58 protein-coding genes (2 of these 58 cut by a window edge) are annotated in these 57,671 nt (G+C 36.5%); 28 read left to right on the top strand and 30 right to left on the bottom strand.

The window, feature by feature from the left end; translation table 11 throughout:
• Nucleotides 1-203, bottom strand: partial view of a BlaI/MecI/CopY family transcriptional regulator gene (locus tag FNW21_RS12500; RefSeq protein ID WP_144257090.1) — the 5' portion only. Its footprint begins 157 nt before the window's first position; only the first 203 of its 360 coding nucleotides appear in the window; its start codon is at nt 201-203; its stop codon lies beyond the left edge, outside the window.
• Nucleotides 204-392: 189 nt separating this feature from the next.
• Nucleotides 393-1,622 carry an MDR family MFS transporter gene (locus FNW21_RS12495; RefSeq protein WP_144257089.1) on the bottom strand — a complete coding sequence of 410 codons (1,230 nt, stop codon included), beginning with the start codon at nt 1,620-1,622 and terminating at the stop codon, nt 393-395.
• Between the two features lie 209 nt (nt 1,623-1,831).
• On the opposite strand from FNW21_RS12495, the gene FNW21_RS12490 reads away from it, so the two are divergent.
• The 6 genes from FNW21_RS12490 (at nt 1,832) to FNW21_RS12465 (ending at nt 6,983) form a co-directional block, all read left to right on the top strand.
• A complete protein-coding gene (locus tag FNW21_RS12490) occupies nt 1,832-2,434 on the top strand; it encodes a DUF1684 domain-containing protein (protein WP_144257088.1) in 603 nt (200 codons plus the stop codon).
• On the top strand, nt 2,434-3,087 hold the full coding sequence (locus FNW21_RS12485; RefSeq protein ID WP_144257087.1) for a TatD family hydrolase: 654 nt from the start codon (nt 2,434-2,436) through the stop codon (nt 3,085-3,087). Before FNW21_RS12490 ends, FNW21_RS12485 begins: the two co-directional genes overlap by 1 nt.
• Nucleotides 3,088-3,116: 29 nt before the next feature.
• On the top strand, nt 3,117-3,833 hold the full coding sequence (locus tag FNW21_RS12480; RefSeq protein ID WP_144257086.1) for a tRNA threonylcarbamoyladenosine dehydratase: 717 nt from the start codon (nt 3,117-3,119) through the stop codon (nt 3,831-3,833).
• A 148-nt stretch (nt 3,834-3,981) separates the two neighbouring features.
• The gene (locus FNW21_RS12475; protein ID WP_144257085.1) at nt 3,982-4,656 is read left to right on the top strand and encodes an HAD family hydrolase; all 675 of its coding nucleotides are present in this window, start codon (nt 3,982-3,984) and stop codon (nt 4,654-4,656) included.
• A 53-nt stretch (nt 4,657-4,709) separates the two neighbouring features.
• Complete coding sequence (locus FNW21_RS12470) at nt 4,710-5,555, top strand: DUF2911 domain-containing protein (RefSeq protein WP_144257084.1); 846 nt, start codon at nt 4,710-4,712, stop codon at nt 5,553-5,555.
• 264 nt (nt 5,556-5,819) lie between these two features.
• On the top strand, nt 5,820-6,983 hold the full coding sequence (locus tag FNW21_RS12465) for a hypothetical protein (RefSeq protein WP_144257083.1): 1,164 nt from the start codon (nt 5,820-5,822) through the stop codon (nt 6,981-6,983).
• Between the two features lie 155 nt (nt 6,984-7,138).
• Here FNW21_RS12465 and FNW21_RS12460 read toward each other — a convergent pair whose 3' ends face one another.
• Nucleotides 7,139-9,775 (bottom strand): TonB-dependent receptor, encoded by a 2,637-nt coding sequence (locus tag FNW21_RS12460; protein WP_144257082.1) that lies wholly within the window; start codon nt 9,773-9,775, stop codon nt 7,139-7,141.
• A gap of 225 nt (nt 9,776-10,000) precedes the next feature.
• Here FNW21_RS12460 and ychF point away from each other — a divergent pair, with 225 nt between their 5' ends.
• From ychF to FNW21_RS12425, 7 genes are all read left to right on the top strand, one after another.
• Entirely contained in the window at nt 10,001-11,095 is a 1,095-nt protein-coding gene (gene ychF, locus FNW21_RS12455) for a redox-regulated ATPase YchF (protein ID WP_144257081.1), read from the top strand.
• Nucleotides 11,096-11,214: 119 nt separating this feature from the next.
• A complete protein-coding gene (locus FNW21_RS12450) occupies nt 11,215-11,880 on the top strand; it encodes a hypothetical protein (protein WP_144257080.1) in 666 nt (221 codons plus the stop codon).
• A 30-nt stretch (nt 11,881-11,910) separates the two neighbouring features.
• On the top strand, nt 11,911-12,432 hold the full coding sequence (locus FNW21_RS12445; protein WP_144257079.1) for an NADPH-dependent FMN reductase: 522 nt from the start codon (nt 11,911-11,913) through the stop codon (nt 12,430-12,432).
• Between the two features lie 242 nt (nt 12,433-12,674).
• Nucleotides 12,675-13,709 (top strand): MBL fold metallo-hydrolase, encoded by a 1,035-nt coding sequence (locus tag FNW21_RS12440; RefSeq protein WP_144257078.1) that lies wholly within the window; start codon nt 12,675-12,677, stop codon nt 13,707-13,709.
• A gap of 290 nt (nt 13,710-13,999) precedes the next feature.
• Nucleotides 14,000-15,868, top strand: coding sequence for a DNA topoisomerase IV subunit B (locus tag FNW21_RS12435; protein WP_144257077.1), 1,869 nt, complete (start codon nt 14,000-14,002; stop codon nt 15,866-15,868).
• 23 nt (nt 15,869-15,891) lie between these two features.
• Nucleotides 15,892-16,998 carry a PDDEXK nuclease domain-containing protein gene (locus FNW21_RS12430; RefSeq protein WP_144257076.1) on the top strand — a complete coding sequence of 369 codons (1,107 nt, stop codon included), beginning with the start codon at nt 15,892-15,894 and terminating at the stop codon, nt 16,996-16,998.
• Complete coding sequence (locus FNW21_RS12425; RefSeq protein WP_144257075.1) at nt 16,999-19,722, top strand: DNA gyrase/topoisomerase IV subunit A; 2,724 nt, start codon at nt 16,999-17,001, stop codon at nt 19,720-19,722.
• Between the two features lie 54 nt (nt 19,723-19,776).
• On the opposite strand, the gene FNW21_RS12420 is transcribed toward FNW21_RS12425, so the two are convergent.
• From FNW21_RS12420 to FNW21_RS16695, 17 genes are all read right to left on the bottom strand, one after another.
• The gene (locus FNW21_RS12420; RefSeq protein ID WP_144257074.1) at nt 19,777-20,436 is read right to left on the bottom strand and encodes a 3'-5' exonuclease; all 660 of its coding nucleotides are present in this window, start codon (nt 20,434-20,436) and stop codon (nt 19,777-19,779) included.
• On the bottom strand, nt 20,433-22,352 hold the full coding sequence (locus tag FNW21_RS12415; protein ID WP_144257073.1) for a DUF294 nucleotidyltransferase-like domain-containing protein: 1,920 nt from the start codon (nt 22,350-22,352) through the stop codon (nt 20,433-20,435). The genes FNW21_RS12420 and FNW21_RS12415 overlap by 4 nt, the downstream gene beginning before the upstream one ends.
• Before the next feature lie 48 nt (nt 22,353-22,400).
• Nucleotides 22,401-22,625, bottom strand: coding sequence for a nitrate/nitrite transporter NrtS (gene nrtS / locus FNW21_RS12410; protein WP_144257072.1), 225 nt, complete (start codon nt 22,623-22,625; stop codon nt 22,401-22,403).
• Nucleotides 22,626-22,628: 3 nt separating this feature from the next.
• Nucleotides 22,629-23,402, bottom strand: a complete 774-nt coding sequence (locus tag FNW21_RS12405) for a TerC family protein (RefSeq protein WP_144257071.1) — start codon at nt 23,400-23,402, stop codon at nt 22,629-22,631.
• A 54-nt stretch (nt 23,403-23,456) separates the two neighbouring features.
• The gene (locus FNW21_RS12400) at nt 23,457-23,828 is read right to left on the bottom strand and encodes a DNA topoisomerase IV (RefSeq protein ID WP_144257070.1); all 372 of its coding nucleotides are present in this window, start codon (nt 23,826-23,828) and stop codon (nt 23,457-23,459) included.
• A 201-nt stretch (nt 23,829-24,029) separates the two neighbouring features.
• A complete protein-coding gene (locus FNW21_RS12395) occupies nt 24,030-24,470 on the bottom strand; it encodes a hypothetical protein (protein ID WP_144257069.1) in 441 nt (146 codons plus the stop codon).
• A 25-nt stretch (nt 24,471-24,495) separates the two neighbouring features.
• Nucleotides 24,496-25,068, bottom strand: coding sequence for a pentapeptide repeat-containing protein (locus tag FNW21_RS12390; RefSeq protein ID WP_144257068.1), 573 nt, complete (start codon nt 25,066-25,068; stop codon nt 24,496-24,498).
• Nucleotides 25,068-25,289 (bottom strand): DUF6095 family protein, encoded by a 222-nt coding sequence (locus FNW21_RS12385; RefSeq protein ID WP_144257067.1) that lies wholly within the window; start codon nt 25,287-25,289, stop codon nt 25,068-25,070. Before FNW21_RS12385 ends, FNW21_RS12390 begins: the two co-directional genes overlap by 1 nt.
• 37 nt (nt 25,290-25,326) lie before the next feature.
• Complete coding sequence (murQ, locus tag FNW21_RS12380) at nt 25,327-26,142, bottom strand: N-acetylmuramic acid 6-phosphate etherase (protein ID WP_144257066.1); 816 nt, start codon at nt 26,140-26,142, stop codon at nt 25,327-25,329.
• 33 nt (nt 26,143-26,175) lie between these two features.
• Complete coding sequence (locus tag FNW21_RS12375; protein ID WP_144257065.1) at nt 26,176-26,670, bottom strand: hypothetical protein; 495 nt, start codon at nt 26,668-26,670, stop codon at nt 26,176-26,178.
• Nucleotides 26,663-27,637: an RHS repeat domain-containing protein gene (locus tag FNW21_RS12370; protein ID WP_144257064.1), complete on the bottom strand. Its 975-nt coding sequence runs from the start codon at nt 27,635-27,637 to the stop codon at nt 26,663-26,665. The genes FNW21_RS12375 and FNW21_RS12370 overlap by 8 nt, the downstream gene beginning before the upstream one ends.
• 5 nt (nt 27,638-27,642) lie before the next feature.
• Nucleotides 27,643-28,686, bottom strand: a complete 1,044-nt coding sequence (locus FNW21_RS12365; RefSeq protein WP_144257063.1) for a hypothetical protein — start codon at nt 28,684-28,686, stop codon at nt 27,643-27,645.
• 3 nt (nt 28,687-28,689) lie between these two features.
• Nucleotides 28,690-30,045: a hypothetical protein gene (locus FNW21_RS12360; RefSeq protein ID WP_144257062.1), complete on the bottom strand. Its 1,356-nt coding sequence runs from the start codon at nt 30,043-30,045 to the stop codon at nt 28,690-28,692.
• A 368-nt stretch (nt 30,046-30,413) separates the two neighbouring features.
• The gene (locus FNW21_RS12355) at nt 30,414-32,627 is read right to left on the bottom strand and encodes a TonB-dependent receptor (protein WP_144257061.1); all 2,214 of its coding nucleotides are present in this window, start codon (nt 32,625-32,627) and stop codon (nt 30,414-30,416) included.
• A 4-nt stretch (nt 32,628-32,631) separates the two neighbouring features.
• Complete coding sequence (locus tag FNW21_RS12350; protein ID WP_144257060.1) at nt 32,632-33,924, bottom strand: tetratricopeptide repeat protein; 1,293 nt, start codon at nt 33,922-33,924, stop codon at nt 32,632-32,634.
• Between the two features lie 495 nt (nt 33,925-34,419).
• Entirely contained in the window at nt 34,420-34,974 is a 555-nt protein-coding gene (locus tag FNW21_RS16700; RefSeq protein ID WP_144257100.1) for a DUF4331 family protein, read from the bottom strand.
• Between the two features lie 35 nt (nt 34,975-35,009).
• Nucleotides 35,010-35,660, bottom strand: coding sequence for a DUF4331 family protein (locus FNW21_RS16695; protein WP_144257059.1), 651 nt, complete (start codon nt 35,658-35,660; stop codon nt 35,010-35,012).
• Between the two features lie 242 nt (nt 35,661-35,902).
• Here FNW21_RS16695 and FNW21_RS12335 point away from each other — a divergent pair, with 242 nt between their 5' ends.
• Together FNW21_RS12335 and FNW21_RS12330 are read left to right on the top strand one after the other, a co-directional pair.
• On the top strand, nt 35,903-36,433 hold the full coding sequence (locus FNW21_RS12335) for an RNA polymerase sigma factor (RefSeq protein ID WP_144257058.1): 531 nt from the start codon (nt 35,903-35,905) through the stop codon (nt 36,431-36,433).
• Entirely contained in the window at nt 36,433-37,218 is a 786-nt protein-coding gene (locus tag FNW21_RS12330; RefSeq protein WP_144257057.1) for an anti-sigma factor, read from the top strand. Before FNW21_RS12335 ends, FNW21_RS12330 begins: the two co-directional genes overlap by 1 nt.
• Before the next feature lie 84 nt (nt 37,219-37,302).
• Here the strand turns inward: FNW21_RS12330 and FNW21_RS12325 are convergent, their stop codons facing one another.
• The 3 genes from FNW21_RS12325 to FNW21_RS12315 all read right to left on the bottom strand — a co-directional run bounded on the left by FNW21_RS12325 (nt 37,303) and on the right by FNW21_RS12315 (nt 41,133).
• Nucleotides 37,303-39,237: a KUP/HAK/KT family potassium transporter gene (locus FNW21_RS12325; protein ID WP_144257056.1), complete on the bottom strand. Its 1,935-nt coding sequence runs from the start codon at nt 39,235-39,237 to the stop codon at nt 37,303-37,305.
• 107 nt (nt 39,238-39,344) lie between these two features.
• The gene (locus tag FNW21_RS12320; RefSeq protein WP_144257055.1) at nt 39,345-40,031 is read right to left on the bottom strand and encodes a response regulator; all 687 of its coding nucleotides are present in this window, start codon (nt 40,029-40,031) and stop codon (nt 39,345-39,347) included.
• Nucleotides 40,024-41,133 (bottom strand): sensor histidine kinase, encoded by a 1,110-nt coding sequence (locus FNW21_RS12315; protein ID WP_185963928.1) that lies wholly within the window; start codon nt 41,131-41,133, stop codon nt 40,024-40,026. The genes FNW21_RS12320 and FNW21_RS12315 overlap by 8 nt, the downstream gene beginning before the upstream one ends.
• 536 nt (nt 41,134-41,669) lie before the next feature.
• On the opposite strand from FNW21_RS12315, the gene panB reads away from it, so the two are divergent.
• The 3 genes from panB to FNW21_RS12300 all read left to right on the top strand — a co-directional run bounded on the left by panB (nt 41,670) and on the right by FNW21_RS12300 (nt 43,873).
• Entirely contained in the window at nt 41,670-42,488 is an 819-nt protein-coding gene (panB, locus tag FNW21_RS12310) for a 3-methyl-2-oxobutanoate hydroxymethyltransferase (protein WP_144257053.1), read from the top strand.
• 28 nt (nt 42,489-42,516) lie between these two features.
• Nucleotides 42,517-43,206, top strand: coding sequence for an RluA family pseudouridine synthase (locus tag FNW21_RS12305; protein ID WP_144257052.1), 690 nt, complete (start codon nt 42,517-42,519; stop codon nt 43,204-43,206).
• A gap of 130 nt (nt 43,207-43,336) precedes the next feature.
• Entirely contained in the window at nt 43,337-43,873 is a 537-nt protein-coding gene (locus FNW21_RS12300) for a hypothetical protein (RefSeq protein WP_144257051.1), read from the top strand.
• A 111-nt stretch (nt 43,874-43,984) separates the two neighbouring features.
• On the opposite strand, the gene FNW21_RS12295 is transcribed toward FNW21_RS12300, so the two are convergent.
• Entirely contained in the window at nt 43,985-44,482 is a 498-nt protein-coding gene (locus FNW21_RS12295) for a GNAT family N-acetyltransferase (RefSeq protein ID WP_144257050.1), read from the bottom strand.
• A gap of 163 nt (nt 44,483-44,645) precedes the next feature.
• Here FNW21_RS12295 and menD point away from each other — a divergent pair, with 163 nt between their 5' ends.
• From menD to FNW21_RS12245, 10 genes are all read left to right on the top strand, one after another.
• Nucleotides 44,646-46,304, top strand: a complete 1,659-nt coding sequence (menD, locus tag FNW21_RS12290; RefSeq protein ID WP_144257049.1) for a 2-succinyl-5-enolpyruvyl-6-hydroxy-3-cyclohexene-1-carboxylic-acid synthase — start codon at nt 44,646-44,648, stop codon at nt 46,302-46,304.
• 186 nt (nt 46,305-46,490) lie between these two features.
• Nucleotides 46,491-46,832 (top strand): DUF2853 family protein, encoded by a 342-nt coding sequence (locus FNW21_RS12285; protein ID WP_144257048.1) that lies wholly within the window; start codon nt 46,491-46,493, stop codon nt 46,830-46,832.
• 123 nt (nt 46,833-46,955) lie between these two features.
• Complete coding sequence (locus FNW21_RS12280; protein ID WP_144257047.1) at nt 46,956-47,810, top strand: CvfB family protein; 855 nt, start codon at nt 46,956-46,958, stop codon at nt 47,808-47,810.
• 696 nt (nt 47,811-48,506) lie between these two features.
• Nucleotides 48,507-49,337: a 1,4-dihydroxy-2-naphthoyl-CoA synthase gene (locus tag FNW21_RS12275; RefSeq protein WP_039107299.1), complete on the top strand. Its 831-nt coding sequence runs from the start codon at nt 48,507-48,509 to the stop codon at nt 49,335-49,337.
• 110 nt (nt 49,338-49,447) lie between these two features.
• Nucleotides 49,448-50,410 carry a 1,4-dihydroxy-2-naphthoate octaprenyltransferase gene (gene menA / locus FNW21_RS12270; RefSeq protein ID WP_144257046.1) on the top strand — a complete coding sequence of 321 codons (963 nt, stop codon included), beginning with the start codon at nt 49,448-49,450 and terminating at the stop codon, nt 50,408-50,410.
• A 236-nt stretch (nt 50,411-50,646) separates the two neighbouring features.
• On the top strand, nt 50,647-51,324 hold the full coding sequence (locus tag FNW21_RS12265) for a metal-dependent hydrolase (RefSeq protein ID WP_144257045.1): 678 nt from the start codon (nt 50,647-50,649) through the stop codon (nt 51,322-51,324).
• Between the two features lie 114 nt (nt 51,325-51,438).
• A complete protein-coding gene (locus FNW21_RS12260; protein WP_144257044.1) occupies nt 51,439-52,641 on the top strand; it encodes a tetratricopeptide repeat protein in 1,203 nt (400 codons plus the stop codon).
• A 135-nt stretch (nt 52,642-52,776) separates the two neighbouring features.
• Nucleotides 52,777-53,826: an o-succinylbenzoate synthase gene (locus FNW21_RS12255; protein ID WP_144257043.1), complete on the top strand. Its 1,050-nt coding sequence runs from the start codon at nt 52,777-52,779 to the stop codon at nt 53,824-53,826.
• A gap of 21 nt (nt 53,827-53,847) precedes the next feature.
• The gene (locus tag FNW21_RS12250) at nt 53,848-54,315 is read left to right on the top strand and encodes a CYTH domain-containing protein (RefSeq protein WP_144257042.1); all 468 of its coding nucleotides are present in this window, start codon (nt 53,848-53,850) and stop codon (nt 54,313-54,315) included.
• Nucleotides 54,316-54,340: 25 nt separating this feature from the next.
• Entirely contained in the window at nt 54,341-55,309 is a 969-nt protein-coding gene (locus tag FNW21_RS12245) for a YpdA family putative bacillithiol disulfide reductase (RefSeq protein WP_144257041.1), read from the top strand.
• 76 nt (nt 55,310-55,385) lie between these two features.
• On the opposite strand, the gene FNW21_RS12240 is transcribed toward FNW21_RS12245, so the two are convergent.
• The 6 genes from FNW21_RS12240 to FNW21_RS12215 form a co-directional block, all read right to left on the bottom strand.
• A complete protein-coding gene (locus tag FNW21_RS12240; protein WP_144257040.1) occupies nt 55,386-55,856 on the bottom strand; it encodes a nuclear transport factor 2 family protein in 471 nt (156 codons plus the stop codon).
• Between the two features lie 142 nt (nt 55,857-55,998).
• The gene (locus FNW21_RS12235) at nt 55,999-56,352 is read right to left on the bottom strand and encodes a hypothetical protein (RefSeq protein ID WP_144257039.1); all 354 of its coding nucleotides are present in this window, start codon (nt 56,350-56,352) and stop codon (nt 55,999-56,001) included.
• Between the two features lie 4 nt (nt 56,353-56,356).
• Entirely contained in the window at nt 56,357-56,701 is a 345-nt protein-coding gene (locus FNW21_RS12230) for a hypothetical protein (protein ID WP_144257038.1), read from the bottom strand.
• Between the two features lie 24 nt (nt 56,702-56,725).
• Nucleotides 56,726-57,004: a YtxH domain-containing protein gene (locus FNW21_RS12225; RefSeq protein ID WP_144257037.1), complete on the bottom strand. Its 279-nt coding sequence runs from the start codon at nt 57,002-57,004 to the stop codon at nt 56,726-56,728.
• Nucleotides 57,005-57,026: 22 nt separating this feature from the next.
• Nucleotides 57,027-57,185: a lmo0937 family membrane protein gene (locus FNW21_RS12220; RefSeq protein WP_144257036.1), complete on the bottom strand. Its 159-nt coding sequence runs from the start codon at nt 57,183-57,185 to the stop codon at nt 57,027-57,029.
• Nucleotides 57,186-57,241: 56 nt separating this feature from the next.
• Nucleotides 57,242-57,671: the 3' portion of a porin family protein gene (locus tag FNW21_RS12215; RefSeq protein ID WP_144257035.1), read on the bottom strand. The gene runs 215 nt beyond the window's last position; only the last 430 of its 645 coding nucleotides appear in the window; its start codon lies off the right edge, out of view; its stop codon occupies nt 57,242-57,244.

Below are 57,671 nucleotides of genomic sequence, written 5' to 3'. Positions count from 1 at the left end.
ACAATTGGGAAATATTGGTGGGTGTTTCCAAAGGCGTTATGGGCAACAAAACCCTTCTCTTCGAGGTTGCGGACAATAGTCGAAAGGGTGTTGTAATGCGGTTGCTCCTCGGTAATTTCGGCAAGGATTTCTTTTACAAAAGCTTTTTTTAGCTTCCATAAAATGTGCATGATTTCCTCTTCTTTATTGGTTAGTTTTTGCATGATGTTTTAATTTGAAACAAACATACAACTATATTTGTAGTTAAAAAACTAAAAATATAGTTATTTAACTATTTTTTAAGTTTAGATAAACGAAATTAGTGCTAAATAGAATTTAAAAACTTGATAAACAGTATTTTGATTTTTTAAATAAATATGTGAATTCGATTTGAATGAGCAAAAAACTATTTTTTACACCAATGCTTTCTTACTTTTAACAGTGCATAATTTTTGCAACCACAGGCAACACAACACCGCAATAAGCCCCAATGTTCCCATCAAAAACCAATTGGTTTGATAACCAAAATGACTAATGACATCCATACCCGTTTTGGAACTGGCAATGTGCGCCAAACTAAAACTCATTGTGAAGAGCGCCATGTAACGTCCCTCATGCCCTTTGGGTGCGCGACTTAACGCAAATGAATTCGAGAATGGAAAAATAAACATTTCGCCAAAAGTGATAAAAAACATCCCAAAAATTAAAATACCAGCCCAACTGTTGAGTAATAGGGTAAAAAAACTGATGCCCATAAGTAGTGAGCCCCAAGTAATAATTTTGAGTTTTGGTACTTTTTTTCGTTCCAAAGTGCTTACAATTGGCATTTCAAAAAGGAAAATAAGCACACCATTCAAGGACAGTAAAAGTCCACTTTGAAATTCGGTTAAACCAAATTGCTCGTGATGGTACAGCGGTAAAGTCGTGAAAAGTTGAAAGAAAAGAATTGCGGTAACAAAACACACAAAAAGGAAAATCCAGAATATTTTGTCTTTAAAAACCGATGCTACAGGGGCAGCAAGAGCGGCATGGTGCGCCTCGTTTTTGAGGCTCTTTTTTTCTTTTATCAATACCGCAAAAATAGTAATGGCAATCATACACGTGGCAGCATCGACCCAAAAAAGGCCTTTGTAGCCCAAGCCCATAATGATTAATCCGCCTAATGCTGGACCAGCGGTTAAACCTAGATTTACGGCAAGTCGCACTAATGTTAAGGCTCTGGTGCGGTTTTCGGGTTTGGCGTAGGTGTTTAACGAGACAAACATGGCGGGCCGAAACATGTCAGCAACCATCATTACGGCAAACATTCCCATACACAAACCCCAAAAAGTAGTGATGTATTGCAAAAAAAACAGCATCAAACCACTGGTAAAAAGACTAAAAATCATGATTTTATAAAAACCTATTTTATCCGATAATTTGCCACCCAACCACGATCCTAACATAGATCCCAAACCAAAAGAAACCATAATCCAACCCACTTGGCTGTAGGTAAAATGCAAGTTTTCTTTAAGGTATTTAGACAAAAAAGGCAAAACCATAGTGCCAGCACGATTGATAAAAGTGATGGCAGCGAGTATCCAAACTTCCCGTGTAAAGCCTTTGAAATTATTAATGTAGCGGCGTAGACCAGTTTTGAGCATGTACCAAAATGTATTTGTAATGTAGCTGTTTTGAAATAAACTATCCGAATTTATTGCTATTATTTTGTTCCTTTTTAAGACAAAAAAGAGCAGAAGCACCCACTAAAACGTACAATTTATTTTGAAACAGTTGCAAAGGTAGGTAAGTTTGTGCATTGCCTCTTTGTAGCATTATAACTTTAAACTATTTTTGCATAAAATAAATAAAAATGAGAACACTATTAGCGTTGTTTTTTTTGGTTGTATTTAATTTTAGCTATTGCCAAGATAAATTTGATATTGATGTGGCCAAAAAGTTTCAAAAAGAGTTGAATACAGAATATGCCGATGCGAAAACGAGTCCGCTATTGCCAGAGGATTTGGCTACTTTTAAAGTATTGGATTTTTATCCAATAAACGAAAAATTCTTTGTAATAGCTCGATTTATTCGAACCAAGAAGGAGAAACCTTTTGCAATGGCAACTTCTACGGATAGAAAACCAATGTATGTAAAGTACGGTGAAGCTTATTTTACTTTGGATAAAAAAGAATTCAAATTGAATATCTATAGAAACATTGCCCTTTCGAAAGAGAAAAAATACAAGGATTATTTATTTTTGCCTTTTTCGGATTTGACATCGGGTAGGGAGAGTTACATTGGTGGGAAATATATCGATTTAAAAATCCCTGCTGGCGATACGATTTTCATTGATTTTAATACCTCTTACAACCCATATTGTGCATACAGCCACCGTTATTCCTGCCCCAAAGTACCGCTAGAAAACGATTTGGACGTCGAGATAAGAGCAGGTGTAAAAAAGTTTCACGACTAATGGAGTTTTTCAATTTACATACGCACCTCTTTACGAATCAGGCCTGTGTGAAGGAGTTGGTGAATCAATATCCGCAGGAATTTGATGGAACTATTCCTTTTTATTCTATTGGAATTCATCCTTGGTTTATTGTCAAAGAGCGGTTAGAAAGTGATTTAGCCATTATCGAAAGTAAATTGCAAGAGCCCAATTGCTTGGCAGTTGGCGAATGCGGATTAGACAAACGCATCGAAATCCCAATGGAATTACAAAAAATCGTTTTTGAATCACAATTGCTTTTGGCACAAAAACACCAAAAACCAGTCGTGATTCATTGCGTGGCGGCTTTTCAGGAGTTGCTGGCGATAGTCAAACAATTAAAAATAACGGTTCCTATCGTGATTCATGGTTTTTCAAAAAAACAAGCATTGGTAAACGAACTTTTGGCCAGCGGTTGCTACATTTCCTTTGGGAAATATTTGTTGCAAAATCCCGAGTTGGAGTCGGTTTTTAAAAGCATGCCAATGGATCGTTTTTTCTTGGAAACTGATACCGCTCAACAAGGAATCGAAGTTGTTTATGCCCTAGCAGCAAGGTATAAAGGAATACCTATGGCGGCACTTCAACAACAAATAAATACTAATTTTGAAGCCGTTTTTAAAATAAACAAATAACGAACAGTAGTAATAAATACACTTTTATCATGGCGGAATGGACAGAGAGAGCGGCACTTTTATTTAAAAAAGAAGGATTACAGAATTTGCAAAATGCCAATGTAATGGTCGTTGGGTTGGGCGGAGTAGGCTCGTTTGCCGCCGAGTTTTTGGCTCGTGCCGGCGTAGGAAGCATGACGATTGTCGATGGGGACGTTGTTGATATTACCAACATCAACAGGCAATTACCCGCCTTGCATTCCACCATTGGACAGCCCAAAGTGACCATTGTTGGAGATCGATTAGTAGACATTAATCCCGAATTGAAATTAACTCGGGTACAAGAATTTCTTTCGCCAGAGCGTGCTTTTGAAATTGTTTCGGAGGAGTTTGATTATGTTTTGGATTGTATTGATAGCGTTACACCAAAACTCAATTTGATTATTGCTGCCAAACGAAAACGAGTAAAAATAATAAGCAGCATGGGGGCAGGTGGCAAAATGGAAGCTTCAAAAGTAAAAGTCACCGATATTACCAATACTGTGAATTGTTTTTTTGCCAAAACCATTCGCAGACGCTTGAAGGAAGTAAAAATCGATAAACTAAAAGTTGTTTTTTCATCCGAAATTCAAGACGAATCGAGCTTAAAAATGACTGATGGGTCTAATTTTAAAAAATCTTTTTATGGTACCAATAGCTACATGCCTGGTTTATTTGGACTGTATGCCGCTGAAACAGTGATTCGATATTTGCTTAAAAAGGAGTAGGGAGTGAGGGTATTAAGAGTTATAGGTTAGTAGTTGGAAAACTGTTATAATTTCAAAACTCAATTTCAAAACCTTTAACCCCTGACCAATAACTCCTAACGAATAACTCCTAACAAATAACCCTTAACTCTTAACACACAACAAAAAAATGATACAAACCGTAATTTTCGACATGGATGGTGTAATTGTCGACACTGAATTGGTGCACCGATATGCATATTTCAAGCAATTTGAAGAGTTGAATATTACTGTCCCCGAGGTCATGTATACCTCACTTACAGGATTGTCTACTCGGAATACGTTTCAAAAACTGAAACAAAATTTTGATATAAATCAAGAAGTGGAAGATTTGATTTTACGAAAAAGAGCCATTTTTAATGATGCTTTTGACAACAAAGAAGATTTAGATTTATTAGAAGGCGTTGGCGTTTTAATCAAAAATTTACATCAAAACGGAATCCAATTAATTGTGGCTTCTTCGGCATCCAAAGTGACGATTAATCGTGTTTTTACTCGGTTTAATTTGCACCAATACTTCTCTGATATCGTGAGTGGCGAAGATTTTCCAAAATCGAAACCCGATCCAGCTATTTTTTTGCATGCCGCCAGTTTATCGGTTGCACCAAAAGAGAATTGTATTGTCATTGAGGACAGTACCAATGGGGTAAAAGCGGCCAATGCGGCGGGGATATTTTGCATAGGATACCATAGCGAACACTCCAAAGACCAAGATTTAACAACAGCGAATCTCGTAATTAGTCATTTCAATGAATTGAGTTTTGAAAAAATAGCTTCAATTGATTCTAAATTAGCGAATAATTAACAACTAGACGCAATTGAATTTGTAATTTTGAAAAAACATCTAAAACCCTACTTATGAATAAAATACTTATTGCCCTCGCTATTTTTATTGCCCATTTTACGCTTCAAGCGCAAGTAAAAACACCACAAGCAAGTCCCAAAGCTACAGTTTTTCAAACAGTGGGTTTGACGGATGTTGAAATTGTGTATTGCCGCCCCGCAGCACGAGGTAGAGCTGTTTTTGGTAATTTAGTTCCCTTTGGCAAACTTTGGAGAACTGGAGCCAATGAAAATACGACTATTTCCTTTAGTGATGATGTGGTAATTGATGGAAAAACTCTCAAAAAAGGAAAATATGCGATTTATACCATTCCAAAAATTGAAAGCTGGGAAGTGATTTTTTACAACACAACCGATAATTGGGGAACTCCAACTGAATTTACCGATGCTAATGTTGTTTTGCGAACTACCGTAAAGGAGGATGCTTTGCCTAAAGCCGTAGAATCCTTCACGATAGGAATTGGAGCTATTGACGCTAATTTTGCCTATCTCGAAATGGCTTGGGAAAACTCATCGGTAGCTTTGAAATTTGAAGTTCCAACCCAAAAAACGACCCTTTTGAATATTGAAAAAGCACTGGCTGGCCCAGCAGCTAGCGATTATTTTTCGGCAGCACAGTATTATTTCCAGTCAAACGGCGATAGTGTAAAAGCCAGAATGTATATTGACAAAGCATTGGAATTGAGTGCTGATAAACCGTATTTCTACAGCCGATTAAAATCATTAATTCAAGCGAAACAAGGCGATAAAAAAGGAGCAATTGAAACCGCAAAAGTCTCTCTCGCTGCTGCGGAAATTGCCAAAAATCAGGATTATGTAAAAATGAATAAAGACAGTATTGCCGAGTGGAGCAAAAAATAATGCTACTTCATTTGGTTTAAAACCGAATTAAATTTCACCAAGAAAATCTCGCTTCAGGCACTATGAAGCGAGATTTTTTTTGGATTATTGTCGATTCTACAACATAAAGGAGCATTGATTGAAATTCACAGTAGGTATAACAAGTTAATTTATAGTACGATACCATTTTTTTATGATTGGTATGGTATTTTTATTTATTTTAGCAATTATTAAGAGGTTTAGTAATAAAAATACTTTTAAAGATAAATTTAAGTTCTTGTTGGTATGAAAAAATGGTTTGTTGTCTTGTTTTTTATTTTAAAAAGCTCCCTTTTTGCTCAAAACACGGAGCAATCTATTGTTATTAAAGATTTTCAAACGAATCTTCCCATAGAAAATGCGACCGTAATTATCATGAAAACAAAACAAATTTTGTTAAGTAATAAAGACGGAAAAGTAACCTTTATGCTCAACGGAGCTTCTAATGTGCAAGTATTTCAGGCAGCTTATGTTACTCAAACCATTCGCTGGACTGCTTTGAAACAGAATCAAAATACGGTTTATTTAAAAAATAAATACACCAAATTAGATGAAGTTATTGTGACCAAAGAAAATCCTCAAAAAATTCTCCAAGCTTTGGTTACCAATTCTATAAAAAAGTTAACTATTCCTGCCCAATTAAAAGTCTATGCTCGCGAGTTTTTTAAGCTCAATGGCGCTTATGCCTATTACAATGATGGGTTGATTAATTTTCAATTGGTAGCCAATCAAAAAAAGGTTACTACTACTTTATTAGTCGAGCAAAACAGGTCGTATGGGCTGTTAGAGCAAGAGGTAAGCCCTGATTTATTGGGTTACAATTTGAATACTATAATGGAAAATTATTATAGTTTTAAGTATTTAAAACCCGTTTTGGAACCCAAAGCAACCAAGGATTACGATTTTATTATCAAATCTTTGGCAGCGAATAGCGATTATTATGTGATGACTGTTATTCCTTTGGACGAATCCAAAAAAGCGGTGGACAATTTTGAAATTATTTACGATCCTAGTAAAAAAATAATTTTAGAATATGGTTCAAAAACCAGTTCAAAAGCATTGGCGAAAGTCAAAGAAAAAGGGATTGTAGGTTCAAAAAATAGAACAAAATCCGAATTTAAAGTAACCTACAGAATTGATGGAGCTAATTATTTTTTGTTAACATCCAATGAAGAAATTGGGTATGATCTTGTTTTGAAGGATAAAATAAAAAGCATCGAGGTGCGCAATCATTTTATTACAACTAGTTTTAACAAACAAAATTTCACCTACACCGAAAGTGATGTTTTTAGAGAGAAAACCCTTTTTAACAAAAAGAATACTATTTTGACCAATTATTGGGATGTTTCCGGATTTGCCACCACCGAAGAGGAGCAAGCTATTATAAAAAAGTTAGAATTCAGATTGTAATTGGGTAGTTTTTTTTAATATAAAAAGCAGTAAAGTAGTAAAGTAGTAAATTTATAAATAGTTAGCAGGTATTTGATTAGCAAAAAAAAAAAACAAGCACAAAAAAATCCTGAATTAAATAAATAATTCAGGATTTTTTTATGCGGTTATTTTTTTTAGAATTTGAATCCTAATCTAGCATAGTAATACGCTCCATTGAATCCCATTTGAACAGCATCCCAATAGCCACCAGCTTCGGTGTTTCCTTGTTCATCTTGTTTATCAGGATAAACATTGAATAAGTTATTGCTACCCACGGTTAATTTTAATTGCTTGTTTAATTGGTATCCAAAAGTTAAATCAGTAGAAATTTTAGCAGAATAAACATCATCCTCTCCACCATAATCTACCAAAACTACTTTGCTGAATCTCGTGAAAGCCAATCCTGAATCAAACTTTTTGTTGGCATAATTAAGATTTAAACCAAATTTATTTTTTGGTGCCGAAGCCAATAAAAAGGCTTGTTCACGAGCTCCAAAAAAGGTTTCAGCATCCAAATTACCGTTGTTTACTTTGGTAATTTTCATGTCGTTAATGTTCCCAACCAGAGTTGCACTCACGTGAGCATCACCAATATGTTTTTTCCAAGCTAACACAAGATCTAGACCAAGAGTTTTAGTATTAGCAGCATTGGCAAAAAATTGCGCTTGATCTACTCCTAAACCTTTTCCAGACGCATCAAAATAGCTGGTTAAAACGATTCTGTCTTTTACTTTGATCATGTAACCGTCTACAGTTGCAGTAAAATCGCCAAAATTAGCAGTTACACCTAATGAGCCATTAACTGCAGTTTCTTCTTTTAAATCTTGAATTCCAAACGATTTTGTTACAGGACTGTTGTTTGGAGAAAGTAAAATTTCGGTTGCACCACCAGCATCAATATTAGTAAAATGCAAACCGTAGTAGGACTGCACTAACGATGGAGCACGGAAACCGGTACTCACAGATCCTCTTAAATTTATGTTTTTCGTAATTTTAAGTCTAGAAGCTAATTTACCATTGATGGTACTACCAAAATCACTGTATTTTTCAAAACGGGCAGCACCACTTACCATGAATTCTTTTGTGATATCAAATTCAGAGTCAGCATACAAGGAAAGGTTGCTTCGGTTTTTATCAACCACATTGCTAGGGCTATATCCAGGAAAACCTTGAGAACTACCTGGTCTAGGATCGCCAGAAATAGGATCAATTGGAGGCGATTGTGTTGCTGGATTTGTAATAGGTTGTCTGTTGATGTCATACGTTGTGTACGCACCTTGTTCGCCTGCAAAAACGATGAAATTTTCGGTACGGTATTCTGCTCCAAAAGCTAAATTCATACCTTCCAATACGGTGCTATAGTTTTTTGAGAAATCAAAATTAGTCGTATTTTGAGCTAAACTGTGTCCACCTGCATCAAATTCTAGCGGAGACGCTTCTAATAAAGAAGGATTCATGGTTCCTTTTATAGTATAATGAAATTTATTGATTCCATAGGTATTGCTAATGTCTACTTTCCAACCGCTAGCTGTTTCAGTAGTTACTCCAGCTGTAACAGAGTTGTCAAGAATAATAGAGGTAATTCTTGGAGTATAGCCACCCGGATAAACGGATTCTACTACATTCGCACCGCCACTATTTCTAGTAAAGGCATACGCATCCGTATCTCTGTAATTTCTACCTGCAAAAGCATAAAATTTAGATTTTTCAGATATTGGAACCGCCATGTTAAGAGAAAAATTATAACTATCCATCGAAGCTTCTCCAAAACCTTTACGGAAATCATAACCAGGACGCAATACTTTTTCTTTAGTAAAATATTCAGTAGTAAAATTTGCAAATCCACCTTTATCCCCTATAGCAACACCATAGTTGGCACCTATTTTGATGGTATTTCCATCAAAGGATTTGTTTTTTCCATAGGTATTTCCATTTCCATTTTCGTCTAATCTATAGTTTTTAGTATTAGCAGTTCCAGGAAGAAAATCACCTTTGGCATTAGTATTAAAAGTACCGTAAGTGATAGATCCTGTTAATTCATCGATATTGTCATTCAATACAATATTGATTACACCAGCAATCGCATCAGAGCCGTATTGTGCCGCAGCACCATCTCTTAATATTTCAATTCGTTTTATCGAAGAAGCGGGAATAGCATTCAAATCCGTTCCAGTATTTCCTCTACCACGAGTACCGTAAATGGTTACTAGTGAGGATTGATGTCTTCTTTTACCATTAATCAATACTAATGTTTGATCAGGTCCCATTCCTCTTAAAGAGGCTGGGTCAACGTGATCCGCACCATCAGATCCGGATTGTTTATTAGCGTTAAAAGAAGGAGCAATGTATTGTAATAACTGATTAATTTCAATTTTACCACTTTGTGTTGTAAGCTCTTTCATACTGATAATGTCAATAGGAACAGCCGAGTTCACAACGGTTCTTTTACTATTTCTAGAACCCACAATTTGCACTTCTTGTAATTCTTGTCCTCCCTCGGATGCTAAATCAACATTTAGGATTGAACCCGTTGCATTTTTGGAAACGGACTTGTATCCAACATAACTAAAAATAAGAGTGGCACCTTCTTGAACTTTTATCTTGTAAGTACCATTAATATCCGTAGAAACTCCATTGGAAGTCCCTTTTTCAACGATGTTAACTCCCGGTAAACCGCTACCAGAGTTGTCTTTTACCACACCAGAAATTTCTTTTTGAGCAAAAAGGAAAAAGGTGTTTAGGAAAAAAAACAGTAAAGTAATTTTTTTCATAATGAATTGAGTTTGGTTTTTAAATGGTTTTAATTGGGTCAAATATACTATTTTAGTGCTATAATGTTAGCTTTTTGTTCAAAAACCTGCATAAAAGTTAATAAGATTGTATTTTAAGACATTTTTGTTTAACATCCTTTTTTTAAATCTTATATTTGCAAACTTTAAAAATAGGGAACTTAAAAAACGCAAATCAGGAAGCTAGTAGCTGTAAATTATCATATTATGAAAGCAGGAATTGTAGGATTACCAAATGTTGGAAAATCAACATTATTCAATTGTTTATCCAATGCCAAAGCGCAAAGTGCCAACTTTCCGTTTTGCACCATCGAACCCAATATAGGTGTGGTTAATGTGCCGGATCCAAGAATCGAAAAGCTAGAAGAATTAGTAAAACCAGAGCGCGTGCAAATGGCAACGGTAGATATTGTAGATATTGCAGGATTAGTCAAAGGAGCCAGTAAAGGCGAGGGTTTAGGCAATCAATTCCTAGGAAATATTAGAGAATGCAATGCTATTATTCACGTTTTGCGTTGTTTTGACAACGACAATATAGTACACGTAGATGGCAACGTAAACCCTATTCGGGACAAAGAAACCATTGATATTGAGTTGCAATTAAAAGACCTTGAAAACGTAGAAAAACGTTTAGAAAAAGTAAATCGCGCTGCCAAAACCGGTAACAAAGAAGCCCAAACCGAAAAGGCACTTTTGGATCGCATTCGCGAAACCCTGCTTCAAGCCAAATCCGCCAGAACCATAACGCCACAAAACAACGACGAAGAAGTCTTGATGGAAGGCTTTCAATTAATTACCGCCAAACCCGTTTTGTATGTGTGTAATGTTGATGAGAACTCCGCTGTTACAGGAAATAAATATGTGGATCAAGTGCGCGAAATGGTTAAGGACGAAGACGCCGAAGTCATAATTCTTTCCGTAGGTGCCGAGGCCGACATTACCGAACTCGAAAGCTACGAAGAACGTCAGGTGTTCTTGGAAGACATGGGATTGACCGAGCCAGGTGCATCGGTTTTGATTCGTGCAGCGTATAAATTATTGAAACAACAAACCTATTTTACCGCAGGTGTAAAGGAAGTTCGTGCCTGGACAATAAACATTGGATCCACCGCACCACAAGCTGCTGGGGTAATCCACACCGATTTCGAAAAAGGATTTATCCGTGCCGAAGTAATTGCCTATGAGGATTTTGTACACTACGGATCCGAAGCAAAATGCAAAGAAGCAGGAAAATTCAAAGTCGAAGGAAAAGAATACATCGTTAAAGATGGTGATGTAATGCACTTTAGGTTTAATGTGTAGCTTTTAAAGCATCCTTTTTAAGTAATAAGTACAGCCTGCAAGAGTAATTTTGCAGGTTTTTTTGGTATAATAATTGTTTGGATTTTATTTTAAATTCATTTTTTTTAGACCTAATGATTATGAAAAAATATCTTTTGATTCTCGCAGCTTTTGTTTTTATTTCATGTAAAAAACATCGTGCAGAGCCTTTTGGGCTTAACTTTTATTTTGAAAATCCACAACCCATAAACGATGCTGAATTGTGTAAAATCCCCAATAAGTTTCAAGGATTGTATAAGAGTCCTGATAATGTTTTTATAAACATCAATGAAAATAGCATTCTGTTTGAAAACTATTATACTTTCCGACTTCATAAAAACACACTGGATTCTCTAAAACAAGAGTTTGATTTTTCGAATGGAAAATACATTTCAAAGATAAATCATAGCATTTATGTTATTAAAATAATAGGAGATTCGGTTGAATTATCGAACAAAGACGTAGATACTTTTTTTGTTTTTTCAAATACCCAAAAAGCCAAACGATTTAATGGGCAATTGGTTCTTAATTTCAAGGATTCTATTTATTGGAAAGTAAAATCAATATGTTTAGAAAAAAATATTTTGAAAATAAAGTATATCTATTCCGATGAAGATTTAAAAAAAATGGATTCTTTGACAAAAATAAAATCAACAAGAATTGATTCTAGTTCTTTTATAATTAGACCTTCAAGAAATGAATTTAAACAAATTTTAAATTTAAAAAATTTAGTAGAAGATAGCGAATACAAGAAACAAACAAAATAATTTTCATTACTTTTATAAAAAAAACACACCATGAAAATCATCGCCTTTGCAGGAAGCAGCAGTCAAAATTCAATCAACAAACAGCTCGCTACCTATGCCGCCTCCCTTTTTGAAAACTCCGAAGCAGAAGTTTTAGACCTAAACCAGTACACGATGCCTTTGTACAGCGTCGATTCCGAAAAAGAAATCGGGCAACATAATGTAGCAAAAACCTTTATCGAAAAAATTGCAGCTGCCGATGTTTTAATCGTATCGCTAGCCGAACACAACGGCAATTACGCCACAGCATTCAAAAACACCATCGATTGGTGCTCCAGGATTGACACCCAATTTTTTCAACAAAAAACAATGTTGCTCCTAGCCACATCCCCAAGTTCAAGAGGCGCCATCACTGTTTTGGAACTCGCCAATAGCAATTTTCCTCGTTTTGGAGCCGCCATAAAAGGCTCGTTCTCCTTACCAAGTTTCAATACCAATTTCGATACCGAAAAAGGCGAAATTTCCAATCCCGAATACAACCAACAATTAAAAGATCTTGTTGCAGGATTTTAAACCACAAACGATAAAAATACTTTCACACCGTATCATTCCAAAAAAAATCTACCTAAATATGCGGAGTCTGCGTGCAAATTAAACTCGTAGACTCTGCCTGTTTTTGCGGATTTTCCAAAAAAACAAACCGAAAATTTGCCGCACTATTTCAAAACCCATTTTTAGTTCCCTTACCTCTTGACGTTTTTTCAAACCTAGCAGCATTTTAAATCCCAAAAAATAGCAGCACAAAATACAACAATATGCGAAAACAATTTGGTGCAAAACCCTCAAAATCCGACTTGGCCAACTATTCCAAATCCGAGCATTGGAACGGCAGTATTTTCAAAAATCTGCAAGAAACCACAATGGATTTCCGCCTATCCCAGCTTCCAAAATTCTTCTACAAACAATTTTTTCAAACCAACGGGCGCACACCCAGCAATCCCTTGCCAATAGAAGCTTTTGACCCCAAAAACTTCGACAAAAACAATCCCGAAATGCAAAGTATTTGGTACGGACACTCCACCATATTCATGCAATTAAACACCAAAACAATACTCATCGATCCCATGTTTGGCCCCGATGCAGCCCCCATTGCCCCCTTCAAAGTCAAACGATTCAGCAGCAACACTTTAGACCTAATCGACGCCTTTCCAACAATCGATTTAGTCCTAATTTCCCACGACCATTACGACCATTTAGACCACCAAAGCATCCTCCGATTAAAACAAAAAACCAAACAATTCTACGTAGCCCTAGGCGTCAAACGCCACCTCGTGGGCTGGGGAATCCCCGAAAACATTATAACCGAATTCAATTGGTGGCAAACATCACTTTGGGAAGGCATCACCATTACCTTTACCCCAACCCGCCATTTTTCGGGTCGAGGCCTCACCGATCGAGCCCAATCCCTTTGGGGCGGCTGGGCCTTAAAAACCCAAACCCAAAACCTTTGGTTTAGCGGCGACAGCGGCTATGGCACCCATTTTAAAACCATAGGCAACCGCCTCGGCCCCTTTGATTTTGCCTTCATGGAATGCGGCCAATACAACCCCAATTGGCACCAAATTCACATGTACCCCCACGAAAGCGTCCAAGCCGCAATCGATGCCCAAGTCCAAAACATGATGCCCGTACACTGGGCCGGTTTTGCCCTCGCACAGCACCATTGGACCCAACCCGTATCGCTATTTATACAAAATGCAACCGCCAAAAACTGCTCATTTACAGTACCAAAACTAGGCGCCGTTTTCCAATCCCAAAACACCCATTATACAAACTGGTGGGACATTTAAAACAACAAAGCTCCTTTGGGCGTGACCCATCAATTATCCAATCATTTACCACAAAACAGACGGGAATTTTTTAACATTTTGTATCAATAGCAAAGCAATCGCTTCTTTCAGAATCATTCCCAAATCGCAAATCTAAAATCTAAAATCAATTCCCCTGTCAATATCATTCTTAATAACTTTACAGAATCTCACTTTCAAAATTTATTCAGAAAGCTTACATTAGCACATTCTAGGTCTTTACAAAAGCTAAAGACCGAATAGAACGCAGTTAAATTCCATAAAATTCCACCATGTCCGATCAAAATCAATACAACGAAGATAATATACGCTCTCTCGACTGGAAAGAACACATCCGTATGCGTCCCGGAATGTACATAGGTAAACTTGGCGATGGTTCCTCGCCAGACGATGGAATTTACATTCTGCTTAAGGAAGTTTTTGACAATTGTATTGATGAGTTTGTCATGGGAGCAGGCAAAACCATTGAGTTGAGCATCAAGGACAAAACTGTTTCAGTGCGCGATTATGGTCGGGGTATTCCGCTTGGAAAAGTGGTGGATGTGGTTTCCAAAATGAATACTGGTGGAAAATACGATTCCAAAGCCTTCCAAAAATCGGTGGGATTAAACGGTGTCGGAACCAAGGCCGTCAATGCGTTGTCCAACTATTTTAGGGTAGAATCCGTTCGGGACGAGAAACAAAAAGCCGCAGAATTTTCGGCAGGAAACCTAGTACTCGAAGAAGATATTATCGATACCACCAAGCGAAAAGGAACCAAAGTAACCTTTATTCCAGACGAAGCCATTTTTAAAAACTACAAATTCCGTTTGGAATACGTGATTAAAATGGTCAAAAACTATTGTTACCTTAACAACGGTTTGACCATCTTGTTCAACGGCGAAAAATACCTTTCGGAAAACGGACTTCGGGATTTGTTGGAAGAAACCATTCATGCCGACGACCTAGAATACCCCATTATTCACCTCAAGGACCACGATATAGAAATAGCCTTAACGCACAGCAAAACCCAATATTCCGAGGAGTACCACTCGTTTGTAAACGGGCAAAACACTACGCAAGGTGGTACACACTTGGCAGCCTATCGGGAAGCATTGGTCAAAACCATTCGGGAATTTTACAATAAAAGTTTCGAGGCATCCGATGTCCGAAAATCCATCGTAAGTGCCATCAGCGTCAAGGTGATGGAGCCTGTATTTGAGTCGCAAACCAAAACCAAATTGGGATCTATGGATATGGGATCCGACGATGGAACCCCAGCTGTGTCGGTGCGTACGTTTGTCAACGATTTTGTAAAAACCAAATTAGACAATTTTTTGCACAAAAATCCCGCCACTGCCGAGGCCTTGTTACGCAAAATTTTGCAAGCTGAACGAGAGCGAAAAGAACTATCTGGAATTCGGAAACTGGCCACCGATCGTGCCAAAAAAGCCAATTTGCACAACAAAAAATTGAGAGATTGCAGAGCCCATTTGCCCGATACCAAACACCCCAAAAACCTCGAAAGCACCTTGTTTATCACCGAGGGAGATTCGGCTTCGGGATCCATTACCAAAAGTCGTGATGTAAACACCCAAGCGGTTTTTAGTTTGCGTGGAAAACCGTTGAATTCGTACGGAATGAGCAAAAAAATTGTGTATGAAAACGAAGAATTCAACCTCCTGCAAGCCGCTTTGGACATCGAAGATGGATTGGAAAAATTACGCTACAACAACATCGTAATTGCCACCGATGCCGATGTCGATGGCATGCACATTCGCTTGTTGTTGATCACTTTTTTCTTGCAATTTTTTCCAGAATTAATCAAAGAAGGGCATTTGTATATTCTGCAAACCCCACTTTTTAGAATCCGAAACAAAAAAGAAACCATTTATTGCTACTCCGAAGAAGAGCGATTGGCAGCCATGGAAAAACTAAAACCCAAACCCGAAATTACTCGTTTTAAGGGATTGGGTGAAATATCGCCCGATGAGTTCAAAAATTTTATTGGCGAAACCATTCGCTTGGATCCTATTATGATGGACAAAAACACCTCCATCGAGCAATTATTATCTTTTTATATGGGCAAAAACACACCCGATCGTCAGGATTTTATCATCAAGAATTTGAAGGTGGAATTGGATGTGATGGAGGAAGTCTAAAATTGTTTTAAATTTAAAAAAATTTGTCAAAAGAAATTCAAAATAAAGCATTGTTCAAACAAGTGGTCGAGCTATTACAAAATGCACGACAACAAGTTTTGCGTACTGTAAACTCAACAATGGTTTACACGTATTTTGAAATTGGAAGAATGATAGTTGAAGAAGAACAATGCGGAAAGAATCGTGCCGAATATGGAAAACAAATTCTAAAAGGGCTTTCGGAACAACTAACAAAGGAGTTTGGGAGAGGGTTTTCCGTAGTTAATTTAGAGAATATGAGGAAATTTTATTTAGCGTACTCAATTTCCGAATCACTGACTGGGATTTTGCAAATCCCAAAACCCCAATCACTGACTGGGATTTTGAAAAACTTAAATTCATCAGCACAGACTACGAATTCTGAAACTGAAAAAACGGAATTACAGATTTTATTTTTCAAACTAACGTGGACACATTACATTTTTTTAATGCGAATTGACGACGAAAACGAAAGACGTTTTTACGAAATTGAGTCCGAGAAAAACAATTGGAGTGTTCGAGAACTCAAACGCCAGTACGATACTGCACTTTATGTCCGATTGACTTTGAGCCGTGATCCAGTAGGGGTTTTGAAACTTTCGGAAAAAGGACAAGTTATTGAACAGCCTAAAGATATTATCAAAGATCCCTATATTTTGGAGTTTTTGGGATTGCCAGAACTACATCGCTATTCCGAATTGGAATTAGAGGAGGAGATTATTAATAAATTAGAGCATTTTTTACTGGAATTAGGAAACGGATTTACTTTTGTTGCCAGACAAAAAAGAATCACTTTTGATGATAAACACTTCCGAATAGATTTGGTTTTTTATAACCGAATTTTAAAATGCTTTGTACTAATTGATTTGAAAATAGGCGATTTGAAACATCAGGACTTGGGTCAAATGCAAATGTATGTTAACTATTACGACCGAGAAATGCGTTTGGAGGACGAGAACAAAACCATCGGGATTGTGCTTTGTCAAAACAAAAGTGATTTAGTTGTAGAATATACTTTGCCCGAAAATAACAAGCAAATTTTTGCCAGTAAATACAAAACAGTTCTTCCAAGCAAGGAGGATTTAATAAAATTAATTTCGGAATCAAAATAAATGAAAGACGAAGAAGACGATAACACCATCCCAGAAGGGCAAGACGACAACAACTTGGCAGATAATTCTATTGATGACAATCAAGAAAAACATTCCGATGAAATTATCGAAGTAGAAGCCAAACATTTTGAGGGCGGACATTTCTACGAGAACGACGAAAACTCCGAAGACACCATAACCAAAGTTACTGGAATGTACAAAGATTGGTTTTTGGACTACGCTTCGTATGTAATCTTGGAGCGTGCAGTTCCCGCTATTGAGGACGGTTTCAAACCAGTGCAGCGTAGGATTATGCACTCGCTCAAGGAGTTGGACGACGGTCGGTACAATAAAGTAGCGAACGTAGTTGGGCACACCATGCAGTACCATCCGCACGGCGATCAAAGTATTGGTGATGCGATGGTGCAAATTGGTCAGAAAGAATTATTGATTGATTGCCAAGGAAACTGGGGGAATATCCTCACGGGTGATGGAGCTGCGGCTTCTCGTTACATCGAAGCGCGTTTGAGTAAATTTGCCTTGGAAGTGTTGTATTCGCCAAAAATTACCGATTGGGGTGTTTCCTATGATGGGCGTCGAGCCGAGCCGAATAATTTGCCTGTAAAATTTCCGCTTTTGTTGGCTTCGGGAGCCGAGGGAATTGCGGTGGGACTTTCGACCAAGGTTTTGCCTCACAATTTTAATGAGTTAATTGATGCTTCTATAAAAATTCTGAAAGGAAAACCGTTTACTTTATATCCTGATTTCCTGACCCAAGGAATTGCTGATGTATCCAATTATCATGATGGTATGCGTGGCGGACGGGTTCGGGTTCGTGCCAAAATTGGACAATTGGACAAAAATACGTTGGTGATTACCCAGATTCCGTTTTCGACCAATACTACGACTTTGATTGATAGTATTTTGAAAGCCAACGAAAAAGGTAAAATCAAAATCAAAAAAATTGAGGACAATACTGCTGCCGAGGTCGAGATATTAATCCATCTTTTTCCAGGAGTTTCACCCGACAAAACTATCGATGCTTTGTTTGCCTTTACGGCTTGCGAAACTTCGGTAGCGCCTTTGGGCTGTGTGATTGAGGATAATAAGCCGTTGTTTATTGGGGTTTCGGATATGTTGAAAATTTCGACCAATAGAACCGTTCAATTGCTCAAAAGTGAACTCGAAATTCAGTTGAGCGAACTTGAGGAGCAATGGCATTTCTTGTCCTTGGAACGCATTTTTATAGAAAACAAAATATACCGTGACATTGAGGAAAAAACCACTCGCGAGGATGTAATTCAGGCTGTTGATGATGGGTTGAAACCGCACATCAAACACTTAAAACGCGCTGTAACCGAAGACGATATTCTCCGATTATTGGATATCCGAATTATGCGAATATCCAAATTTGACAGCAATAAAGCGCAAGACAAAATCGAAGCCTTGGAAGGGAATATCGAGCAAGTAAAACACGATTTGGAACACCTAATCGATTTTGCTATTGCCTATTTTGCCAAGCTAAAAGAAAAATACGGAAAAGGGCGAGAACGCCAAACCGAGTTGCGTATTTTTGACGATATAGAAGCGACAAAAGTCGTGTTGCGAAATACCAAATTGTACGTCAATCGCGAAGAAGGTTTTGTAGGAACTAGTTTAAAAAAAGACGAATACCTCACGGATTGTTCGGATATTGATGATGTAATTGTTTTTCTTCGGGATGGAAAAATGATGATTACCAAAGTCGATGCCAAAACATTCGTTGGAAAAGACATTATTCATGTTGCTATTTTTGACAAAAGTGACAAACGCACCATTTACAATATGATTTATCGGGACGGAAAATCGGGACCAGCGTACATTAAGCGATTCAATGTATCGGGCGTTACCCGTGACAAAGCCTACGATTTGACCAATGAAGCTGCAGGTTCCCAAACGCTTTATTTTTCGTGTAATCCAAATGGAGAAGCCGAAGTAATTACCATCTTGTTGCGCCAAGTAGGAAGCGTTAAAAAGCTGAAATTTGATATTGATTTTGCTTCTTTGGCCATCAAAGGGCGTGCTTCCAAAGGGAATTTGGTTACCAAATATCCGATCAAGAAAATTGAATTGAAGGAGAAAGGGATTTCGACTTTATTGCCACGAAAAGTGTGGTTTGACGATACCGTGCAACGCTTGAACGTAGATGCTAGGGGAGAGTTGCTGGGCGAATTTAGACCTAGTGATAAAATTTTAGTGATTTCACAAGCCGGAAAAATCAAAGTCATTACACCAGAATTAACCACTCATTTTGACGAAGACATGATTATTTTGGAGAAATGGATTCCCAAAAAACCCATTTCGGCTATTTATTTTGATGGTGAAAAAGAGCGGTATTACATCAAACGCTTTTTGGTGGAAACCGAAAACAAAGAGGAATTATTTATTACCGAGCATGCTAACTCTAAATTAGAAATTGTTGCCACGGATTATCGTCCTGTAGCCGAATTGGTTTTTACTAAAATAAAAGGGGTTCAAAAAGAGAATATGACCGTAGATATAGAATCTTTTATTGCCGTAAAGGGATTTAAAGCCCTAGGAAATCAGCTAACTGCCGATAAATTAAAACAGGTAAATTTACTAGAACCCTTGCCTTATGAAATTCCTGTTGAAATTATTCCAGAGGAATTAGAAGTTCAAATAACAGCTGATGATACTCCTATACAACTCGATGATGATGGACAAATTACGCTATCGTTAGAGTAAACCTAGAATTTAAAATCCGCTATTTTGGCGGATTTTTTAGATTTAAAACGGAGCTTATCGGTACAATTGTTTTAGGAGCAATACTTTTTTATTTCTTAATTTGTTTGTGATTTTCAAGAAAGCAATAGCTGTAATATAGGCATCGCCCATGGCGGTATGTCGGTCTTTTTTGGAAATATCAAATTTATCCGCAAGTTCGTCCAAGGTATAGTTGTCCTTTCTATCTAGAAGATTGGAATTCAGCAACGTTCTTTTGTACAAAACGGCGGTGTCTAACGTTTTATTTTTGAGCACTGGCAATCCATTTCGTTCGAGTGCCCTATTAATCATGGTCACATCAAATGTGGTGTGGTGGGCAATTATAATGGAGTCGCCCAGATAGTGCAAAAATTCTTGTAAAGCCTCTATTTCATTAGGTCTGTCCATTACCCAATCCTTTAATATGCCGTGAATTTGGGCACTCGTTTTATCGTAATGATCTTGTTTAATATACACTTCAAAACTATCCGCAATGGCAATGACACCATTTTGCAACGGAATGGCACCAATGCATAAAATGCGGTCGTTGGTATAATCAAAACCAGTAGTTTCGGTATCCAATACTATAAAACGAGTCGCATCTACTTCTTGCAGAAGGATTTCATCAATAGGTTTTTCAAATTTTTTCAAAAAGGAAAGCACCCAGTTTTTACTTTTTTTAAAGAAATGTATCATAATATATTTGAAACATTAAAACGGATGGTAATGATTTCTTGTAACTCTTTGATGGTTTTGAACGTTCGTTTCAGCTTTATTTTTTCTAATTTCGAAAGGGATTCTAAAGCAATATATTGCCCAGAATCATGGTGCAAAAGTCCTTGTTTGGTTCTAAATTTCAATAAAGCTTTGTAGGAGTAGGAGCAGGCCAGATACAACTCTTTGTTGGTGGGTTCTAGTTCGGCTAGTTTTTCAAAACGTTCTGGTGTATTGCTTATTGATTTCACCGAATGGGAAATAATAAGCACTCTTGCCGCATCAGCAAGTGGCATCAAAGCTCTTCGTTTGATATCAAAAAAATCTTTGTTGGCACCGTCCTGTTCGAGCAAAAATTGCCTGAAGAATCCAGTGGGTGATGGACTTTGTAACGCACCACTCACGAGATGAACATAAAAAACAGGATTGGCATTTATAGTGTCAAAAATGTAATCGGATAAATTATTTACAATTTCGGTAGCGCCATAGGAGAGGCTATAATCAAAAAAGATAAACGACAATAAGACTTCGTTTTTGCCAGGATTTGTAATCCAGTGGTGCACTTGGTTTTTCCATTCCTTAAGGCTTAAACACCATTTTGGGTTGGAAGCCATCATTTCGGCAGGGCAATACTCATAACCAATATCAAACAATCCTTTGTTGACATGAGTAGCCAATTCCAGAAAATATTTTTTAGTTTTCGTTTCCAATTCTTCGGAGACATTTTCATAAACGAGTGCATTGTCTTGGTCAGTATGCAACAATTGCTCACTTCTTCCTTGACTTCCTAGCGCCAGCCAAGCAAATTTTACGGGTGGTGGTGTACTCATTTTTTTTAAGGCTATGGCAATAACTTGCTGAATGCACACATCGTTTAACTCGGTGATTATTTTTGAAGTCAGCGTCATTGGGATATTTTGGTCTAAATAGCCTTGTAGCAAGTGCATAATGCTGGCTCTAATGGGCTTAATATCTTTGTACTTTTTGGCTCTTTTTACCGCTTTGATTAGTACTGCAGGATTATTTCCAAGTGCCACCATAACATCGTGTTTGGAGAGAATTCCTATTGCTTTGGTGTTGGGCGTCCCATCTTTGGTAAGGCACAAATGGCTAATATTACTTTTCATCATCGCCATTTGTGCTTGCGTAATGGTTAGCTTTTTGGAGTAGGTAATCACTGGCGATGTCATTATAACTCCCGCCGTTGTGGTTATGGGGTATTCTCCCGTTACAATTTTGTTTCTTAAATCTTTATCGGTAATGATTCCTATGGGGAGTTTGTCTTCTAGGACTAAAATGGCACCCACATTTTTCTTGGTCATTGTTTCGGCAATACTTTTTGCGGTAGTTATCGAGGAGCAGGTAACTATTTTTTTGGAATATTTTACGGGCTGAATGTCTATTAGGTTTTTATCATTTTCTACCGTTTCAGTGCCTATATTTTCGCCATACAGTTTTCCGCGGTGGCTTTTGGAATACGGATTTAGCGTATTGGAAGCAAAACTTTCTATCAAAAAATTTCCTACCGCTCTATTATCTTGCGCATAAGGTTTAAAAAAAGCGATTGGAATGGCATACAAAATGGTCTCTTCAAAGGTTTTGGCTTCCATTTTATAGTTTTCATTGGCAATAAGCGGTCGTAGTCCAAAAATATCGCCTTCATCGCACATATCCAAAACATCATTTTCGGAACTGTTGATAAGCGCAACCGCTCCTTTATGAACCACATAGAAGGAAGTGTGTGTTTCCTCATTTTCGGCAAATATTACGCTGTCTTTTTCTTTGTAAATGATAGAAATTTGTTCGGACAGCAGTTCGATTTCTTTTGGTTGCAAAAAGTTGAAAGGTGGAAAATTTTTTAAAAAGTCAGCAACTCTATGTGAAATTGTATTTTTCATTAAAAAAAGATTAAAAATGGGAATTGGCTAAAAAAAATCCAGCTCTTTTCAAGAAACTGGATTTTTATTCGAACTAGATGGTATGGATTTTGTCGCTTGCGTCGATGAATATAAGGAAACACAAAAAGGCGTTATATAAGTCAAAACAATTTTTAAAACATTTCTAAACGTGAAATTGCGCTCCCAAATTACATCGTAACTGTTGATGGTATTCAATAAAGTACCTACTACAACAGCCAGCAAAAGCGCGTTTTTTATGTTTTTTGAAACCATATATTATTTTTTCTTTTTGGTCATTTTCATATTGATAATCTCTACAAACAGCGAAAACGTGATGGCAAAATACAAATAACCTTTGGGAACGGGCGTTACGTGACTGCCAAAAATCAAAGCATTAGATAAATGAGCACTTTCGGTAAGGAGCATAAAACCAATCAAAATCAAGAATGACAATCCCAAAATTTGAATCGAAGGGTGTTTATTTACAAAATTCCCAACAGGAACCGCAAACTGCATCATGATCAAAACCGAAATCACCACCGCTGTAATCATAATGTACAAAGCACCGGCAACACCATTAGTCATGCCCACTGCGGTCAAAATACTATCAAACGAAAAAACCAAATCAATCATAATAATTTGGAGTAACACGCTTTGAAATGATTTTGCGGCAGCCTTACCCAACTCTTTTTCTTCATGCCCTTTTTCGTCTACTTTCTCTCTAATTTCATTCGTGCTTTTGTAAATCAGGAATAAACCACCAGCAAGCAAAATTAAACTTTGACCCGTCACGCCCGCTTGAAACCAAGTCAAATCAATGGTAAACCAAGGTTCCTTCATTTGGATCAATAGATTAATCCCAAACAACAGTCCAATTCGCATAAACATAGCCAAAAACATACCCACTTTGGTTGCTTTTTTGCGTTGTTCTACCGGTAATTTTCCCGTAGCAATCGATATAAAAATGATATTGTCAATTCCAAGAACGATTTCAAGAAAAGTCAACGTTAATAAGGCAATCCAAGCATCGGGATTCAAAAATACTTCCATGTTATTGAGTTAAATTGTTGTTGTTTTGTTTTTATAGAACGGTTGGGAAGCAGCTTATTTTAGTTTTTCAACCGTACCTCGTTGTTTCTCATCCACACCTACCATTCCAAACTCAAAGGTATACGAATTTTTTGATGTGGTCAAAATTCTCATGTCAATTGCTTTCTTTTCGAGACTATTTTTTGGATGTTTTTTTTGCAAAACATACTCGCAATCATTCACCCATCGAATGGTCGACGTATCGGTTTTGCCGTCGTACGTTTCAATTTCAATGCTGTCGTTGCGTTCAAAAAAAGTCGTTTTTTTAACACCATCGACCGTATAGTCAAACTTGAATTTACCCGTTTTAAAATCCTTGCAATTGCGCTCCACATCATAACAGGACAGAATAGAGAGTAGTGGGAGCAGTAAAAATATTTTTTTCATCAGTATGTGTTTACAGTTTTTTAGGGCCTAATCCAGCTGTTCGTTTCAACTCCTCGGGCGAACCCCTTTTTTTCTAATGCCCTAAAAGGAGCTTCCGTTGGTCGCTCTTTTAGGTCAAGAAAAAATAGGGTTTCTCCCTGTGGGGTTTTCACTGCCATCTGGGGCAATGCGCGTATTTGGAAGTATTATTTCAAAGGATTTCTATTTTAATATCGGATTTTTTTCGATTATCGATTGTATACGGTGCAATTCAATTGTTGCAGGTATTTTATTCGCTAATTTACAAATCATAAAAGGTTTTCTGCCCACCGCTACTGCAATTATTTCATAATAGTTTTCATTATCTTGAAAAAGCTTTACTTCGGTAATACGATTTGTAGCAATGGTGTCTTCAAGATGTATAAAACCAAAAGGTGAAAAATAAATTCCTTTCTTGATTTCAGAATTTTTAATAAAAACAATTTTGGAAATTTTAAAAAATTGATTAATAAGGTACAAGGTTACCAAAAAGAGTGTCATTTTTAAATATTGAAAATCAATTGGAATACACTCAAATAATCCATAATTAAAAATACCAATAAATAGTAAATAGAAGATTGGATGAATAATTTCTTCGGAATTTAAAATAGTTTTTTTTGGCATTGTTTCCTTTGGTTTTAAAATCAAATTACTCAATTTTTATATCGTATTTATCCAAAAGTCCCACAATTCCTTGAATCGAAAATTTTGCTTTTTTCATCGGGTTGTATTCGGGATCTATTTTGTAATTATAGGCCGTTATAAAATTGGCTTCCTTGAGTTGTGTGTCATTAAAAACGGCACCGTCCAGATTGCAATTGTCAAAAACGGCATTCGTTAAATTTGTTCCCACAAAGCTTACTTCTCGTAGCGAACAGGAGTTGAATTTGGTTTTTGGCATTTTCTTGTTGGCAAAGGACGAATAATCCAAAATCGATTCTTCAAAATGAACCGTGAACAAAAAATCAGTACACGTATGAAATTGAATTCCCAATACCTTACAGTTTTTGAAAACAACAGATTTTAAGCTAGTTTCATGCAATTGCATCATCGATAGGTTGCACGCTATAAATTCGCAATCCATAAAAGTGTTGTATGAGAAATCACTATTGGAGAAATCACAGTTCTTAAAAACGCAATCCTCAAATTCTCGGTTGTTGATTTTTTTATCGCTATAAACGACTTTTTCGAATGTTTTTTGGACGTGAATTAGGTTTTCCATTAGTCGTTAAATAAGCTTTTCATAATTGTTTTTAATCCCAAAAACATAAGGAGCATCGCTGCTATACAAGCACAAATTCCAATGGCCAATACGAGATAATGCCACCCATTTCCTTGGTTCATAAATGCATTATAAATCACCGCTGGCCCTATAAATAATAGCGGTAACGCACCTGATAAATAGTGTATTCCTTTGGACAAAAGGGTTTTGTTTGTTGCCATTTTTTTTAGTCTTTATTCGGTTATTTTTTAATCGTACTTATTTTTGATTATAAAAGTCAACAGCCTTACGAACGCTACCGTGTTGCAATAATAATTCCGATCCTTGCTCGTAAGTTACAGGAATTTCCTCCATAATCATTTTTACGCCACGATCAACTAGTTTGCTGTTGCTCAATTGCATATCGACCATTTTGTTGCCTTTTACTTTCCCGAGTTGGATCATTGTTGTCGTGGTGATCATATTGAGTACCAGTTTTTGTGCTGTTCCTGCTTTCATTCTAGAACTTCCAGTTACAAATTCAGGTCCAACTATGACTTCAATAGGGAATTTTGCCGTTTGCGAAAGCGGACTTCCAGCATTGCAAGAAATACTTCCCGTGGCTATATTTTGTGTGTTGCAAGCTTGCAGTCCCCCAATGACATAAGGCGTTGTGCCAGATGCGGCAATGCCTACTACGACATCATTTGAGTTTACATTAAATGCTTTTAAATCCTCCCAGGCTTGAGTGGCATTATCCTCGGCGTTTTCTACCGCTTTGCGAATTGCCGTATCGCCACCAGCTATAATGCCTACTACTAGATCGAATGGCACTCCAAAAGTTGGCGGACATTCTGACGCATCCAAAATTCCCAATCGCCCCGATGTTCCCGCTCCAATGTAAAATAAGCGACCGCCCAATTTCATTTTGGCAACAATTTCGGTTACTAAAACGGTGATTTCTGGAAGTGCTTTTTGTACCGCAAGGGGCACCGTTTGATCTTCTTGGTTAATATTTGAAAGTAAATTAGCTACGGACATTTGTTCTAAATGTTCGTATTTTGAGGATTGTTCCGTGGTTTTGGTAAAGGTCATTTTTTTTGATTCTTGTGTTTTAAGTTTTTTATATTATTTTTTTAAATCAGCATTTATAACTTGTGAACTATGCGTATTTGGACCTGCCAATTCTGTATATATTTTCACATAATCTAACACTATTTTTTGTGTTTGTAAATCATACTTTTTTAGGTAGTTATCTATTTTAGATGTATCCTTTTGGTCATAATAAAAAAAATATTTACTGTTTTTTTCAAGAATACCCCAATAACTTTCTGCACCAGTCCTAAATGAATAAAACCTAACCAATAGAACCTTCTTGTTTTGGGGTTCAATATTAAATATTTCCATACATTTTGTAACCCCCATGTTACCTGAATAATCACTTATTATAATTTCTTTTTTGGCTCTTTCTCGGAATTCATTATTATCAATTAAAAATTTTATGATATCTTTTTGATGTTTTTTAATTCGGTTATCTTTATCAACATTAAATCCTTCTTGTCCATAAATATTTGAGATAAAAAGAGTGAATGTTATTATTAGGATTGATTTTATTTTATTCATCACATTTTTTGTTTTGATCTATTTCATTATAATAAATTGCTTCATTTCTATTTGGTTTACTTTCTGTTGTCGTAGATTTAGGACTTGACAAGCTGTTTGAATCTTTATTGACAATATGTGTTCCCTCGTGAGTACCAACAGCACCTATTTTTTCATCTTTGCTGTAATTTGATAGAATTATCATTTGTCCATCTTTCATAATAGCAGGATTAGAATTTTCTGTTGTTGGAGTTGAAATTTTATCAATTGCTTTTTCATAAACTGTCATCTCAAATTTTGTGATTTTACCATTAGCATCTTTAGTGCCTTCGGAATAACCCATTACAGTTGCTCCGTTTTTCAAAGTTTCAACTTTTTCTGTATCTACTTTCAGAGTTACTTTAGTAGAAGAACTTTCTAAATTATTTAACGTTTGTGTTCCAATATCAGTTTTAGCCATTGCATTACCTATTCTTTGTGTGTCTGGTGAAGCATTTGAACTCCATTTTAGGCTACCATCACTATTTGTGGTATGGGATACTGCTTTTCCATCTGTACCCTCAATCCATTTAGCGGCACGTCCATCAGGGTCTTTGTATTTCATTGGATTATCCAAACACATATTATAAGGCGACCAACTCGGAAATTCCTCACTTAAAGGGTCGGGAGAAATCCAGCGACCAGCTCTGTCGCCTATGGGTTGTGCATCGGGATTTAAACTATCTTGAACAATACGCCCAACAATTTCGTTTTTGTAAACGTGCCAACGAACTGTTCCGATGGTTACAATACTATCCAAATCGTGGAATTCTAAATATTTCCCGTTGCTCAAAGTAGCAATTCTTGCTTTGTATCCAAATTGTGCAAAAGGATTTCCTGCTTGAATATTTTTTTCTCTGCGTGCTTTTTCTTCTTTTGATAGTTTTTCTTGTGCTGAAAGCACAGAAAAAGAGAAGATTATAATAAATAAGTAATAGATTTTTTTCATATCGATTATTTTTTGCTAAAAGTATTTAATTTTTTGTTTTCGTACTTGTTTCTTTCTTTTTTTAAAGAAATTAGCCATTCGAGATACATGTTTTCGGGCATGTTTCTGTAGCCTATTTCGTGAATGTGTGCGTATTGTTTTTCTAATTCTTTGAATTGTTGATTGAAAATTGTTTCAGTTTCTATTTTTTTGATTTGTTTGAAACGAGTTTCTGCTTTTAGAATTAATGCCGATGCAAATTGCGGATATTCTTTGATGGCGGTTTCGCAACATTTGAGTATAAAATTTCCGTCATTGTTTGGAAATTTAGCATTGTAATTGTCAGCTAAATCGATTAAAACGAGTGCGATACTCTCCCGATTGTTTAAGGCTTTCATATATACTCCGTTTGAAATTGCGTCTAAATGAACATATCCCGATGCCATAATCCAAGCATCTATTGGGAAAATTCCGCTTGTGAGTTCGGTATTATACCAACCGTCTTTTATGCTGTTGTGCTTGATATAAACATGGTTTGGTGCGAGTGCCAAATTGGCTTCAACGCCCAATTCTTCGCAAAGAATTTTGTATAAATACGGCATCGAATGACAATTGCCTTTGTGGGTTTCCAACAATTTAGAAACAAATAAATTTTCTCTTGTTTTGTGTCCGAAAATATCATTGAAATCATAACCGAAAGGCGAATATTTGTATATTTTGTCGTTGTAATTTATGGGGATTGTGTCGCACATAATTTGATAAACCGATGCCCATTTGTTTACTGTTGGTTTATCCTTTTCGAGATATGCTAAAAATCTATCTTTGATTAAAGAATTGCTCAAATTGGTTAGAAACTTGATTTGTTTATTGATATTTAATGTGTCTAATTTATCTTCTAAATAAGCATTCTCGACAGAGAAAACTGCTTTTTTGAAACTATAACTATTCTCATCGACAAGCATAGTATTGAGCAAAGCGTAGCTTTGCTCAAATAATTTTTCTTGATTTTCTGCGGTAGCACAAAACTTTGAAAATAGTATTAGTAGAATTGTAAAAGCTATTTTTCTCATTCTTTAATTTTTGAGTGTTTTTATAATTGTTCCTTTAAACTGTAAGTTTAAAGTTTCGTTTTCTTGTTTTCGTTTGGCTTCTTTTAGTGAACCCAACCAGCTTTCATAAGCTTCGGGTGGCATCACTGTAAATCCTAATTGTTCGACTTTTTTACCTTCTGCGTTTGCTTCCTGTAATAGTGCAATTGCATTTGGATTATTTTTTATTGTTTGCAATTGCTGGTTATCCATAGGGTTTATTCCTAATTGTTTTGCAACAAACTCAAAACGAACAGCACAATAATTGGCTTTTACCATTTGTGCATTTACATTTTTTGGATATAATTCTAATGCTTTATCTGCCATTTTTTCTACAAAATCATCGTAACCAAATTTGTGTACGTAACCGTTTGCTAAATCTACATAGAATTCAGAAAGTAATTCTCTTTTGGAAAGGTTTTGTAAGTAAATATGATTCTGTATTGCTTCGGCTTTGATATACCCCGAATTTATCATAAACGAACTTGCTGTAAACATTCCGTTTGTAAGTTCGATATTGTACCATTTTCCGTTTTTATCTTTGAATTTGATAAAGGAATGACTTGGTGAAAATGATAAAAAAGATTCTGCTTGAATTTGTTCGGCTAATATCAAATAGAGTAGAGGCATCGAATGGCATTGACCTGTTTTTGTTTTCAACAATTTGGAAACAAACATTTTCGACCAATCTTTTTGCCCCATATAATCTACGAAGTCATATTTAAAGGGCGTATGTTTTAATCCGTTTGCTTTTAGATTTAAGTTTTCTGAAAAGAATAGAAACAGCATATAGTTTTTAGCAACGTTGCTTTCTGTATCGTATTTCAGTTCTTTCATTTTTGCAATAATATAATCGCCTGAATTTTTTATGATTTTGTCGAATTCTAATTTGTCTTGTGTGTTTTCTAAAAAAGCGTTTTCGATTTCAAAGTTTAAATCTTTTACCGAATAGTTTTCAACGTTCAGTGTTTGCATTTTGTCGTAAACATTTCGGTAATATTCTGTTCCTTTTTTGTTTTCGAGTGATGGAAGATTGTAGTTTACGCCATCACTTTCAGAATTCAAGTCTCTTATATCTTGATAAACGTCACGCATTTGTTGTTCACGTTGCTTTTCGTTTTGTTGAGCTTCACGGATTAATTTTTCGTTTTGTATTTGTTGTTGTTGATTGTAATTTTGCATTGGGTCAGGAATTACATTCTGAACATTCATTCCTCGATTACTTGGTGTTCCAAAATTCTGTGTTTCGTAGTTTTGAAATTGTGTTGGTTGTGGTGCAGTTGGAAATTTTACTTGCCCGAAAGTAAAAAGAGGTAATAAAAGTAAAAATATTCTCTTCATATTCGGTTTTTTCAAAGTTTCGTGTAGCTCAAAGTTGTCTGACAATATTAAATTACGTTGTTGTTCGCAATTTTTTCGCGTTACAATATAGATAAAAAATAGTATTCAACACATTGAAATACAATAATATGAATATCAATAATAGGTTCCTATTCTTGTCAAATATAGTGAAAAAGATTTAATTTTTTTTTGTACTACTGCGTTTTGTATTTTAAAGGGGAGCTGGAACTGGGTATATAAAATAATTTTAAATACTTGATTATTAGTTTTTTAATGGCTATGTTGTAATTTTTTTAAACAAAAAAAAGCCTAGCGAAACAACTACCGCTAGGCTTTTTAACAAACAAAAAACAAATTTGATTTTGGAATCAAAAGGTATAGGTCACTTTTCCTTTTAGAAAGAAAGGTGTTCCTGGTGTAAAATGTATTTCGGTTACGCTGGTAGGTTCGTTTTGCAATCTCGATTCGGTGGCAAATTGGGTTTCTTTCCATGCGGTATTAAACAAATTGGCAATGGATAGGCCATAAATCAAAGATTTGTGCGTGTAATTGATGTTAAAATCGGTGACACAATAGCCATTGGCAACTATAGAATTGTCCTCGTTTGCGGGGCGATTTTTTAGGTAGCGGTAATGCAATCCTCCCGAAAAACCATTTATTTTTTGAAAACTCAATCCTCCTGTTGCTGTAAAATCAGGAGCTAGCGGAATGTAATCTTGTCCCTTGGGCGCATCAATGCTGCGGGCATAGGTGTAATTTGCATCACTGTCCAGAAATAGATAATCGTTGAGTTGGTAACGCAATCCTACATCTATTCCCATGCGCTTTGATTTTCCGCTGGGTTCGATTATTCCGGCATCGCCCACATACACAAACTCTTGCTCGAGGTACAAATACCATAAAGCGGCGTTGACAATGAGGTTGGGAAAGGGTTTGAAAATCGTTCCTACATCAGTCCCAATAGCGGTTGGCAAAATTTGTTTACCTCCATTTTGCACCACAACACGGGCATCATTAGAATGAAACCCAAAGCCCGATTTGACAAAAAATTGAAGGCTATTATTGGCGGTGTAAATAAAATTTAGTTTGGGCGAAAATTTGACTTTACTCTCGGATTGGGTTCTAAAATCCGTGCTTATTTTGTCAGTATAATTGAATTTGAAATAATCTACTCGTAACGCTGGATTGATAATGAGTTTGCCTAGGTTGAACTCGGAATTCACATACGAGAATACATTTGACTCCTCAATATCGCCTAACTTTAAGGTTTGCAACGTGGTTTGTCTGTGCAGCGTATGCGAAAGTTCCGTATCCGTGGTGGCATCGGCACGAAAACCAATACCAAATTGCAGTCCCAAATCCAGATGGTCTTGTTTGATTTTCTTGTTCAATTCCGAACTCATTCCGTAGGTATTCCTGTTTTCTTTTTGCCGAATTTGGTCGCCATTATTGGGGTCTTCTAGAAAAAAAGTAAAATTAGAGTACAATTCGAACTCATATTTAGTGTAAAAAGCACTCGTTTTCAAGAACGTATTTTCGTTTATTGGTTTGTTCAAAACGGCATTGAAGTTGGTTCTGGATGTAGTACCACCCTCGGTTGCATCAACGGATCCAAATCTAGAAATAATACCCGCATTAACCAATCGCTGTGGCACTTGACCCGAAGCATCCCAACGACTAGCAAAGCGAGAAACCGAAACCGAAAAAGTGCTCCCATCGTCTAAAATAGCGGCATATTTCCCCAAAACATTCACTCGATTAAAATTTTGTGGCGCATCAAATGGGCCATCGGTTAGTATATATTCGGTGGCTAGGTAGGCACTTTGTTTTTTTTGGTTTCCCAAAAGGTTGAATAAACCAACGGTTCGTAAGGTGTTAAATTGCCCAACTTCAATCCCAATACTGCTTTTTTCTAATTTTTGTTTGGTGGCAAAAGCGACATATCCAGCTGTTGCAAAATCGCCTTTGTTGGCATAATAAGTACCTTTGCCAAAATCGATTTTCTCTACCGTTTCTGGAATTACAAAATGCAAATCGGCGTAGCCTTGACCGTGTGCGTGCGACACCATATTTACGGGCATCCCGTCAACCGAAATGGCAATATCGGTACCGTGGTCAATATCAAAACCACGCAAAAATAATTGTTCAGCTTTGCCGCCACCTGCATGTTGCCCAATGAATAATCCAGGTACTTTTCGTAAAATTTCCTGCGATGAATTTACAGGTGTAGTTTGTAAATCTATTTTTGAAATCACATTCATTGCCGAAAGTTTGGGCTGAATAACCACTTCGTTCAACCGGAAACTGTCCTCTTGAAGTACAATTAGTGCCTCGGAAATCGTGAGGGTGTACGTTGCTTTTTTATAACCCAAAGCACTTATTTGCAACACATTTCCTTGGGCTGATTGAGCCATGCTAAATTGACCAAATTCGTTGGTATGGGCATGACTTTGGGAATTGGTATTGCTTACATATGCGTTTTCAATAGGATTTCCATCAGTGTCTAGAACACGTCCTTTGATAATTTGACCATAGGTAGATACTGTCAAAAATAAAATTAGGTTTATAAAAAGTGTTTTCATTTGCTTATAATTGGGTTACTTTTTGGTCTAAATTTGGACCTAACTCATAAATACTTTCTAGTAATTGGGACTTAATGGGTTTTACTTTTTCGGCTAAATTATTAGATTTATATATCATTGCCAAATGATAGTTTACTTTGGGTTCAAATGATTTTCCAGCTACATATTTTTGAGCAATTTCAAGTGCTTTTTGATTTTTGCCTAAATTGTAATACGACCAAGCAAGCAAATCATAGGAATCAGGGGTAGGACGGTGATCAATTTCTATTTTGGCAATTTCAAGTGCTTTATTGGCTGTGGCTTTGGCATCGGCATAAATCAAAACGTTGTATTTGTTGTACATAGCGCCATAATTTAGGGATTTTAGCATGGCAAAATAAGCGTTTTTGTTTGCTAATTCGCTTGCTGTATCGCCTTCAAATTGGGCTATTTGCGATTTCAAAAGATAAAAATCAGGAGTGTTGTGCGTTACTTCAATGGCTTCAACAATGCGTTTGGCTTCTTTGGTGTTTCTTTCGTGCGAAAAAACAATCCACGCAATTCCTTTTAAAGCATACGAATAATTGGGGTCGATTGCCAATGTTTTGAGGTAGCTATCATACGATTCTTGAATCCTTCCAGCGTGTCCGTAAAAATCGCCTAGGTTGGAATACGACCATATTTTCAGGACTTTATTGTCTTCTTTTTCGGCTATGGTTCTGGCTTTTTCCATAAATGAAATTGCCGTTTTCAAGTCGCCTTTGTGGTCGTTCCATTTGGCAATCCTAATGAGATAATCATAATCTTTCAAGTTTCGCAAGGCATTCAAGTTGCGTGCCGCCTCGGGATAATTGCCCAATTCCATTTGCACATCAAAGAGTAATTTTTGGGTTTCCTTGAGTCCTTCGCCTATGGCTAATGCTTTGTTGGCCAGTTGTAATGCTTCCTTAAACCGATGTTGCGCAATGTAATTTCTAGCCAGTGAGCGAATGGTCGACACTTTAGAATACTGGTACGCTTGATTGGATTGGGTTAATAATGCTTCGGTTTTGTATAAATTTTTGATGTCGCCAGTGTATTCAAAAAGCGTAGCATAATTAGACGCGATTAGACTCAAATAACTGATTTGGTTGGGAGCGGCATCGAATTTTTTTTGCCAAAAATCAATTTCATTGTTCGCAAAAGTGATTGATTTGTTGCCCTTTACATGCAAATAGTTGTTGTAATCGGCTGTATTGGTAATTTGTTTTGGCGTATTGCTACAACTGTGGAGCAAGAATACCAAAAGCAATATTGGAATTGTTTGTACTAGTTTCATAATCAAGTTGTTTTGGGGTAAGTCAAATTGCATTTCATAAAATAAAGACCATTTTTTATTTTTTAAACCATATAAGGAAATTAAGGTCATTTAAGCTATTGGATTAAGTAGTTGTTAGCAATTACAATATTTTTTACGATAGTTAAAATTAAAAAAACTAGTGTCAAATAGTTTTAAATACTTATATGTACTTAATTTCCTTATATGGTAATTTTTTGCAATACTAATTTTTGATTTGGACTTTAAATAAAATGTAAGTTGTAATGTACCCAGTTGTTTGTTTAAAAAATCCTTCGAAAAAGGACACCGATGAAACGAATTGTTATTGCAAAACACAGCTAAAAATGGATTTTTTATGTCCTCTATTTTTCAAGCAAGGATGAAGTTGTTGTTTACTTGCCCAATTGTGTAGAGCATTCAATAGGAATGCGGGAAATTGTATGTTTAAAAAATAGCGTACAAATTTTTTTTGTACGCTATTTTTTTATAAAAATCTTACCAAGCCGTGGCTAAATACGGGAAGGAGGCAGTGAAGGTTTTGTCATTGGCATCTACATGATCCGAGGTTAGTCCTGGGTTTGAAGTTCCTGCTGGCCCACCAAAGATGAGTAGCAATTCGACATCGATAACATCATCTGCCAAGGCTCTTCCTGTCAAAACATTGGTACCGTCAAAGAATGTTGTTTTGGCGGTTTTAGACACATTCAAGACATCCGTAGACAAAAGTCCCGTTAGCATATCCGCGTCTTGACCCAACGCATTTTTAGTATAGCCAGCATTCAAAGCGAGTAAACGGGATTTAAAAATTGATTTGTAATTGGCGCCCATCATTGACGGAATAGTGGCATTAAAAGCATCTTTTGGTGCTCCTGCAGCAATAAAAACGGTGTTTATTGCCGGTCTAGCCATTTGATCTTGTTGTACAAATGTTCCCGAAAAGTCGATACTGGCAATAGGATCTGGAGTCGAATTATCATTAGAATCACAGCTTGCTACCGCTAATGCGCTAATTGTTGCAAGCGCTATTGTTTTGAATTTATTAGATTTCATCATGATTTTTTTTGTTTAAAAAAGTGATTAGTAAATTATTGTTTTTTCTTTGTTTCAGCCCAAATATTCAAGGTATTGGAACTTCCTAACATCGTTTTAGGAACCTCAACCACTAGCGAGAGCACATTGGTACCTGCAAAAGTATCGGTGCCAGGACTATTGAATCCTGATGCAGTTCCGCCAAGGATGGCTTTGAATTGTCCTAAATCAAAAAAGAACGGATCGTCTCTTGGTCCTGCAAAAAATTTCATCCCGTTTTGAGTTGCCAAAACTGGAGTCGCACCGTATTTTGAAATGTCTACGCTACCCGAAGCGGCACTTTTGACAATCGTACTCGTTGTCCCGTTAGCCGTAGGAGCGTAAGGACCAAAGAAATACATTTTGTCCCCTCGTTTGATAGCTTGAATAACCAGATCTTCTACATTGTCACCGTTGTTGTCAATGTTGATTTCGATCATTACGTTTTCATTAAAACTCGCTGCCGCCGTAGCATTAGGACTCAACAATCCTTGTGTGTTGACTGCAAAAACCAAATTATTGGTATCTTGTCCTTGAAACGCATAGACATCCGTGATATCCGCTGCATTTCCTGTTACTGATGGTGCGTCTACGTGATCCGCAGCAACCAGAATTAAGCCCGAGATCGCTACTAGCGAAAGCCCTAAAATCATTTTTGTTTTTTTCATTTTGTTTGTTATTTAAAAGGTTATAGAAGCATTTACGGGATTGCTTTCGATATGGTTTTATAAAATCATAAAAAAATTAAAAATAAAAGTAGTATATTTTTTAAATCATTAATTTTCAATGTTTTAAAAACAAAATAAAAAGCTAAAAAAATATATTTTATTTTTTATCGCAGCAGTATTTTGTTAATAAGAAGTAATTGTAAATAAGTTTGTATAGTTTTGTAATTCCAAAAAATAAGAATATGACCCAAGACGAATTATTGGTATTGTTGTATAAAAAGGACGAAAGGGCTTTTACACATCTTTATGATATGTATTCAAAAAGTTTATTTTCGGTGATTGCTGTTTTGGTCAAAAACCGAGAAGAAGCCGAGGATGTCCTGCAAGAAGTATTTGTAAAAATCTGGAAAAACTTTGATTCCTATCACGAGAGCAAAGGTCGTTTTTACACCTGGATTCTTAATATTGCCCGAAATACGGCGATCGATAAATTGCGTTCCAAAAATTTTAATAACAGTCAAAAAAACCAGCCTTCGGATAATTTCGTACATCTATTAGATGATAGCAACAAACTGGTCAATAAGATTGATACCATTGGAATTCAGGAATTTGTAAAGAAGCTAAAACCCAAATGTATTCAAATCATAGATTTATTATTCTTTAAAGGATACACCCAGCAAGAAGCTTCGGAGGAATTGGAAATCCCACTGGGAACAGTAAAAACGCATAATCGAAATTGTATCAATGATTTAAGAAATTATCTTAAAGTATAATGGAAACGAAACAATATATAGCCTCTGGCATTCTAGAACTCTACGTTTACGGTTTATTAAGCGAACCCGAAACGATAGAAGTAGCCGAGATGGCCCAGAACAATATCGAGATTAACGACGAAATTATTGCCATCGAAAAAGCAATTGTTGCCTTATCGTCTAGTTTTTCGCCATTCCATTCGGTGGCGAATTACGAAAAAATAAAAGCCAAACTGGAACTAAAACAAGTACCCGTAATTGCGCTTGACGCCAAAACGAATTATGTTCAATACATAGGTTGGGCAGCGGCGGTGCTCTTGCTGTTAGGCATTGGATTCCAATACAATCAATTGGAGCAAACCACAAATCAAGTCGTTACTATAACCACCCAAAAGCAAAAAGTAGTCAACGATTTAAGGGATTTAAAACTGCAAAACAACGCCAACCAAACCAGTCTAGCCGTGGTACGCGATGCCAAAAATACCGTTGTTTCATTGGGCGGTCAAGCGGTATCTCCGGCTTCATTTGCCAAAATATATTGGAATCAGGAAAGCAAAACCGTATATGTAGATGCCGCCGGGTTACCAGAACCGCCAAAGGGAATGGTGTACCAAATTTGGGCATTAAAACTCAATCCGTTAACGCCTACCAGTATTGGGTTACTCTCTCATTTTGAGGGCAACAACACCAAGATTTTTGCAGTTGATGCCGCTACTGATGCCCAAGCCTTTGGGATCACGCTCGAACCCGCCGGCGGAAGTGTAACCCCAACCATGGAACAATTGTATGCTTTAGGAAAAGTGTAAAATAAAAAAAAATTAAACGAAAAAACGCTACTAGAAGTTTGCATCTAGTAGCGTTTTTTTTTTGGTTTACAATAAAGGAAAAGCCTATTTTCTCTCGAGTTCTAATCTAGCAATTGGCTGATAGACAATAGGGATTTGTTCAATAACCACATCACTTTTATCCAACCCAAATGCACGTGTGTCTGACAAGGACATATTTTTAAGAATATAATACGAGTTCAAGAGCATCGCGTCTCGAACCGCAAATTCATTCTCTACCGATAAAAATTTCTCGATAATAACAAATTTAAAATCAGGTTCGGCGTTGTATTTTGTTGAACCATCGGGACGAATATGCAGGTTTAATTGTTTGTCATTGACCAAGTTTTGAACGATTTTTTTGAAATACAATTCTACTTTTGGTTGGATTCTAAATCCAATATTCAACACAATTTTTATCACTTTGTCATCCAGAATTTCAATGACTTCATAATTTAATGTAAATGGATCATTGGTTCTATTGATATGAAAAAACCAGTAAACATCGGCTCTTTTAGGTTTTTTAGAAAATATCGAATTGATAATTTTTTCTTCAATTTCGTAGTTTTTATCGGCTTTAGACAAGTAAATCAAATGGGTCGAATATTTTGGGATCGCAGTATCGTTACTCAATTCCTCCAATCGTTTGGTATGAGCGACTAGATTGGTAAATTTTAAGAATTTATTGTTTATTTTTCTTGAAAAAAACCAAGTATACATAGTCAAGAATATAAAAAGTTCAAAGAATAAAAACATCCATCGCTCTTTAATTTTAACGATATTGGCAATGAAAAAAGCAATTTCGATGATGACAAAAAGAAAAATGATGCATACAATCAAGATGCGATTCATTTTTTTGATGTAAATCAAATAATAATTCAACAATACGGTGGTCATCAGCATGGCAATGGTTATCGAGAATCCATAAGCAGCCTCCATATTTGAGGAGGTTTTGAAATACAAAACCATCAAGATACACCCAATCCAGAGTATGGTATTTACGGATGGGATATAGATTTGTCCCTTAAGATTGGTGGGGTTTCGCATGGTAACTCTGGGCCAAAAATTGAGTGACATGGCCTCGTTTATCAACGTATAGGAACCACTTATTAAGGCTTGCGATGCGATAATGGCGGCAAATGTAGCAATAATTACTCCCGAGAATAAAAACCACTGTGGCATAATGGTATAAAATGGATTCCTGCCGTCTAGAAAACGACTGCTTTGATTCATAAGCCACGATGCTTGTCCTAAATAATTGACAACCAAGGCTATTTTGACAAAAATCCATGTGATTCGGATGTTCTTTTTGCCGCAATGCCCCAAGTCTGAATATAAAGCTTCGGCTCCTGTGGTACATAAAAAGACAGCCCCCAACAACCAAAATCCGTGGGGATATTCGACTAATAATTGGTAGGCATACATTGGGTTCAAAGCGGTTAAAATGGCGGGATGATCCAAGATTTGTATAAAACCAAGAACGAACAACATCGTGAACCAAACCACCATGGCTGGCCCAAAAAAGAACCCCACTTTTTGAGTACCAAACCGCTGAAAAAAGAAAAGCCCCGATATAATCAGTATCACTATAGGAAGTATAGGAATGCCCGGAACCACATCGCCCAAGCCTTCTACCGCCGAGGCTACAGAGATTGGTGGCGTAATAATTCCGTCAGCAAGTAGTGTTGTAGCGCCTAATATTGTTGGGATCACTAGCTTTCCTTTTCCAAATCTTTTGACCAATGCATAGAGTGAGAAAACGCCACCTTCGCCATGATTATCAGCCGAGAGGGTGAGTAGAACGTATTTTAAAGTGGTTTGAAAAGTCAATGTCCAGAAGATACACGAAATCCCGCCGTAAACCAGTAGCTTTGATATTTCTCTTTCGCCAATAATGGCTTTCATGACATACAAAGGGCTCGTCCCTATGTCGCCGTAAATAATTCCTAATGCTACTAACAGTGATGCAGCACTAACTTTTTGAATGGTAGATGTATTCATTTTTTGTAATTGTAATTTGTTTAATTATTTTTTTTTGGGCACAACAAAGCGTGTCAGGAATGGAATTAACATTCTGATTGCTATTTTAAATTAAAGTTTTATTTATTTTAACTGGTATTAAATCGGTATCCTACACCGGATTCGGTGGTAATTAATTGGGGTTTATTAGGATCTTCTTCTAATTTTTTTCGTAATTGTGCAATAAACACTCGCAAATATTGTGTTTGATCGGAATAGCTATTGCCCCAAATTTCTTTAAGAATGTATTGGTGTGTCAAAACGCGACCGTCATTTTTATAGAGTAAAATTAAAAGCGCATATTCCGTTGCTGTTAGTTTTACGATTTCGTCATGAACTTTTACCACACGGGACACTAAATCTATGGCAACAGTTCCAAAATGGGCTATGGGATCATTATTTTGAATCGTGTTTACCCGCAAAGCAGTACGGATGCGGGCTAGGAGTTCCTGAGTTCTAAATGGTTTTGTTAAATAATCATTGGCACCATTATCCAGTGCGGTTACAATTTGGCTTTCGGCACTTTTTACGGATAAAATAAGAATGGGATTTTGATACCATTCTCTTAATTTCACCAGCACTTCTTGTCCGTCTACATCTGGTAATCCTAGGTCTAACAGGATTAAATCTGGCTGGTAACTGGCTGCCATAGTGATGCCTTCTTTTCCATTTACGGCAAAATAAACTTTATAATCATTGGCTTCCAATGAAATTTCGAGCAATTTTCGTATTTGAATTTCGTCGTCAATGACTAATATTTTGAAAGGATTATTCATTTTTCAAGGAATTTATAGCCATACAATCTACATGGAATTCTAGTGTGAAAACCGCTCCATCGTTTTCGGCATTTTCAAGTGTAATGCTGCCGTTTTGCGCTTCTACAAAACCTTTTACTATGGATAATCCCAAGCCTGTACCGCCTGTTTTGGAATTTTTAAATCTATAAAATTTATCAAATGCGCGATCAATCTCGTCACTCGGGAAACCATGCCCATCGTCAGAAACGGTAATAATGCATTTTTTGATTAAATCAACATGGTGGTCATAATCCGCATCCACATCATATTGTGCTTGAATGACAATATTCACTCCTTTTGGGGTATGCTGGGAACAATTGTAAACTAAATTATAGATTATTTGTTCCATCAAGCCATAGTCGAGTTTAAAAAGAGGTAAGTTTTCGTCAATTTTATAGGTTATTTTATGGTCTTTGGTCTCCTCGGAAATGCGATTGCAAACATTATAAATGATTTCTTTTACATCGCACCAGTCTAATTTGGGCTGAATCACACCTGATTCTAAACGGGACATATTCAATAAATTTTCGACTTGGTAGTTGAGTTTCATTGAAGCTTTTTCGATTTCAAAAAGCAATTTTTGCTGTTTGTCCTCGGATAAATGGATGTCTTTTTGTTGTAACATATCAATCGAACCTAGAATTGCGGCAATGGGAGTTCGCAATTCATGCGAGAGGGAATCGAGCATGGTATTGTACAATTTCATTGTGCTGGCTCTAGTCTCTTTGATGTGAATGGCGTGTTGCATTCGTTTGAAATTATTAGTCAAAACCGCATTGATGAGGGCAATAATGAAGAACATAATCAACAATAAAGCATCCTCGGTATTGTCAATATGCAAGGTGTGGTAGGGTTTTATAAACAAATAATCCAACGCCAATGCGCTCAAAAGGGCTCCCAACAAAACGGGTTTTATTTCTAAAAAAATGGCCAATAACGATACCAAAACCAAAAGTACATACCCAATAATTTTATAATCTATAGCGTCTCGAACGATTAATGACACTAGTGACACCACGAGCACTGACACGAAACTAATCATATATTGACTTGCTGCATTCTTTTTATATAAAATAGTCATCTTCATTTGTTTTAGGCAAAGTTACGGCGATAGTTATATTTTTTTCATTTTAAAGCTTCTTGAAAATATAAAGATTTTATAAAGATGATTGACGGGTCGCCAAACCAGAGCGTTCGCTTTTAAAACAATTGTAAATACAAAAAGAAAACACACCACTGATTGCTTCACCTGTTCACTATCGCTCGGGTCACAGATTTTAAAACCAAAATAATGTTGTTTGATTGCACAAATTCAAAAATCAGTGCAATTTCATTCCTTTTAAGTTATTGAAATCTGTGAATCTGTGGCAGTCTTTTTTAAAAGCGAATGCCCTCTCGCCAAACGGACTAACAATGCAGTATTGGCACACGAATGAAACAGATTTTTTGCTTTTTTTAGATAAATCTGTTTTTATCCGTTTAAATCCGTGTCATCCGTATACCATTTTAAGTTGCGGATAGTGATAACGATTGTTTTTTTTTCTCCATCAAAAAAAAACGGTTACAAACACCATACCCAGACAATTTTACTACTTTTACACCCTCAAATTTAGAACTATGTCAGTTGCCAAGAAAGATTATAAAAGAATAACGACCAAGTCCCTTATCGAAATGAAGTCCAATGGCGAAAAAATCGCCATGCTTACGGCCTACGATTATACGATGGCCAAAATTGTGGATACCGCTGGAATCGATGTGATTCTTGTGGGCGATTCAGCATCGAATGTTATGGCGGGTCACGAAACCACTTTGCCCATAACACTTGACCAAATGATTTACCACGCATCATCCGTAGTACGGGCAATCGAGCGGGCATTGGTGGTGGTGGATTTGCCCTTTGGGAGCTACCAATCTGATCCCAAAGAAGCCTTGCGTTCCTCGATTCGAATCATGAAAGAAAGTGGCGGTCATGCCGTAAAACTGGAAGGTGGTGCTGAAATAAAAGATTCGATAAAAAAAATCCTAAACGCTGGAATTCCTGTCATGGGACATTTAGGACTTACACCACAATCGATCTATAAATTTGGTACCTATACCGTTCGTGCCAAAGAAGAAGAAGAAGCCGATAAATTAATGGAAGATGCCAAGTTGCTCGAAAAATTAGGTTGTTTTGCCGTAGTTATCGAAAAAGTTCCCGCTCATTTAGCCCAAAAAGTAGCAGAAAGTATCTCGATTCCAGTAATTGGTATTGGTGCAGGCGGTGGCGTAGACGGGCAAGTCTTGGTCATACACGATATGTTAGGGATGAATAATGAATTTAGTCCCCGTTTTTTGAGACGGTATTTAAACCTATACGAGCAAATGACTTCCGCCATAGGAAATTATGTAACCGATGTAAAATCAACCGATTTCCCTAATGCCAACGAGCAATATTAGTTGGAGGTAACCAATGCAATAGTCCATTTTGAAAATAGTTTCTACTAAATCCAACCTTCAAATTCTTCACGAAGACAACCACCTCATTGTAATCAATAAGCGGGTTGGCGATATTGTGCAAGGCGATAAAACGGGTGACAAACCCTTATCCGAGGTGGTCAAAGAATACCTAAAAGACAAATACAATAAACCGGGCGAGGTTTTTCTGGGAGTCGTTCATCGGTTGGATCGCCCTACGACCGGTATTGTTGTTTTCGCCCGTACCAGCAAGGCTTTGACTCGAATGAATGCTTTATTTAGCAACCGCGAAACCCAAAAAACCTACTGGGCGGTAGTCAAAAACAAACCCGAAAAAGCTACTGATACCCTCGTACACTACCTGAAACGAAACGAGAAAAACAATACCTCAAAGGCGCACCTTAAGGAAGTTCCAGAGAGTAAACTCGCCTCATTGTCCTATACCATAATCAAAACGTTAGACCATTATGTTGCTCTAGAAATCAATTTGCATACGGGGCGACACCATCAAATTAGGGCACAACTTCAGGCTATAGGGTCGCCAATAAAAGGCGATTTAAAATACGGTTTTGACCGTTCTAATCCTGATGGCGGCATACACCTTCATGCTCGAAAACTAGTTTTTGTACATCCCGTAACCCAGGAATCCCTGCTTATAGTAGCACCAACACCCCAAGACGTGATTTGGAATGTCCTGTAAAAATTACAATTGCGTTACTGGTTATGGGAAAATAGCTCATATTTGAAAAAGTATACAAGACTTCGCTGATTTATTTTTATTTGGAGGATTGTAGGGGATCAAGTAGTTGGCAGTAATTTTAAAAATCCGAATGAAAAAGACATTTATCTTATTTTTTGCATTTTTTTTATTTTCTTGTAGTTCAGAATTTAAAGGAATTGAAAAACCAACAGAATATTCCGAAATAATAAAACGAAGACAAATAGTTGGTGCTAAATTTTCTGAAAATGGAGATTGTTTTATGCGTTTACAAAACGTAAAAAGATTTACACCAAATCTTGAAGAAATTAAAAATGCCGAAAATATTTTGAAAAAAAATATTCAAAAAACTAATTCAAAAAAAATCAATCAAGGAAATGATTGTCCAATAATTCATAATAACCTAAATCTTTTTAGAAGACAATATTGGGGCTATTATAACCAAAAGAATGAAAAAGTGATTTACGTAACTTTTAATAAAAACAAAATCAGACTTATAGGAAAAATTAAAGGTCTTCAAAGAGACGAGACTGATAGATGGAAAAAGGAAAGGGAAAGTTTAGAAGATGGTTGCAGTAATCATTGGGAAATTAAAATTAACTTAACAACAAAAGAATTATTTGAGTTTGAGGTTAATGGAACTGGATAAAAACAGACATTAACCTATTCGGAGTCCGTTTAGCAATAGTAATAATAAGCATCAAAAAATCCCTGATAAATGAAAACAGTAGCCTAAAAGGCACATGAATTTAAAAGGGAATTATTCCAAAATAAGTTGCACAAAAACCGAATGCAACCAGCGATTAAATTTAAAGCCAGACTCTTTGATGGTGCCTACAATTTCAAAACCAAATTTTTCGTGAAAAGCAATACTACTCGTGTTTTCGGCATCGATAACGCCAATCATGGTGTGGAGTTTTTGGTTTTTGGCAAGAACAATTAAGTGGGTTAGGAGTGCTTTCCCAATACCTTTTCCAACGCAATTGGGTGCTGCATAAACCGAATGCTCCACCGTAAATTTATACGCTTCTCGAAAACGGAATTCGCTATAGTACCCAAAACCTACAACAGCATTAGCTTCGATGGCAACAATTACAGGGAAACCTTTGGTTATTTTATCTTCAAATAGTGCCGTTTGTGTCGCTAAAGTCCTTGGTTCATAATCATACAAAGCCGAGGAATTCAAAATATTATAATTGATAATCTCAAGAATTGCTTGGGTATCTTGGGGTTGGTAGGCTCTTATTGCTATGTTCATTGCTGTAAAATTAGTTATGACAATCCGTTAGGAGTACTCGTTTTGGATTGTAAGTCCGCATAGTGACTGTTCTATAATTGTATTCAAAAATAAGAAAAATCAATAGAAAGAAACCAAAAAAACAGCCACAAGTTTGTAACTTTGTAGCTCGAAAAAGAAAACAATGATTTACCCCAAAATACCTTTAGCGCAAAGCATTATCGAAATTTGTTTGGCCAAAGGAATCACCACGATAATTATCTCTCCTGGTTCTAGAAATGCGCCTTTAACTATTGGTTTTGTTAGTAATCCCGCTTTTGATTGCTACAGCATTGCTGATGAGCGTTGTGCGGCTTTTTTTGCCGTTGGTATGGCGCAGCAAACCAAAGTTCCTGTTGCTTTGGTATGTACTTCGGGCTCTGCTTTACTCAATTATTATCCCGCATTTGCCGAGGCGTTTTATAGCCAAATTCCGTTAATCGTTATATCGGCGGACAGGCCGCAAAGCAAGATTGATATTGGCGATGGGCAAACCATAAGGCAAGAAAACGTTTTTGCAAATCACTCCTTATACAATGCCAATTTGAATGAAACAGCATCTCTGGAAAATGATTACAAAATCAACCAAGCCATAGATATTGCCAAGGGGAGCAAAGGTCCGGTGCATATTAACGCCCCATTCGAGGAGCCGTTGTATGAGACTGTTGCGTCCCTTTCGGTTGAGGTTATGATTAATTCTTTTTCGAATTTAATTCCAATAAACAGACTGGAAAATCTGGAGGAATATGCCACTATTTGGAACAATGCCACCAAAAAAATGATTCTCGTAGGCGTTAGTGGTTTGCATGCCAATGAAAAATCAATCGACGCCATTGCCCATGATGATTCGATTATTGTCATGACCGAAACCACATCAAACATTCACCATCCCAGTTTTGTAAACAATATTGACACCATAATTACACCCTTTACACCAGAGGATTTTGAGGCATTTCGCCCCGATATTTTAGTCACTTTTGGCGGAATGGTGGTTTCTAAACGCATCAAAGCATTCCTGCGAAAATACCCGCCCAAACACCATTGGCACATTGATCCATTTCGAGCGTATGATACTTTTGGGGTACTAACCAAACATTTTGAGGTGCATCCCAATACTTTTTTTCAAGCGTTTTATCCGCTTACTCGCCCCATAAAAAGTGATTATTCTCAAAAATTAGCGGTAGTCAAAAAAATCCGAGAAGAACGTCATGAGGCGTATATGGCTAAAATTCCGTTTTCGGATTTTATGGTTTTTGATCGGGTAATTGCCTCTTTGCCTGTCAAGAGTCAGTTACAAATAAGCAACAGCTCCGCCATTAGATACGCACAGTTAATTGATATTGATCCTTCGATAGAAGTGTTTTGCAACCGAGGTACCAGCGGCATTGATGGCAGCACCGCAACTGCAATTGGCGCGGCTGTGGCCAATAAAAAGCAAACGGTTTTTATCACGGGCGACATCAGCTTTTTGTACGATAGCAATGCGTTATGGAACAATTACACGCCTAAAAATTTCAAAATAATTTTGATTAACAACGGTGGTGGTGGTATTTTTAGAATATTGCCAGGACACAAGGAAACGCCTGTTTTTACAACTTTTTTCGAAACATCGCATCAATTAACGGCGGTACACTTGGCTAAAATGTATGGTTTTGAATACACTTTGGCTACGGATGAAAGTAGTTTAGCCATAGGAATAACCGCATTGTACGTACAAAATGACAAACCAGCAATATTAGAAATTAGGACACCCACAGTAGTAAACGATGCGGTATTATTGCAGTATTTCAAAGAGTTGACCTAATTCGACAGTTTTTTTGTGCTAACGATAAACTGTAGTTTTTACAATTGTTTTATAAATAAAAAAATAGGAGAATAGGAATTTAAAGCTTTTTAATCATTTATTTCATAAAAAATAGTGTTGTTTTTAAATAATTGTTTAAATTTGAGTCTATTAAATTTTTAAACAACTATTAAACTATTTTTATTTATGAGCGCAAGAGAGGAATTAATTGTAAAGTATGCTGCCGATTTGAGAGACAAATGTGGCGTTAATCCTGATATGGATTTATTAACAAAAGTAACCATTGGCTGTGGTCCATCTATCTACAATGCGGATTCCTCGACAGTAGCAGGTTCACAACAATCAGAATTAGATACGGTAAAAAATAACTTTTTAATCAAAAAATTAGGCTTGACGGATAGCGACGATTTAGATGCGGGAATCAATGCCGTATTAGATAAATACGGGCGTTCCAATAAAAGTAAATATAGAGCAGTTGTCTATTATTTATTGGCTATTCATTTTAAAAAAGAAAGTGTTTACAATTAGTTAGTTCATTTTGAATTTGAAAAGCGTTCTCCAATAACTGGGGAACGCTTTTTTTTTGAAATATATTTTTTTGGGTTACCATTTTCAATCTTCGTACCTTTGCACTTTAGAAAAGACAAGAAAATGATTAAAATAGGAAAATACAACACATTAACTATATTGCGTGATACCAAAGTAGGTTTGTTTTTAGGCAACCCCCAGAAAGATCCCGAAGGCATACACGATATTTTGTTACCCAATAAATACGTTCCCAACCTATTCGAAATAGGCGAAGAACTCATTGTTTTTGTGTATTTAGACCACGAGGAGCGTCCTGTAGCCACTACATTAGAACCCTATATTTTGTTGAATGAATTTGCGCTTTTGCGTGTAAATTATACCAACCAAGTAGGTGCTTTTATGGATTGGGGAATGGAAAAAGACATATTGGTTCCGTTCAAAGAGCAAGCCCGACCTATGGAAAAAGGGAAACGCTACCTAGTATACCTCTATATGGACGAAAAAACGAACCGATTAGTAGCTTCGAGCAAAACGAATCAGTTCCTGAAAAATGAGGTACTAACAGTTGAAAAAGGCGAAGAAGTGGATTTAATTGTTTCGCATATTACCGAGTTAGGGATTAATGTTATTATCAACGAGCAGCACAAAGGCTTGATGTATAAGGATGAGGTTTATGATGACGCCATACGTACTGGCGATAGGATGCGGGGGTATATCAAAACCATTCGGCCCGATAATAAAATTGATGTTGCATTGCAAATTCAAGGCTATCAAAATATCGAACCTAATGCCGATAAAATTATGGACGAGTTAAGAGCCAGCCGTGGTTTCCTGCGATTGACGGATAATTCGCATCCCGAAGATATTAAAACGGTCTTGAAAATGAGTAAAAAAACCTTCAAGAAAGCCATTGGTGCTTTGTACCGAGAAAAATTAATCGAAATTAAAGAGGACGGAATCTACTTGATTACCGAATAAAAAAGAAAGGCTAATCGTTGTGATTAGCCTTTCTCTTTTTTGTCCCATCTTGGACGAAACAAAAAAAATTTTTAAATAGATACTAAAGTATTTTTAAACACTTTGACAACAACAGTTTTTCTAAAACTGTTTTAAATAGATTAACTTAAGCGTAAACTACTTTGAGTACAAATCCCAAACGAAATCGTTTTGGAAAACTAGTTTTGGAACAATTTTGCAATAAGACCTTGGTCATACCTATTGTATCAAATTGATTTACGGAATACTTCCTTTATTAATTTTTTGAAGGTTGGTAAATACAACTCTTTTTTTGCCAGTGGTGTTACAATTGTTACCCTGCAGTTTTAAAAAACTTCAATTTTAATTGCTCCTTTTTTTTGAATTTCAAATAAGTAACGACGGTTACATTAGTATAAATAAGAGCAATTTTGTTTTTAATTGTGAACAAAAAATTCTTCTTTTAAATTAATAATTCCATTAACAAATCAATGGCTAAAAATGAGAGTATACTCTTGATTAGCAATACTTAAAAGTACTAAATTGTATGATGTGAACTCAAAAAATAAGTGGCTTTCTTTGTTTTTTAACAGTTGTTAATCACTTGGTCAGATTAGGATTACCAAAGCTTATCTAAATAGAATAGTTTAAATTATAAAAATGCTTTATTTTTACGCTCAATAAATTAAAACGATTACCATGGATTGGATTACTGTCAAAGAATACGAGGATATCACCTATAAAAAATGCAATGGTGTAGCGCGAATTGCGTTCAATAGACCTGATGTGCGCAATGCTTTTCGTCCCAAAACGACTTCGGAATTGTACAATGCTTTTTATGATGCGCAAGAGGATACTTCGATAGGAGTTGTTTTGCTTTCTGCCGAAGGGCCTTCGTCCAAGGATGGCGTGTATTCCTTTTGCAGTGGCGGCGATCAAAACGCGCGTGGTCATCAAGGCTATGTGGGCGAGGACGGGCAGCACCGCTTGAATATTCTAGAAGTACAACGCTTAATCCGATTTATGCCCAAAGTGGTCATTGCTGTTGTGCCTGGTTGGGCGGTAGGCGGCGGTCACAGTTTGCATGTCGTGTGCGATTTGACTTTGGCAAGCAAAGAACACGCTATTTTTAAACAAACCGATGCCGATGTAACGAGTTTTGATGGAGGATATGGGTCGGCGTATTTGGCGAAAATGGTCGGACAGAAAAAAGCCCGTGAAATATTCTTTTTAGGTCGCAATTATTCGGCTCAAGATGCTATGGATATGGGAATGGTAAATGCTGTGATTCCGCATGACGAGCTTGAAGATACTGCTTATGAGTGGGCACAGGAAATTTTGGGCAAATCGCCAATGGCTATCAAAATGCTAAAATTTGCCATGAATCTTACTGATGATGGGATGGTTGGGCAACAAGTTTTTGCAGGAGAAGCCACCCGATTGGCTTACATGACCGAAGAAGCCAAAGAAGGTAGAAATGCTTTTCTTGAAAAAAGAAAACCAAATTTCGAGAAAAAGTGGTTGCCTTAATGCAAATTTAGATTTGTGATTTTAGAATTTTGAAATCTAAAATCTAAAATCTACATTCTAAAATCTACATTCTAAAATCTATATTCTAAACTCTGAAATCTAAAATTATAATGAAACATTGGATTCAAGCCGCACGATTGCGAACCTTACCATTATCAGTATCGGGAATTATTGTGGGCAGCATGTATGCCTTGGCAAACCCAACCACTACGGAACTCACGCCAACCGAAGTTTTTAATTGGTCTGTTTTTGCATTCGCTATTTTGACAACTTTGGGATTACAAATCTTATCCAATTTTGCCAATGATTATGGCGATGGTGTAAAAGGGACGGATAACACGGATAGAGTGGGGCCTAAACGCGCCATTCAAAGTGGTGTGATTACTCCACAAGCCATGAAAAAGGCAATAGTAATTACGTCTGTTTTGACTTTGTTTTCGGCTATTTATCTTATTTATCTGGCTTTTGGCGATACTAATTTTGTGTATTCTCTTTTTTATTTAGTACTTGGAATTCTGGCAATAGCATCGGCAATACGGTATACGGTTGGGAATTCAGCGTATGGATATCGTGGTTTTGGGGATGTTTTTGTTTTTGTCTTTTTTGGTATAGTGAGTACTATGGGTGTGAACTTTTTGTATTCAAAGGAACTGGATTTGGTTTTGTTTTTGCCAGCAACTGCCATTGGTTTTTTGAGTGTAGCGGTTTTAAATTTGAATAATATGCGAGATGAAGCATCGGATAGAAAAGCAAACAAAAATACAATCGTGGTAAAAATAGGAGGACAAAATGCCAAGAAATACCATTATTTTTTGATTGTGGGTGCTATGGTTTTGGTGCTCTTTTTTGCGATTCTAAATGATTTTCGATTGGATCAATACTTGTTTATTATTGCTTTTATTCCTTTACTAAAACATCTAGTAACCGTTTATAAAAACCAAGAGACTAAAGCATTAGATTCCGAATTAAAAAAAGTTGCTTTGAGTACGTTTCTACTTTCGGTGCTGTTAGCGTTGTGTATGATTTCATTCTTTTCGGATGTGATTGTAAACCTGTTTTTGGGAGGACGATAGGTTTTCATGGATTAGCAAATTTCAATGGCAATGGCAATGGCAATATCAATGTCAATGTCAATTACAATGTCAATTACAATGTCAATTACAATTACAATATCAATGTCAATGTCAATTACAATGTCAATTACAATGTCAATTACAATTACAATATCAAATTACAATTTTTAATATAAATTCAAAATCAATACAATAGCAATTTTAAACACTTTGACAACACTTTAAAATTTTAAAAAATGAAAATAACTTTTTACGGTCATGCTTCTTTAGGAATCGAAGTTGGTGGCAAACACATTTTGGTAGATCCTTATATTTCGGCTAATCCGCAAGCGGCACATATTGATATTGCTGCGCTCAAAGCCGATTATATTTTGCTTACACATGCTCATGGCGATCATATTCTTGATGTAGAAGCTATAGCCAAAAGAACGAATGCTGTTATTGTTTCCAATGCCGAAATTGCGGGTTATTATGCCCAAAAAGGGTTTCAATCGCATCCCATGAATCATGGTGGGAGTTGGAATTTTGATTTTGGAAAAGTAAAATATGTCAACGCCATTCATTCCAGTTCTTTTCCTGACGGCATTAACGGCGGGAATCCAGGCGGTTTTGTTATCGAGGGCGAACATAAAAACATTTACATTGCGGGCGATACGGCGTTGACAATGGATATGAAACTCATCCCGATGCGTACCCAGCTGGATTTAGCTATTTTCCCAATAGGCGACAATTTCACGATGGATGTTGATGATGCCATTATTGCAGCTGATTTTGTTGCCTGCGATAAAATTCTTGGAATTCACTACGATACTTTTGGGTACATCAAAATCAATCACGAGGAAGCTATCAAGAAATTTTTTGACAAGGGAAAAGACCTTATGCTGCTGGAAATTGGCACAGCAATTGAATTGTAAAAATGATAGTAGGAACTTTTCTGGTTCTTCATTGCTATTTTACAAAACTAATCTAGCGGATTCGAGTGAATTAGCGGCTCAATCTAAACCTATAAACAGCTATTAATTAAGAAAATGAGACTAAAAAATACAGCTTTATTACTGCTACTTGCGATTCAAACTATTGTTGCTCAAAAAGAGGGGTATTGGGACAAAGACCGAGCGACTACCAAAGAAATAACGGTACCAGCACGGGATCGAATCGTTATAAAAACCGATGATTTGCCCACAGGAACCACTGAAATCGTTTTTAGAATTACCTTATTAGATCAAAACCAACAAATGGCAGGAAGTTTGGTTTCGGTATTAAAAGCCATTCCAGACCCAACAGGAATTAGCCAAGGATCCGCAGGAGCTGTGTTTATTTTGTCTAAAATTTCAGGTGATGACACTTGTAAATACGCCATTTTTTCGAAAACGGAATGGGCTTCACAATACAAAGAATCAGGCACTACTGCCGATGCCTGTTTTGTTCAAGATACGCCTGTGAGCAAAGATGCCAAACGACTTTCTATAGATAAATCCACTTGTTTAAAGGCGAATACGACTAATCTTTGGTTTGGCTTTGAAAGCAAAAACTGGATTATGAACCAAAAAATAATTTTGGAAGTGGTGCCTTGGGTAGATACTAAATTGAGTAAAGGTTGGACAATTGACAATAGGAAAATGATTATTGAGCAATGTAAAACATCAAATATGGCGCAAAAAATGACCAATTCGGATGATTTTTGTGTTTGTGTTTTAGACAAAATTCAAGCGCAGTACCCGTTTCAGGAATTCCAAAAATTATTGCCAATGGAGCGTTCCAAAGCGTTCAAGGATTTTGGCGCTAGTTGTTTTGGAGAAACAAGCGTCTCTGATGCGACTTATTTTGAATTGCGCAAGCAAGCCTCGCAATTAGCAAAACAAAACAAACACGGCGAAGCAATTGATAAATTAACCACTATAATCAACGACGGACGCGCAACTGCATTGGATTATAATGCTATTGGAACAAGTTATTTGTTGACCAAACAATACGAAAAAGCAATTAAATTCCTCAAAGCAGGTGAGAAATTGGACGATGCCGAGTTGCTCTTAAAACTTAATTTGGCGCATGCTTATTTGTTAAACGACAGTTACAAATTGGCAAAACCCATTTACAAAAAATACGAATCGCAAAATGTAACCGATAGCTTGAGTTGGGTTCAAAAAACAAAACAAGATTTTGAACTTTTCCAGCAAATAGGCATACAAAACGATGATTTTGAACGGATTCTAAAAATGATGCAGCAGTGAACCAAAAGTCAATTCAAATGCTAAATTTGATGTCTTTGGTTTTAGATCATTAATAAAAAAAAATAAAAGCACAGTGACCACTTTAGAAACAATTCGTCAAATGCTAACCTTAAAAAACTAACTCCAATTTCAAATTTGAAAGCAACCTACCATCACTACCAGCTCCATTTTAAACAACCATCAGGAACCTCTCGTGGCGTCATGACCGAAAAAGAAACTTGGTTTATTCTACTAGAAAACGATGGTAAAAAGGGAATAGGCGAGTGCGGTATTTTACGAGGGTTGAGTTGTGACGACCGCCCTGATTATGAAGAAAAATTGCAATGGACTTGTGCTAATATTCATCTTGGTAAAGCGGTGCTTTGGGAAGCTTTGCTTGAGTTCCCGTCGCTACAGTTTGGGGTCGAAATGGCGTTTCAATCTTTAGAAAGCGAAAATCCTTTTTTGCTCTTTCCGTCACCCTTTACAAATGGGGAAAAATCGATACTGATTAACGGTTTGGTTTGGATGGGTAAAGCGACTTTTATGAAGCAACAAATTGAGGAAAAACTAGCTGAAGGTTTTCGATGTATTAAACTCAAAATTGGGGCAATAGATTTTGATACAGAACTACAATTGTTGCGTTTTATTCGGGCTCATTTTACAGAGGAACAAGTAGAAATTCGGGTGGATGCTAACGGTGCTTTTGATGTAAATAAAGCTTTAGATAAAATAAATCAATTAGCTGGATTTAAGCTACATAGTATAGAGCAACCTATCTCAAAAAACAATGCTGACAGGATGGCAGAGTTGTGTAAAGTAACTCCTTTGCCCATTGCGTTGGACGAAGAGTTAATAGGCATCTTTACGCTAGCCCAAAAAGAAGCATTGCTGCAAAAAATACAACCGCAATACATCATTTTGAAGCCCAGTTTTGTGGGTGGATTTCGAGGGACGCAAGAGTGGATTTCATTGGCTGAAAAGCACGGAATTGGCTGGTGGATTACTTCGGCTTTGGAGAGTAATATTGGCTTAAATGCCATTGCTCAATTTACTTTTTTGCAACAAAATAGTATGCCGCAAGGACTTGGAACAGGGGCGTTGTACACGAATAATTTCGATTGTCCGCTGACTGTTTTAGACGGTCAATTGTGGTATAAAAATGAGTTGCACTGGGATTTTAATTGGAATGATTTTTTAGTTTAAAACGCTTTAGCATCAAAAAATATGATTGAAATAGAACGAAAATTTTTAGTTACTTCTACTGCTTTTATGGATCAAGCTTTTGTCAATAATAGGATTGTGCAGGGCTACATCAGTACTGATCCTGATCGAACAGTGCGCATTAGAATTAAAGGCGAAAAAGGATTTATTACCATAAAAGGCAAAGGAAGTGAAAGTGGTTTGTCCCGTTTTGAGTGGGAAAAAGAAATTCCGTTACTCGAGGCGCAACAATTGCTGCAACTTTGCGAAAAAGGAAGTATTGACAAAACTCGTTTTGAAGTTAAAATAGGTGCTCATGTTTTTGAAATAGATGTTTTTTATGGTGAAAATCAAGGCTTGGTTATGGCCGAAATAGAACTGCAATCAGAAGTTGAAGCCTTTGAAAAACCCGATTGGTTGGGAGAAGAAGTTACTGGCGATGTGCGGTATTACAATGCTTATTTGAGTAAAAATCCGTTTCTGCAATGGTAATTTGAATAACAATACAACACCAATTATGACTGCTACAAAATATGATTTGATAATTGTAGGTGCTGGTCCAATAGGCTTGGCATGTGCTATCGCTGCGCAAAAGAAGAAATTGAACTACTTGATTCTTGAAAAAGGAGCTCTAGTCAATAGTATTTTTAATTATCCGCTGTATATGAGTTTTTTTTCGACTGCGGAACGGTTAGCTATTGGTGGGATTCCATTTACTTGTTTGGCATCAAAACCTGGACGCCAAGACGCATTAGAATACTACAGGAATATTCATCAATACTTTGATTTTAACCTTCATTTGTTTGAAACGGTTTTGCGTGTTGAGAAACAAAACGAGGATTTTTTTGAAATTGAAACCACTAAAAATACGTATACCGCTTTGAACGTTGTGATTGCTACCGGTTTTTATGACATTCCTATTGCCATGAATGTAGCGGGGGAAACTTTGCCAAAAGTGCGGCATTATTACAAGGAAGCTCACGAATATGCGTTTCAAAAAGTGCTGGTTGTAGGTGCTAATAACTCGGCTGTAGATGCGGCTCTAGAATGCTGGCGCAAAGGAGCTACGGTTACGATGGTCATTCGTAAGAACGAAATCAATTCTCGTGTAAAATATTGGGTAAAACCGGATATTGAAAACCGTATCGCCGAAGGCAGTATTACCGCTTATTACGAATCGGAGGTAATAGCGATTACTCAAAAGGAAGTCGAAATTCAAACTCCAAATGGTGCGATTAGTATAGCAAATGATTTTGTTTTGGCATTAACGGGTTATCGTCCCGATATGAATTTTCTAGAAGCGATGGGAATTGAGTTGTCACAAGATGATAGTAAAGTCCCTGTCTATAATCCCGAAACAATGGAGACCAATATCAAAGGATTGTATCTTGCAGGAGTCGTTTGTGGCGGAATGGAAACACACAAATGGTTTATTGAGAATTCTAGAATCCACGCTGATTTGATACTAAATGCCATTACAAACTAGATAGTTTTAATTAAATTAAAGCAGTAGTTGATTATTTTTAAGTAGTTGTTTTTCAATGAAATAATTTTTTTAAAATTTATTTATTCTCATTGAATTTATGCAAGGAAAGTAATGCGTTTGTTCTAATTTTTTTGTGCATAAAACCCGTCCAGCCTAGCAGATAGCCTTTCCAGCCCAAGGCTTGTTTTGACCATTTCCAAATGTCAAAATCATCGGTGTGTTTGATTATTAAACCATCTTGAAATTGAAATTGTGCGCGAATGCGATTGGTTACCGGTCTATTTGTTTGAGAGAAAGTGTATTTCGCTACCCAGGATGCTGTACCCGTATAGTCATCCGCTTTTACATCCGAAAATTCAATTTTGATATTTCCGTTACTTCTTTTAAGCAGCATTTTCCACATTTTGCAAACATCATTTCCTTTTAACAACCCAAAAGCTGGGTCGCGAAACTGAATATTAGGATGATAGCACTCGCACATTGCGGTCACATCGGCAGTGCTAAAAGCGGTATAGAATTTAGTAATTAATTTTTGGTTTTCAATCATCTTCAAAAAAGTTAGCTAGTAAATTTACTGTTTTTTAATCTTAAAATAATGTGTGAATTGCATTTTTTTTGATGCAAATTTATCAAAACAGAAAAAAAAAGAAATAGTTACAATTTTCTTGTTTTTTTGGAGTAGAATATACTTATTCTTTTAAAGTTAATAGCTTGCTGGTGTTGACTTCTTTGGTCACAACATTACTCACAATAAATTGCAGTAACGTTCCAACAACTCGCTTAATTGGGTTTAAGGAAGTGCCAAACAAGACTCTTTTGGATAAATATCCAGTAGCCAAACCAATTGCATTATTGACTAAATTGTTTTTTATGACTGGTGCAGTTGTCATTTCGGTAAAGGCACTTTTTAATAGGTTTAATGGTTTTAAACTATCGTATGTTTCTTGAAATTGTAGTTTTAGGGCTATAAATTCGTTTTTTTGTTTTTCTTCCAATAGCGCAATTGTTTGTTGAAGAATTTCGGTTTGATTGGCGTTTTTCATGATGTTATTTTTTAAGCATTTTCAAAATGATAACTGTACTAATAGGTGATTTTAGCCATTGATTTCTAAATAAATACATCAAAATAGCAAGAAAAAGGTTGCTTCCTGCTACTATAAAAAAACCAAGATAAATTTCGCCAAGATACTCGCCAAGCCATAATGCGAATCCAAAATTGAGTAGTAAAAAGAACATAGCAACAACGGTAGCAATTGCCAATCGCGCACCTAATGACGATAGCACGTCAGCGGATTTGTCTATTGTAGTTAGCTTTAGTAATTCGGCTGTGGTACGTGTATAGTCTTCGGCTTTTTCAAAAAGCATTGCTATTGTTGTTGCTGTAGTGTCCATAATATAATGAGATTGAGTTTTTTATTAAACTTCAAAATTTTCAACACCGTCTTTTGTGGCGGTAAATTTTTCTTTCCCTTCGGCTATTAAATCCTTTCCTTCTTGTAGGATAGCTTCGTATTTTTTGGTCGCAGCTGTTAGCACATGATCAAATTTATCCTTCATGTCATCCGAATAATCCATTCCTTTTTGCATGATTTTTTTTCTTGTTTTTTTGCCTTTGTCGGGTGCAAATAAGATTCCTAATAAGGCACCAGCGGCTGCACCACCCAAAACTCCTAGTATTACTTTGTCTGTTTTCATAATTAATTTATTTTATTGTTGTTTATTTTATGATTTTGTCCCCTTGAATAATTCTCAAGATTACTGCAATTACTGCAATTACAAGCAGTATGTGAATGATTGATCCAGCGCTATAAGCAAAAAAGCCAATTGCCCAAAAGATCACCAAAATGACTGCGATGGTGTAAAGTAAATTTCCCATGATTTTTAATTTTTAAGTTGTTTTTATTTGAAGTGGTTATTTCTGTATTTCTTTTTTTAATTCAAGGCAAACGAAGCATAAACATTCAAAACACTGTTTTTGGCATCAGGAAAGGTATAATTAGTACCTGAATAATTTTGTTCTTTTCCTACTTTGGTCAATCCATAATTATAACGAACTCCAAAACTCATGGCATCAATATCGACACCAAAACCAGCTGCAATCCCAGCATCAAACCGATTAAAATCATTGGTGTCTAAATTATTTTCGTAATCAAATAAAGTACTGTTGGATTTATTAGTCACTTTTCCGTCGACCAAATAACCCAAATACGGGCCAGCATGAATGTTGAAATTTTTGGTAATATTGACTACTGCCAAAACTGGAATTTCCAGATAGTTTAGTCTAAAACGGGCAGTTCCGTTGGCAAAAGCATTGTTGTAAACGAGTTCAGCTCCTTTGGTAGTGTAATACAATTCGGTTTGA

It is taken from the genome of Flavobacterium restrictum (genome assembly GCF_007097245.1).
Classification (GTDB): domain Bacteria; phylum Bacteroidota; class Bacteroidia; order Flavobacteriales; family Flavobacteriaceae; genus Flavobacterium; species Flavobacterium restrictum.
Note: the sequence above shows the minus strand (reverse complement) of the source record. Positions and strands in the feature narration are given on the sequence as shown.

What these genes read in the sequence shown, in the direction of transcription:
- FNW21_RS12235 (WP_144257039.1), bottom strand. Translation starts at nt 56,352, where the DNA reads ATGAAAAACGCCAATCAAACCGAAATTCTTCAACAAACAATTGCGCTA.
- FNW21_RS12375 (WP_144257065.1), bottom strand. Translation starts at nt 26,670, where the DNA reads ATGAATAAAATAAAATCAATCCTAATAATAACATTCACTCTTTTTATC.
- FNW21_RS12365 (WP_144257063.1), bottom strand. Translation starts at nt 28,686, where the DNA reads ATGAGAAAAATAGCTTTTACAATTCTACTAATACTATTTTCAAAGTTT.
- FNW21_RS12470 (WP_144257084.1), top strand. Translation starts at nt 4,710, where the DNA reads ATGAATAAAATACTTATTGCCCTCGCTATTTTTATTGCCCATTTTACG.
- nrtS (WP_144257072.1), bottom strand. Translation starts at nt 22,625, where the DNA reads ATGGTTTCAAAAAACATAAAAAACGCGCTTTTGCTGGCTGTTGTAGTA.
- FNW21_RS12250 (WP_144257042.1), top strand. Translation starts at nt 53,848, where the DNA reads ATGATTGAAATAGAACGAAAATTTTTAGTTACTTCTACTGCTTTTATG.
- FNW21_RS12450 (WP_144257080.1), top strand. Translation starts at nt 11,215, where the DNA reads ATGAAAAAATATCTTTTGATTCTCGCAGCTTTTGTTTTTATTTCATGT.
- murQ (WP_144257066.1), bottom strand. Translation starts at nt 26,142, where the DNA reads ATGACCTTTACCAAAACCACGGAACAATCCTCAAAATACGAACATTTA.
- FNW21_RS12260 (WP_144257044.1), top strand. Translation starts at nt 51,439, where the DNA reads ATGAGACTAAAAAATACAGCTTTATTACTGCTACTTGCGATTCAAACT.
- FNW21_RS12330 (WP_144257057.1), top strand. Translation starts at nt 36,433, where the DNA reads ATGGAAACGAAACAATATATAGCCTCTGGCATTCTAGAACTCTACGTT.
- FNW21_RS12370 (WP_144257064.1), bottom strand. Translation starts at nt 27,637, where the DNA reads ATGAAAAAAATCTATTACTTATTTATTATAATCTTCTCTTTTTCTGTG.
- FNW21_RS12300 (WP_144257051.1), top strand. Translation starts at nt 43,337, where the DNA reads ATGAAAAAGACATTTATCTTATTTTTTGCATTTTTTTTATTTTCTTGT.
- FNW21_RS12390 (WP_144257068.1), bottom strand. Translation starts at nt 25,068, where the DNA reads ATGGAAAACCTAATTCACGTCCAAAAAACATTCGAAAAAGTCGTTTAT.
- FNW21_RS12400 (WP_144257070.1), bottom strand. Translation starts at nt 23,828, where the DNA reads ATGAAAAAAATATTTTTACTGCTCCCACTACTCTCTATTCTGTCCTGT.
- FNW21_RS12385 (WP_144257067.1), bottom strand. Translation starts at nt 25,289, where the DNA reads ATGGCAACAAACAAAACCCTTTTGTCCAAAGGAATACACTATTTATCA.
- FNW21_RS12405 (WP_144257071.1), bottom strand. Translation starts at nt 23,402, where the DNA reads ATGGAAGTATTTTTGAATCCCGATGCTTGGATTGCCTTATTAACGTTG.
- ychF (WP_144257081.1), top strand. Translation starts at nt 10,001, where the DNA reads ATGAAAGCAGGAATTGTAGGATTACCAAATGTTGGAAAATCAACATTA.
- FNW21_RS12320 (WP_144257055.1), bottom strand. Translation starts at nt 40,031, where the DNA reads ATGAATAATCCTTTCAAAATATTAGTCATTGACGACGAAATTCAAATA.
- FNW21_RS12230 (WP_144257038.1), bottom strand. Translation starts at nt 56,701, where the DNA reads ATGGACACTACAGCAACAACAATAGCAATGCTTTTTGAAAAAGCCGAA.
- FNW21_RS12475 (WP_144257085.1), top strand. Translation starts at nt 3,982, where the DNA reads ATGATACAAACCGTAATTTTCGACATGGATGGTGTAATTGTCGACACT.
- FNW21_RS12415 (WP_144257073.1), bottom strand. Translation starts at nt 22,352, where the DNA reads ATGAAAAATACAATTTCACATAGAGTTGCTGACTTTTTAAAAAATTTT.
- menA (WP_144257046.1), top strand. Translation starts at nt 49,448, where the DNA reads ATGAAACATTGGATTCAAGCCGCACGATTGCGAACCTTACCATTATCA.
- FNW21_RS12240 (WP_144257040.1), bottom strand. Translation starts at nt 55,856, where the DNA reads ATGATTGAAAACCAAAAATTAATTACTAAATTCTATACCGCTTTTAGC.
- FNW21_RS16700 (WP_144257100.1), bottom strand. Translation starts at nt 34,974, where the DNA reads ATGAAATCTAATAAATTCAAAACAATAGCGCTTGCAACAATTAGCGCA.
- FNW21_RS12350 (WP_144257060.1), bottom strand. Translation starts at nt 33,924, where the DNA reads ATGAAACTAGTACAAACAATTCCAATATTGCTTTTGGTATTCTTGCTC.
- FNW21_RS16695 (WP_144257059.1), bottom strand. Translation starts at nt 35,660, where the DNA reads ATGAAAAAAACAAAAATGATTTTAGGGCTTTCGCTAGTAGCGATCTCG.
- FNW21_RS12420 (WP_144257074.1), bottom strand. Translation starts at nt 20,436, where the DNA reads ATGATACATTTCTTTAAAAAAAGTAAAAACTGGGTGCTTTCCTTTTTG.
- FNW21_RS12225 (WP_144257037.1), bottom strand. Translation starts at nt 57,004, where the DNA reads ATGAAAACAGACAAAGTAATACTAGGAGTTTTGGGTGGTGCAGCCGCT.
- FNW21_RS12245 (WP_144257041.1), top strand. Translation starts at nt 54,341, where the DNA reads ATGACTGCTACAAAATATGATTTGATAATTGTAGGTGCTGGTCCAATA.
- FNW21_RS12490 (WP_144257088.1), top strand. Translation starts at nt 1,832, where the DNA reads ATGAGAACACTATTAGCGTTGTTTTTTTTGGTTGTATTTAATTTTAGC.
- FNW21_RS12465 (WP_144257083.1), top strand. Translation starts at nt 5,820, where the DNA reads ATGAAAAAATGGTTTGTTGTCTTGTTTTTTATTTTAAAAAGCTCCCTT.
- FNW21_RS12285 (WP_144257048.1), top strand. Translation starts at nt 46,491, where the DNA reads ATGAGCGCAAGAGAGGAATTAATTGTAAAGTATGCTGCCGATTTGAGA.
- FNW21_RS12325 (WP_144257056.1), bottom strand. Translation starts at nt 39,237, where the DNA reads ATGAATACATCTACCATTCAAAAAGTTAGTGCTGCATCACTGTTAGTA.
- FNW21_RS12395 (WP_144257069.1), bottom strand. Translation starts at nt 24,470, where the DNA reads ATGCCAAAAAAAACTATTTTAAATTCCGAAGAAATTATTCATCCAATC.
- FNW21_RS12425 (WP_144257075.1), top strand. Translation starts at nt 16,999, where the DNA reads ATGAAAGACGAAGAAGACGATAACACCATCCCAGAAGGGCAAGACGAC.
- FNW21_RS12360 (WP_144257062.1), bottom strand. Translation starts at nt 30,045, where the DNA reads ATGAAGAGAATATTTTTACTTTTATTACCTCTTTTTACTTTCGGGCAA.
- FNW21_RS12480 (WP_144257086.1), top strand. Translation starts at nt 3,117, where the DNA reads ATGGCGGAATGGACAGAGAGAGCGGCACTTTTATTTAAAAAAGAAGGA.
- FNW21_RS12275 (WP_039107299.1), top strand. Translation starts at nt 48,507, where the DNA reads ATGGATTGGATTACTGTCAAAGAATACGAGGATATCACCTATAAAAAA.
- FNW21_RS12495 (WP_144257089.1), bottom strand. Translation starts at nt 1,622, where the DNA reads ATGCTCAAAACTGGTCTACGCCGCTACATTAATAATTTCAAAGGCTTT.
- FNW21_RS12295 (WP_144257050.1), bottom strand. Translation starts at nt 44,482, where the DNA reads ATGAACATAGCAATAAGAGCCTACCAACCCCAAGATACCCAAGCAATT.
- FNW21_RS12315 (WP_185963928.1), bottom strand. Translation starts at nt 41,133, where the DNA reads ATGACTATTTTATATAAAAAGAATGCAGCAAGTCAATATATGATTAGT.
- FNW21_RS12280 (WP_144257047.1), top strand. Translation starts at nt 46,956, where the DNA reads ATGATTAAAATAGGAAAATACAACACATTAACTATATTGCGTGATACC.
- FNW21_RS12440 (WP_144257078.1), top strand. Translation starts at nt 12,675, where the DNA reads ATGCGAAAACAATTTGGTGCAAAACCCTCAAAATCCGACTTGGCCAAC.
- FNW21_RS12485 (WP_144257087.1), top strand. Translation starts at nt 2,434, where the DNA reads ATGGAGTTTTTCAATTTACATACGCACCTCTTTACGAATCAGGCCTGT.
- panB (WP_144257053.1), top strand. Translation starts at nt 41,670, where the DNA reads ATGTCAGTTGCCAAGAAAGATTATAAAAGAATAACGACCAAGTCCCTT.
- FNW21_RS12445 (WP_144257079.1), top strand. Translation starts at nt 11,911, where the DNA reads ATGAAAATCATCGCCTTTGCAGGAAGCAGCAGTCAAAATTCAATCAAC.
- menD (WP_144257049.1), top strand. Translation starts at nt 44,646, where the DNA reads ATGATTTACCCCAAAATACCTTTAGCGCAAAGCATTATCGAAATTTGT.
- FNW21_RS12220 (WP_144257036.1), bottom strand. Translation starts at nt 57,185, where the DNA reads ATGGGAAATTTACTTTACACCATCGCAGTCATTTTGGTGATCTTTTGG.
- FNW21_RS12335 (WP_144257058.1), top strand. Translation starts at nt 35,903, where the DNA reads ATGACCCAAGACGAATTATTGGTATTGTTGTATAAAAAGGACGAAAGG.
- FNW21_RS12355 (WP_144257061.1), bottom strand. Translation starts at nt 32,627, where the DNA reads ATGAAAACACTTTTTATAAACCTAATTTTATTTTTGACAGTATCTACC.
- FNW21_RS12435 (WP_144257077.1), top strand. Translation starts at nt 14,000, where the DNA reads ATGTCCGATCAAAATCAATACAACGAAGATAATATACGCTCTCTCGAC.
- FNW21_RS12265 (WP_144257045.1), top strand. Translation starts at nt 50,647, where the DNA reads ATGAAAATAACTTTTTACGGTCATGCTTCTTTAGGAATCGAAGTTGGT.
- FNW21_RS12460 (WP_144257082.1), bottom strand. Translation starts at nt 9,775, where the DNA reads ATGAAAAAAATTACTTTACTGTTTTTTTTCCTAAACACCTTTTTCCTT.